The following is a 54,932-nucleotide window of genomic DNA, read 5'->3' on the forward strand; positions in this document are numbered from 1 at the left end:
CGGCCCTGGCGGTGAAGGCGGCGACGCTTTCACGCATTACCCGACGGTTTTCTACGGGCTTGGCGAAGGAGCGCGAGACGCGGATGGTTTGTTTGTCCGGGCTCTGGCTTTCCAGATCAAGGCAAGCGGTCCCGCGCAGTTCCAGCAAGGTGCGCGCCCCGGTCACCCCCATGCGCTTTCGCACCCAGGCCTCCGGCGTGTCGTGGAAATCGAGCGCCGTTTCTATGGACCGCCCCTGAAGCATTTTCGCCCAACGCCTGCCGATGCCCCAAATCTCGCCAACAGGAATTCTTGCCAGCACGTCGCGCCGGGTTGTCTCGTTATCGATGACGAAGGCGCCGTTTGCTCCCGGGAATTTCTTGGCCACGTGACCGGCGATCTTGGCCAGGGTCTTGGTCGGGGCGATGCCGACGGACACCGGAATGCCGGTCCAGCGCCTGACGGCGGTGCGGATGTCCTGCCCGTAAGCATCAAGCCCGCGGTGCTCAAACCCGGCCAGATTGAGAAACGCCTCGTCGATGGAATAAAGCTCGATGTCGGGGGTGAAGGTTTGCAGGGCGCTCATCACCCGCGCTGACATGTCGCCGTACAGCGGGTAGTTGGACGAATAAACTTTAATGTCGTGGCGGCGGATTTCGGCGCGGGCCTTGAACAACGGCTCACCCATGGCGATACCCAGCGCCTTGGCCTCGTTGGAGCGGGCGATGATGCAGCCGTCGTTGTTGGACAGCACAACCACCGGACGGCCTTCGAGGCGGGGGTCAAAGACCCGCTCGCAGGAAACAAAAAAGTTGTTGCAATCGACCAGCGCGAACACTTGTGTCATTTCTCGAAACGCCTGACCGAACCTGTGACAACGCCCCAGATAGAGCACTCCGCGTCAGCCCCAAGCGGGGTTGGCGGGTAGTCCGGGTGTTCGGCCTTCAATATCCACCCGGTGCCGGCTTTCAGCAGTCGCTTGACGGTCATTTCGCCAGCCACAACGGCGACGACGATATGACCCGAGCGGGTTTCAAGCGAGCGATCGACGATCAAAAGATCGCCCGAAAAAATACCGGCCCCGCTCATCGACGCCCCTTCGACACGAACCATAAAAGTCGCTGCCGGATGGGCGATCAGGTGCTCATTCAGGTCAAGCACGCCTTCGATAAAATCATCGGCGGGCGAGGGGAACCCCGCGGCCACGGCGCTGGCATAGAGCGGCGGATGGGGAATTCCATGTTTTTCATCAGGCAAGAACATAACAAGAACATTATAATGGTGTTCCTGTCAGGTCAATATTTTCCAGCCTTCATCGGTTTGGTGGGCCAACAGCTCGCCGGCTTCAAGATCGAAGCACCAGCCATGCAGTGTCAGTGATCCGTCTTCAACCCGGCTGTTTACCCAGGGGAATGATAAAAGGTTATCCAGTGAGACTTTCACGGCCTGTCGTTCGACGTGGCGAAGCTGGGCCTCGCCATCAAGGCTGTTGTCACGGGCATTTTCGACAATAGAGATCCAGTCATGGATGAATTCCCGGTTTGCCACCTCTTCATGGTCGGCGCAAAGGGCCTGGATGCCACCGCAATGGGAATGGCCAAGCACGATGATATGTTTGACCCCAAGGTCTCGCACCGCAAACTCGATGGCGGCGCTGGTGCCGTGATAGCGGCTATCGGGTTCATAAGGGGGCACAAGGTTTGCAACGTTGCGGACGATGAACAGTTCTCCCGGTTCAGCCTTGGCGATGATCGAAGGATTCACCCGGCTGTCAGAACAGGCAATAACCATGACTTCCGGGCTTTGCCCTTTTTCCACAAGAGAGCGATAAAAATCGGGCTGTTGGTCGTAATAGGTTTCCCGGAAGGACTTGAAGCCCGCAATGAGTCTGTTGATTGGCATTTTTTAATCCAAAAGAGGGATCAGGTGCTCGAGTAACTGATAGGAATTGCGACAAACGATGTGCAGGTTGGTCTCGAAATCATCCGAGGCGCTTTCACCGGCGGTGTCTGAAAGGCCGCGCACGACGACAAAAGGAAGATCGTTCAGACGACAGGTGTAGCCAACGGCGGCCCCTTCCATTTCGGTGGCAAGGGCGGCAAATTCACGCTGTAACCAGCGCAGGGTTTTGGCGTCGGAGATAAATTTATCACCCGAAACGACGGTGCCGAGCATCAAGTTGGGGGCGCCATCCTTGCCGTCGAAAGCGGTATCAAAGGCGTCGGTGGCTTTTTGCACAAGTTTGGGATCGGATTCGACCATCCGGTCCTGCCCCGGAACCTCGCCATGGCGGCGGCCGAAGGCGGTCAGGTCCATGTCGTATTGAATAAGGTGACTGGCGATAACCAGGTCACCGACGGCCATGTTGGGTAGCAGCCCACCAGCGACGCCGCTAAAGACAAGACAGTCCGGTTTATATAGATCGACCAGCATTTGCGTGCAAATAGCGGCATTGACCTTGCCGATACCACATTGGGCGAGGGCCATGGGGACATCCTGGAAGGTGCCCCGGTAAACACTGATGCCGGCATGAACCGCCTGATCGCTGATCGTCATTTCATCACGAAGAAGCGTCACTTCTTCTTCCATTGCCCCCATCAGCGCCAACATGCTTGTTTTCCCGTTTCTTCTTTACGTTTACGTCAACGTCAATTAGCATTTATTGATGATTGATACCTATGGCATAGCCGAACTGGCACGGGAATTCAACGTCACCACCCGTACCATTCGCTTTTATGAAGACAAAGAACTGCTGAGCCCGGAACGACAGGGCCAAAGGCGGGTTTACAGTTCCCGTGACCGGGTCCGTCTGCGCCTGATCATGCGCGGCAAACGGTTGGGTTTTTCCTTAACTGAAATCCGCGAGATGATTGACCTGTATGACGATGACCCCAGTGAAGTCGCCCAGTTGAAGCTGTTTCTGGCCAAGATTCGCGAACGTCAGGCCGTGCTTAACCAACAACAGGCTGATATTGCGGCCATCGTCAAGGAACTGGACAAGCTGGAGTCTGAAAGTGCTGCCCTGCTTAAGCAAAAGGAAGCGGCGCAATGAGCGAACTACCGCTGACCTACCGGGGTGCTGTCTATCCATGGCACTGTGATCATGTCGGCCACATGAATGTCATGTACTACACCGGCAAATTTGATGAGGCGACCTGGAACTTCTTCGCCCTGCTTGGTGTTACGCCCAAATTCCTGCGCGAAAACGGGCGCGGCATGGCGGCTGTCGAACAAAAGACAAGATATCTGAGTGAATTGCACGCCGGGGACATTGTCACAATTCGTTCCCGATTGTTGTTGCTGGAGGGCAAAAAAATCCGGTTTCTCCATGAAATGGTCAATGGCGAGACCGACGAAATGGCGGCGACCAGCGAATTGTTTGGTTTACATCTGGATACGGAAATTCGTAAATCCTGCCCGTTTCCTGATGATGTCCAGGCCAATGGCCGCAAAATGATCGCTAGGCACCAGGATATGGACACGCCCGGCGATGACTGATTTTAAACCCAAAAATCCGGATTTCGAGAAGATGCTGCGCGACAGTTTCGCCAAACAGGGGATCATGGATCATATCCAGGCGGAAATGGGCGCGGTCAGCCCCGGTCATTGTGAAATCAGGCTACCCTACAGCGACGATCTTTCCCAGCAACACGGTTTTTTTCATGGCGGTATTGTCGGCACCATTGCTGATTCCGCCGGTGGTTATGCCGCTTTCAGTCTGATGAAGGAAGGTGACGGCATTCTTACCGTCGAATACAAACTCAACCTGATGGCCCCGGCGGACGGCGACATGCTGATTGCCAGAGGCGAGGTGACCCGTCCTGGACGCACCTTAACCGTCTGCCACGCCGAAGTGGTTGTCGTCATAGACGGCGTCGAAACAGCCTGTGCCGTGATGCAGCAAACCCTGATGCGGATCGTTGGGCGGGCGGATGTTTCCGGTTAAGTCTCAAGTTGACGTTTACGTAAACGTCAACTATGATTCCTTATCCATTAGTGATGAATCAAAATTTCAGCAAACGGTCGTAACACCATGATTCCAAACGAATTACTATCACTCGATTTTGACCTGGGCGAAACTGTCGATATGCTTCGTGCCTCGGTTTTAAGCTTCTCATCTGATGAAATTGCGCCCCGCGCCGCCGCTATTGATGAAACCAACAATTTCCCCGCCGACTTGTGGAAAAAGCTTGGTGACCTGGGGGTGCTCGGCATCACTGCCGATGAAGATTATGGCGGTGCCGGTATGGGCTATCTTGAACATGTGGTGGCGATGGAGGAAATCAGCCGTGCTTCGGCTTCTGTGGGTTTGAGCTACGGGGCTCATTCCAATCTGTGCGTCAACCAGATCAGCCGCAACGGCAACGCAGAACAAAAACAAAAGTACCTGCCAAAACTTATTTCCGGCGATCACGTCGGCGCTTTGGCAATGAGCGAACCGGGCGCTGGTTCCGATGTGGTGTCCATGAAGCTGAAGGCCGAAAAGAAGGGTGATCGATACATTCTGAACGGCAATAAAATGTGGATCACCAACGGCCCTGACGCTGACACTCTGGTGGTCTACGCCAAAACCGACCCGCAAGCAGAAAGCCGGGGCATTACCGCCTTTATCGTTGAGAAGGGCTTCAAGGGATTTTCGACGGCTCAAAAGCTCGACAAGCTGGGTATGCGTGGCTCCAACACCTGTGAGCTGGTGTTTGAAGATTGCGAAGTGCCGGAAGAAAATGTCATGGGCGGCATCGGTAAGGGCGTCAATGTGTTGATGAGCGGTCTTGATTACGAACGCGCCGTCCTCGCCGCCGGCCCCCTTGGCATCATGCAGTCCTGCATGGATGTGGTTGTCCCCTACATTCACGAACGCGAGCAATTCGGCAAGTCCATTGGCTCATTCCAGCTGATGCAGGGCAAGTTGGCCGATATGTACACAACCATGAACGCCTCCAAAGCCTACGTCTATGCCGTCGCCCGGGCTTGCGATAGGGGCCAGACAACCCGCAAGGACGCTGCCGGTGCGATTCTTTACGCCTCTGAAAAGGCGACCTGGATGGCCCTTGAAGCCATTCAGTGCCTGGGCGGCACCGGTTATATCAACGAAGCCCCGACCGGGCGCCTGCTGCGCGACGCCAAACTCTACGAAATCGGGGCCGGAACGTCGGAAATCCGCCGTTGGCTGATCGGCCGCGAGTTGTTTGATGAAACCCGGTAAGTGGTTGATTGTGATCGGTTTTGCCGTGCTTGCGGTCTCACCATATTTTTTGTGGGAACGCACCCGTGATCCCGCGCCTGATTTTTCCTATTACCTTGAGGCTCCGTCTGCCATGCGACTTGTTGAAGTGATGAGCGGTCGTCCTGACGTTGAGCGCCGTGATGTGGTGAAAGAGGCTCTTAATGCAGCCGGTATCAGCTACCTGGAGGAACAAGTTTCCAACAGGATATTCAACGGCGCCAATATCGTCGTTGAGCTCGGTGAGGGCTCTGACATGTTGGTCTTCCTCGCTCATATGGACAGGGTTGCCGAAGCGCCGGGCGCCAATGACAACGCGTCCTGCGTGGCTGCCGGTATCGATGCCCTGAAAGTCTTAACCAAAGAACCGGCAACAAAAGGCGCGCGTTTGCGTTTTATCTTCAGTGATGGCGAGGAAAAAGGCCTGCACGGGGCCTTCCATCACGCAAACAACAATGATTTGAGCAGCGTTTTCGGTGTCGCCAGTTTCGAGCTTTGCGGCATTGGTGATGCCTTTGGTGTCTGGGATGTGGTCGGTCCTGCCCTGAATTCACCGATTGTCGCGGTTCTTCAAAAGGCTGGCCGGAATTTGAAAATTTATAACGCTACCCACGGCGCGGTGCCCCGTTTTGGCAGTGATCATCTGGCATTTTCAAAAAAAGGACTGGCCGCCGTGGGGGTGACAGTGCTGCCCCGGGAAGATGAAGAAAAACTGCGTTCTTACGTCGATGACCCAAATAACCCGAAGTGGTTGCTGAATTTCGTTCGCCCGACCATCTTTCGGACGTATCATACATCCGGTGATGGACCCGAGACCGTGCAACCGGCGGCATTGGAAATGATGACACGGCTGATGGTGGAAACGGTCCGCGTGGTCGATCAGCAGAATTAATGAAAAGACAGGCAAAAATGACAAAATCAGCGCAAATTGCCAGAACCGCAGACAGCGTTCCGTCCCAGGGTGGAACCGGATATCCGGAAATCTTCGCCGTCAATATTGTCGATCGCTCCAAAAAGGCTTTAGGAGATGCGTTTGGCTTGACGAATTTCGGCGTCAATCTGGTGACTCTGCCGGTTGGTGAAATTTCCTCGCAACGACACTGGCACAGCAAACAGGATGAACTGGTTTATGTTCTGCAAGGCGAGTTGACGCTTATTACCAATGATGGTGAACAGACAATCGGTCCGGGTATGGTCGCCGGATTCGCCGCCGGTGCTGAAAATGGCCACCAGCTTGTCAATCGCGGTCAGGATGATGCGGTCTATCTGGAAGTCGGTGACCGCAGTGCGGATGACACGGTCGAATACCCGGACATTGATATGCGCTGTATCAATCAGGATGGCGAAGATATTTTAATCCACAAAAACGGTGTCCCTTATTAAGCAAGGAAGGTTTAAGAGCATGAATGAAGATCCAATTGTCATTGTCGGCGCGGCTCGTACTCCCATGGGGGGATTCCAGGGCGACCTTTCGGAGGTTGAGGCCCCGGCCCTTGGGGCTGCCGCCATTGCCGCAGCATTAAAAGACTCCGGTGTTTCTCCCGAGGCCGTTGACGAGGTTCTGATGGGCGTGGTTTTGCCTGCCGGAATGCGTCAGGCACCAGCCCGTCAGGCTTCTTTCGGGGCTGGTATTCCTGCCGACGCAGGATGCACGACGGTCAATAAAATGTGTGGATCGGGAATGAAAGCGACCATGCAGGGCCATGACGCCCTGCTTGCCGGGTCCAGCAACATTGTCGTGGCCGGTGGCATGGAAAGCATGTCCAATACCCCGTATGTGATGACCAAAGCACGTGGTGGTTTTCGCATGGGGCATGGCCAGGTCTACGATCACATGTTTATCGACGGTCTTGAAGATGCCTATGACAAGGGCAAGCTGATGGGCAATTATGCCGAAGATACGGCGACCCATTACCAATTCACCCGCGAACAGCAGGATGCCTTCGCCATTGAGTCCCTGACCCGCGCTAAAAAAGCGATTGAGGATGGCACCTTCGCAGGTGAAGTCGTGCCGGTGACGTTCTCGACCCGAAAGGGCGAGGTGACGGTCGACAAGGATGAGCAGCCCTTGAAGGCAAATTTAGAAAAAATTCCGTTGTTGAAACCTGCTTTCGTCAAGGACGGCACGGTCACGCCAGCCAATTCCAGCTCGATTTCCGATGGTGGGGCGGCACTGGTGATGATGCGACGCAGCGAAGCTGAAAAGCAGGGTCTGAAGCCTTTGGCGCTCATCCATGCCCATTCGACCCATGCCCAGGCCCCGGAATGGTTCACGACAGCACCTATTGACGCGATCAGGAAAGTCCTGGAGCGGGCCGGTTGGGACAAGGACGACGTCGATTTGTTTGAAATCAATGAAGCCTTCGCCGTCGTTACCATGGCGGCCATGCGTGATCTGGACATTGCCCACGATAAGGTCAACGTCCACGGTGGTGCTTGTGCGCTTGGCCATCCGGTTGGCGCCTCGGGGGCGCGTATCATTGTCACCCTGATGGCGGCGCTGGAAAAATACGATATGCAAAAAGGCGTCGCTTCGCTTTGCATCGGCGGTGGCGAGGCCACGGCCATGGCCATTGAACGGGTAGCTTAGGAAAAATCATGCCAACAGTATTGATTACAGGGGCCAACAGGGGGATGGGACTGGAATATGCGCGCCAGTACGCCGCTGATGGCTGGCGGGTCCTCGCTACCTGTCGTGATCCGGGGGCGGCCAAAGAACTGGCGGCGCTTGATGGTGACGTTGAAATTTATGCACTTGATGTCACCGATCATGGGCAAGTCCAGTCCCTGGCCAAGACATTGCGCAAGGAAACCATCGACCTGTTGTTGAATAATGCCGGGGTTTATGGTCCGCGCCCTTCCAAGCTGGGCGGGATCGATTATGACGCATGGCAAGACATCATGTGGATCAACGTCATGGCGCCGCTCAAGGTATGTGAATGTTTCCGCAGTCACGTTGCCGACAGTGATCTCAAGAAAATCGCCATCATGTCTTCCAAAATGGGTTCCATGGGTGATAACAATTCGGGCGCCAGCTATGTATACCGATCATCGAAAGCGGCGCTTAATGCGGCTATGAAAAGTCTGGCCGTAGATTTGGCACCGCGTGGTATTTCAGTGGTGATCCTGCATCCGGGCTGGGTCAGAACTGACATGGGCGGCCCCAGTGGCCTGATCGATGCCCCTGAAAGCGTCAGCGGTTTACGCCAGGTCATTGATCACCTTTCCCTGGAAACAACGGGTCGCTTTTACAATTACGACGGTTCGGAAATTCCCTGGTGAGCAGATGATTCTCAACGAAGAACAAATCCTCATTCGTGATACGGCGCGTGCCTTTGCAAGGGACCACCTGACCCCCAATGCTGCCGCGTGGGATCGGGAAAAGAAAACCCCGCGGGCTGTATTTTCTGAAATGGGAGAACTTGGCCTTCTGGGCATGTTGGCCCCTGAACAATGGGGCGGGGTCGATGCTGGTTTTGTCTCCTTTGTGCTGGCCATGGAGGAAATCGCCGCCGGTGATGGCGGTGTCTCGACAACCATGAGCGTCCATAACGGTGTCGCCACCATGCCGATTGTTCAGTATGGATCAGACGAACAGAAGAAACGCTTCCTGCCCGGGTTGACCAGTGGTGAAATAATCGGTGCATTCGCGCTCACCGAGGCCGAGGCCGGATCCGATGCGGCAAACCTTAAATGCAGCGCCAAACGCGATGGCGATCACTATGTCCTAAACGGCACGAAGTTGTTTATATCTTCCGGGGTGATTGCCGGGATTGTCATTGTTTTTGCGCTCACCGACCCCGCTGCCGGAAAGAAAGGCATTTCTGCCTTCATCGTGCCGACGGATACGGAAGGCTACAGCGCCGGGCCTGCCGAACAGAAACTGGGCCAACGCGGTCATGAAACTGTCGCCCTGATGTTTGATAACATGCGCCTGCCTGCTGACCTGTTGCTTGGTCCGGAAGGGGCCGGGTACAAGATTGCCCTATCCAATCTGGAAGGTGGCCGTATCGGCATCGCTGCGCAATCCGTGGGCATGGCACGGGCCGCTTATCATGCGGCACGTGATTACGCTCGAGAACGCGTGACCTTTGGCAAGCCGATTGTCGATCATCAGGCAGTCGCCTTCCGGCTTGCCGATATGGCAACCGGTATTGAAGTCGCCCGACAGATGGCCTTGCACGCGGCGTCTTTGCGCGACGCGGGCCAGCCGTGTCTGGCCGAGGCCTCCATGGCCAAATTGTTTGCTTCGGAAACAGCGGAAAAAATCTGCACAGACGCCATTCAAATTCATGGCGGATATGGATATCTGGAAGATTTTCCGGTCGAACGTATTTACCGCGACGTCCGCGTCTGTCAAATCTATGAGGGCACCAGCGACATCCAGCGCATGGTCATTGCCCGCTCGATTATGAATGAAGGGTGAGACCATGAGTGATCCGGTAGAATTCTATTTCGAGTTTTCATCACCTTACGGTTATTTCGCGGCCCAGAAGATCGACCAGATCGCCGCCGATAATGGCCGTAACTGTGTCTGGAAGCCGTTTCTGCTGGGCGCGGCCTTCAAGAAAACCGGTATGGCGCCACTGGTCCAGCAACCGATGCGTGGAGACTACGCCTTGAAAGACTGGCAGCGATTGTCCCGTTACATGGATGTTGCCTGGAAAATGCCCGCCGTCTTTCCGGTTCACACGGTCGCCGCGACAAGGGCCTTTTACTGGATCAATGAGCGCGACCCTGATCAGGCGCGCCTGCTGGCTAAGTCCCTGTATCACGCCGTCTTTGGTGAAGGGCAGGACATTTCCACGCCCCAGGCCGTCGCCGATATTGCTTCCGCCCTGTTTGTCGACAAGGACGAACTGCTGGCCGCCCTTGAAGACCAGAGCGTCAAGGATATGATGCGAACCGAAACCGATAAAGCCCTTGAGAAAGGTGTCTTCGGCTCTCCCTATTTTATCGTCGACGGAGAAGGGTTCTGGGGTTCGGACCGTCTTTGGATGGTTAAAAAATGGCTGCAAAGTGGAGGATGGTAGGGGATGATTACCAAGGGTTATAAGAAGCTTCTTGAAGAGGCTTCCGCCGTTGTTGAAGAAATGACGATGGAAGAAGTGCAGGCCGATAACGGCGAGCAGCTGATCCTTGTCGACCTTCGCGACGTTCGCGAACTGGACCGGGAAGGGATGATCCCCGGAGCCGTCCACGCGCCACGCGGCATGTTGGAATTCTGGGTTGATCCTGAAAGCCCGTATCACCGGGATGTCTTCGATAAAGAAGATAAAACCTACCTGCTTTATTGTCAGTCGGCCTGGCGTTCGGCGCTGGCCGCCAAATCCTTGCAGGAAATGGGCATGACCAACGTCAAACATCTTGCCGGTGGATACAAGGCCTGGAAAGAAGCTGGCGGTGCGACGTGCGAACGACCGAAAAAGAAATAACCAACGGGACTTAATTTCATGAGTGTGATCAATAGCGGGGCCAATCTACGTTCCGAAATTTTTAAAGCCAACAGCAAGGCCATGCGCGCCCTTGTTGATGATCTGGAGAACAAGGTCGCCCGTGTTCGACTGGGCGGCGGCGAGAAGTCCTGCGCCCGGCATCTGGCCCGGGGACGCTTGTTGCCAAGGGAAAGAATTCGCCTGTTGCTTGATGTCGGATCGCCTTTTCTGGAATTCTCGCAGATGGCGGGCTATCAACTCTACGGCGATGATATGGTTCCTGCGGCAGGGGTTATTACCGGCATCGGCAGTGTCGCGGGACAGGAATGTGTGATCGTCGCCAATGACCCGACTGTCAAAGGCGGTACCTATTATCCAATGACCGTGAAGAAGCATCTAAGGGCGCAAGAAATCGCCTTTGAGAACAATCTTCCGTGCATTTATCTGGTTGAAAGCGGTGGTGCATTTCTGCCTCTGCAGGATGATGTCTTTCCCGACCGTGATCACTTCGGCCGAATTTTTTATAATCAGGCGACCATGTCAGGCAAAGGCATTCCGCAGATTTCTATCGTCCATGGTTCGTGTACGGCGGGTGGGGCCTACATACCGGCGATGTCTGACGAAAGCATCATTGTCAAAGGACAGGGCACGATCTTCCTTGGCGGTCCGCCATTGGTCAAGGCGGCGACCGGCGAAGAGGTCACCTCCGAAGAACTGGGCGGGGCTGATGTCCATACAAGAATTTCCGGTGTCACCGATCACATGGCCGATGATGACGCCCACGCCCTGGCGATCGCCCGGCGCTCCATTGGCAACCTGAACCGGGTCAAAAAAATCGATATGGACATCGTCGAAACCGTTGAGCCTTTGTACGGGGCTGACGAATTGTACGGCGTCGTCAACGCAGATACCCGCAAGCCCTATGATGTGCGCGAAGTCATCGCCCGGGTTGTTGATGGTTCCCGGTTTGATGAATTTAAACAGTTGTATGGTCAAACACTGGTTTGTGGCTTTGCCCGTATCTACGGTTATCCTGTTGGCATTATCGCCAACAACGGTATTTTGTTCTCTGAGTCAGCCGAAAAGGGGGCGCACTTTGTTGAGCTTTGCGCGCAACGAAAAATCCCCCTCGTCTTCCTGCAAAACATCACCGGCTTCATGGTTGGAAAAAAGTATGAAGCTGGCGGCATCGCCAAGGATGGCGCCAAGATGGTCACCGCCGTCGCTTGTGCCAGGGTACCCAAGTTCACAGTTGTTATCGGCGGCAGCTTCGGGGCGGGAAATTATTCCATGTGTGGACGCTCATACTCGCCGCGCATGATGTGGATGTGGCCCAATGCCCGCATTTCGGTTATGGGCGGTGAGCAGGCGGCTTCGGTGCTGGCAACGGTCAAGCGCGACGGTATCGAGAAGGGCGGCAAGAAGTGGAGCAAGGCCGCCGAAGAGCGTTTTCGCAAACCGATCCAGCAACAATACGAAGAGCAGGGTCACCCCTACTATGCCAGCGCCCGGCTTTGGGATGACGGTATAATCGACCCCGCCGATACCCGCATGGTGCTGGGCTTGGGCATTTCAGCATCACTGAATGCTCCTATAGAAAAAACCGACTTCGGCGTCTTCAGGATGTAACTTATGGAAAACGTACTTTTAGAAATTGATAAGCGTGGCGTCGCCCGCCTGACCCTGAACCGGCCTGATGTTCATAATGCCTTTGACGATGCACTGATTGGCAACCTGATCGGCAAGCTTGTCGAGTTGGAAGGAAACAAACAGGTTCGTGTTGTCGTTGTCGCCGCAAGCGGCAAAAGTTTTTCCGCCGGGGGTGATCTGAACTGGATGGCCAGAACCGCCGATTATTCACACGCGGAAAACATGGCCGATGCCCGTGAACTGGCCGACCTGATGCGAAAACTGAATTTCTTGTCCAAGCCGACTGTGGCCCTTGTTCAGGGTGCCGCCTACGGGGGCGGCGTTGGCATCAGCGCTTGCTGCGACATTGTCATCGCTTCCGAGCGGGCAAAATTCTGCCTGTCGGAAGTCAAACTGGGACTGATCGCCTCGGTTATTTCTCCCTACGTGCGCGCCGCCATCGGGGAAAGCCAGGCTCGCCGTTATACCTTGAGCGCGGAAGTCTTTAATGCAGAGGAGGCCAAACGGATCGGTCTCGTCCATGAAGTCGTTAGTGCTGATGAACTTGAGGACAAGGGTGAGGAACTGGTTTGCCAATTGTTGAAAAATAGTCCCGCCGCCATGGCCGGGGTCAAGGATTTGCTTTTTTACCAAAACGGTATGGGAATTGATGATGAACTGGTTGAGGAAACAGCTGTGCGCATTGCCAATGTTCGGGCCTCGGCCGAAGGTAAGGAAGGTGTTTCTGCATTTCTTGAAAAACGCCCGCCCTCATGGATAAAGGACTGACGGAAATGTTTTCATCAATCCTGATCGCCAACCGTGGTGAAATCGCCGTCCGCATCGCAGGTACCGCCCGCGCAATGGGGGTGCGGACCGTCGCCGTGTTCAGCGAACATGACGTGGACGCCCTGCATGTTGACGTTGCTGATCAAGCGTATCAGGTCGACGACTATCTGGGTGCGCAGGCTATCATCGAAATTGCCCTGAAAAGCGGGGCCCAGGCTGTTCACCCCGGTTACGGGTTCCTGTCGGAAAACGCTGCCTTTGCCGCTGCTGTTGAAGATGCCGGGCTGACCTTTATCGGCCCGCCGGTTAGCGCCATCGACGCCATGGGATCAAAAGTCAGGGCGCGGCGGATTATGGAGGCGGCGGATGTTCCTGTTGTTCCCGGCTATCACGGCGCCAAACAGGATCTTAAAACGTTAACGGCGGCAGCCAAAAAAATCGGCTACCCGGTGATGATCAAGGCTTCTGCAGGTGGTGGCGGACGCGGTATGCGGGTTGTCGAAAAAGCCGCTGATCTTGAAGCGTCGATTGCTTCTGCCAGGCGCGAAGCCAAGGCGGCTTTTGGAGACACCACCTTGTTGCTTGAAAAATGCGTCGTCGGTCCGCGGCACGTGGAAGTTCAGGTCTTCGCCGACAATTTTGGAAATTCTGTCAGCTTATCAGAGCGCGATTGCTCAATTCAGCGCCGCCATCAGAAAGTCCTGGAAGAAGCACCGGCACCGGGGTTGTCCCAGGCCTTGCGTCAGGACTTAAGCAATGCCGCACTGGCCGCCGCTGACGCCATTGGTTATGTCGGCGCCGGTACGGTGGAGTTCCTGCTTAGCCCCGACGGGGCGTTTTATTTCATGGAGATGAATACCCGCCTGCAGGTTGAACACCCGGTCACGGAAATGATTTTTGGCGAGGATCTGGTTGAGTGGCAGTTGCTTGTTGCCGCAGGTTTTGAACTGCCCCGCGACCAGATGGAACTGATGCCGTCAGGCCATGCGTTGGAAGCCCGCCTTTACGCCGAAGATCCGTCAAATGATTTTCTGCCAACCGGCGGCGTCATCGAACGCTTTCGCTTGGGCAGCAGTGATGAGTATGGAGGAATGGTCCGGGTTGACAGCGCGGTGCGTGAAGGCGACGCGGTTTCCTCCCATTATGACCCGATGATCGCCAAGGTCGTGGTCTGGGGTATTGACCGTGAGGTGGCGCTCAGCCGTATGTCCATGGTGCTCGAGGATATGGAAGTCGCAGGCGTCGTTACCAATTTGCAATTCCTGCGCCGGGCCTTTGCCCACAGCGCCTTTAGGAAGGCCCGTATCGATACCGGTTTTATCGAGCGCCATCGTCGTCAGTTATGTGCGCAAGTTAAAAATCCAGGCTGTGACGCGCTGGCTCTTGCTTCCCTGTCCATCATGCTGCGCCGTGATGCACAAGCGGCGCGCTTGGCCAGCACATCAAAAGACCCGTATTCCCCCTGGCATTCGACACTTGGATGGCGCATGAACGGTGACAATCATCATGTGCTTAACTTTCATACCAGCGCCAACAAAAAGACGACCACGGTTTGTGTGCATTATCGAGCCGATGGTTTTTTTCTGGAAATAGCCGGAACAACCCTGTCGGCAAGTGGTCATTTTGATGATGAGGGTTCCGTCATTGCTTCCATTGACGGGCGACGGGTAAAGGCCATGGTATGCCATCTTGATCGGGAAATTGTCGTCGATGTGTTGGGGCAAATTGAGACTCTTGTTCTTGATGATCCTGCAGCATCGCTGGAGGGCCATGAACATACCGGTGGAAGCCTTGCCGCACCCATGCCCGGGCGGGTGGTGCAGGTTTCAGTAAAGGCAGGTGATCAGGTGAAAACCGGAGATCCTCTTATCGTGCTCGAAGCGATGAAAATGGAACACACGATTTCGGCGCCTGCCAGCGGGACTGTTGGCGAAGTCTTTTTTGCTGTCGATGACAGGGTAGAAGAAGGTGCGCTATTACTTTCGCTAGACTAATCTTAAAAATGTTGAAAGTTAGATTTTAACATTTTTATATGTTTAAATAAGAAGCATTCTGAATAAACGGGGCCGAGGCATGGCGGACTACGACCTTAGCAATTTGAGCGTTCTGATCGTTGATGACTATCAACCCATGCGGCTCATTCTAAAAAATGTGCTGCATGCTCTGGGTATCAAGACGATTGCAGAAGCACCCGGTGGCCTAGAGGCCCTGACAATTCTCAAATCGTCCAATACCGATATTGTCTTTGCCGATAATCTGATGGAACCGATGAACGGTATTGAATTAGTCGAAAGAATCAGGGCCGGCGAAGAAGATATCAACCCCTTTACCCCGATCATCATGGTTTCGGGTTTATCTGATCTTGCCCAAATCGTCAAAGCCCGCGACGCCGGCATCAATGAATTTTTAGCCAAACCTGTTTCGGCAAAAATGGTCTATTTGAGGATTTGTTCCGTCATCGAGCATCCGCGCAGTTTTATTAAAGCCGAAACCTTTTCGGGCCCGGACCGTCGCAGACGCCTGGCCCAAATTGATGGTGAAGAGCGCCGAGATGGCGAGTATGATTATGATGAACAAAAACGGACACAAAAGCGAAGCGAAGAGTGATACCTCTACCCCCAAAAGTCACGATGGTCGAAGTCGGCCCCCGGGATGGACTTCAAAACGAACCGCAAGCCGCCTCGGTTGAAACCCGCATAGCGCTCATTAACAAGCTCGCTGATGCCGGATTGTCGCGTATAGAGGCAGGTAGTTTTGTGTCGCCAAAATGGGTGCCGCAAATGGCTGACACCGATCAGGTTCTGGCTGCCCTAAAACCCAAAGCAGGCCTGCGTTATGCGGTTCTTACCCCCAACATGCAGGGATTTGAAGACGCCGTCGCAGCCGGAGCGGAAGAGGTGGCTATTTTTGGTGCTGCTTCTGAAACCTTCTCGCAAAAAAACATCAATTGTTCAATCGAGGAAAGTTTTCAGCGTTTCATGCCCATTGCGTCCGCTGCCAGGCAAAAGGGGATAGCCGTTCGTGGCTATGTTTCCTGTGTTCTGGGCTGTCCTTATGAAGGGGCGGTGGAGCCTTCAGCCGTTGCAGCGGTTGCCCGTCGGCTTTTTGAAATGGGGGCTGCAGAAATTTCCCTTGGTGATACCACAGGGGTCGGGACACCAGCCAAGGCGCAAGCCATGATTGATGCCGTCAGTCAGGACGTTCCTGTTGAAAAACTGGCGGCCCATTTTCATGATACTTACGGTCAGGCTCTGGCCAATATCCTCAGTGTTATGGAAAAGGGCGTCGCCATTATCGATAGCTCGGTCGCCGGTCTTGGTGGCTGTCCTTATGCCAAAGGTGCGGCGGGCAACGTGGCTTCCGAGGATGTCCTGTACATGCTCGAGGGTCTGGATATAGAGAGTGGTGTTGATTTATCAAAATTGGTAACCGCTGGTGATTTTATTTGTGCTGAACTTGGACGCCAAAGCCAGTCCAAAGTGGCCCTTGCCCGGGGTGGTATGGACTGATGTCACTTCACATTCTCAAATTGTCCGTTGGTGTCGAAGATGTGGATCACCTGGCTCAAATACAAAAAGAGCGCTTGAAACGTGAAGGTGTGCTTGCCCATATCACTCGTAACACCCCCAGAAAAGCTGAAGAAATTCTCGAAGGCGGTTCGATTTACTGGGTGATCAAAAGATTTATCCGTGTTCGTCAACGTCTTGTTGGTATTGAAAGGGGCGTTAATTCCGAAGGGAAGCCTTCCTGTGCGCTGGTTCTTGACCCGACCCTTGTCGCGACTGAACTTAAGGAATTCAGAGCCTTTCAGGGATGGCGTTACTTCAAGGAAGAGGAAGTCCCGGCTGATTTAGTCAAGCATGCAGGAGCGCCAGAAATTCAAAAAAGACTGCCAGATGATATGGCTGCGGAACTTAAATCATTAGGCCTGATTTAATTGCTTTCTTAAGTGGTTGAGGCCCAGGCAATGATCGCATTATAATCTCACTGATTACTAGGGGGGCGGTCAAAAGGATGCTGAATGTCGGACTTTAATGCTAGCGGAATCAATGTTCTGATTGTTGAGGACAATCTGCATTTTCGCACTCTTATTCGTACCATTCTTCAAACTGTCGGTTTTGAAAATGTTGAAGAGGCTCGCGATGGTGCGGAGGCCTTCGAGGTGCTTTCCAGTTTCGAGGCGGATTTGGCTATTATCGACTGGAAAATGGATGGTCAGGACGGCCTGGAATGTGTTCGTCGTATCCGTACCGATGAAGATAGCCCCAATAAATACTTGCCGATTATTATGGTCACTGGATATACCGAGGAAAGCCTGGCCAAGGCGGCCCGCGATGTCGGGGTTAATGACTTTCTGGGCAAGCCAATTTCGGCTAAATCATTGATGTCACGTATTGTTTCGGTATTTGAAGATAAACGAAACTTTATCGAAAATGCAGATTATTTCGGCCCGGATCGGCGTCGTAATCAACAGGAATTCAAGGGCGAGGATCGCCGTAAGTGAAGCGCCAGGAAATTATGAAAATGGCTTCAGGTGTTTCATTAGTTTTTTAATATTTATATTTAACTTCTTTTAACGTGCTCTATGGCACACTAAGTTTATCTGGTTAATAGGTAAGGACAGGCAATGAGCGACGACGATACCGTAAATGTAATTAAACCGCCTGACATGTTGTCGAGCAAGGTTAGTAAAGGTGGCCCGGGTGCGGTCGATCTTGCTGCTATCGAACGTGCTGAATCTGTTATTGCCAACATGGCCGATGACTATCTTGACTGGGTCGAAGACGACCTTGTCAAAATTGCCAATGCGCAAAAAGAGTTAAAGGCTAACCGGGATCAATCCGAACATCATCTGGATAAGGTTTTCCAGGTTGCCCATGACATGAAGGGGCAGGGCGGTAGTTTCGGTTATGACCTGATGACCATTCTGGGTAATGACCTGTGTCGTTTTATTGAAGGCAAAAAGACGGCCAGCGATGTCGATATCGAAGTCATCGACCTTTACATCAGCACCATGCAAATCGTTATTTCCAAACGCATGAGCGGCGATGGTGGGCCCGCTGGCAATGAAGTGCTGACCGGTTTGGCGGCCGTTGTTGCTAAGATTACGTCTTAGCCGCCCATTAGCTGCCCAAGGATTTTTGAAAATCTTCAAGCCAGCTCAAGCGGGCTTCCAGAAGGTCGATATCGTGATCGAGCCAACCGACCAGATAGCCTTCATCTTGGCTGTGATGCTGGCGCAGGTCGTCAAGGCGGGCCAGTTCGTTATCGGTAACCTCGATTAACAGTTCTGCCTGTACGGCGCGCTCTGCCTTGTCTAACAGGTGCAGGAAGCGAAATTTCAAGGCCACAACCAACTTGCTGATTTCCGTCGCAGCCGGACGTACATTCGCCGTCAGCAAGGTTTTTAATTCAGTTCGGCCATCTTCGGTAATGACCAGTTTGGCATCGTCCTCCATGCCGTTGCCATCGGTCGCCTCGACCAAGCCTTCGTATCTTAGAAGTTCGATGGATACGCCCATAACGTCGATGGAAGGGCCGGTTATACGGCTGATGAAGTGGCGGATAGAGTTGGCAAGCGCACCATAACGGGTCGGGCCAAGGGCAAGTGTCCCCAAGGCGCAAAGCCGTACAGCTTCTTTTGGCGTTAATGTGTTATCGGCGAACATACCGAGCGACCCGCTTTCATATTTACTGGCAGAATCAATAATACGCCCGTTGGACGTGTGTGTCTATCAAGTGAAAGAAGGCGATATCAGGCTGCTTGTTTCAATCCCAACCGGTTCCAGACCTCGCGAATTGAATCAACCAGATGATCCATATCGTCATCTGTATGTAGGGGGGTCGGGGTAAAGCGCAGGCGTTCAGTGCCACGATCAACGGTCGGGTAGTTGATAGGCTGAACATAGATATTGTGCTTGTACAGCAGATCATCACTGGCTTGCTTGCAAAGGGCTGCATCGCCTACCAACACCGGAACGATGTGACTGATAGAGGGCATCACCGGGATACCGATTTCCGTCAAACGCCTTTTTAACGTTGCGGCCCGTTCCTGATGACGCTCGCGAAGCTCGTTGTGTTCCTTCAAGTGCTTGATCGAGGCAATGGCCGCGGCAGCGACGGCTGGCGGCATTGATGACGAGAAGATGAAGCCCGAACCATAGGAGCGGACAAAGTCACACATGGCGTTGGAACCGGCTATATAACCGCCGATGACACCAAATGCCTTGGCCAGCGTCCCCTGGATGATGGTAATGCGGTCCATCAGGCCTTCGCGTTCGGCGACCCCGCCGCCCCGCGGGCCGTACATGCCCACCGCGTGCACTTCGTCGAGGAAGGTCATGGCATGGTGTTTTTCAGCAACTTCGCAAATTTCCTTGATCGGTGCGATATCCCCATCCATGGAATAGACGGACTCGAAGGCAATCATTTTTGGTGTCGCAGGGGCGTACTGGCTAAGGAAACGATCAAGATCTTCGACATCGTTGTGCTTGAAAATTTTCTTTTCGGCCCGGGAATGACGAATGCCTTCGATCATCGAGTTATGGTTTTTGGCGTCCGATACAATGACACAACCCGGGATTAGGGCTCCCAGGGTGCTCAAAGCCGTCATGTTGGCCGTCCAACCGGATCCGAACAGCAGGGCGGACTCTTTTTTGTGCAAGTCAGCCAGTTCCTGTTCAAGAAGGACATGGTAATGATTGGTGCCCGAAATGTTGCGGGTTCCACCGGCGCCGGCGCCGCACTTGTCGATGGCTTCGTGCATGGCTGCCAGGGTCGACGGGTTTTGTCCCATTCCCATATAATCATTTGAACACCAGACGGTGATTTCGTGAATGGAACCATCGGGGCGATGGTTCATTGCCTTTGGAAAATCACCCGCCTTGCGTTCCAGGTCGGCGAAAATGCGATAGCGACCTTCCGACTTAAGATCGGCAATGTTTTCCGAAAAAAAACTCTCGTAATCCATCAAAAATACTCCCAGGCCTGACCCCTTTCTCAAGGGCTTCAGGCCATCATACGTGATCACCATATATTTCCGCAAGCTGCCCAAAAGGGGGGCATGATACGGATGGCCAAAAAGACACCGAGCTACAGTGCGGTAACGTTCTGTAATTTAAAGAAAAATGCCAACCAAGGTATGACTTTGGTCAAGGCGTCAACAATTGCTTTGGGCTAATCTACAGCCAGTAAGAATGGTTCCATACTCGAAACGACGACAGGTCTGTGGGTAACTTTAATAACATCCATAAACTATTGAATTATTTAAATAAATTATAACTTATCCCATTTTGTAAAAAGTTATCCACAGGGTTATCCAGTGGGTTATACACAGGAGGACGCATCATGCTGAAAAATATCCTGATCCACCTCGATGCATCTAAACAAAACGATTCAAGGCTGCAAACGGCGATTGCCCTTGGCAAGCGTCATGGTGCTCATTTAACCGGACTTTATGTGGTTACCCATCCAGAAATTCCCACCTATATAGAGGCCCAAATCGGCGGTGACGTTATTAATGCCCAAATTGAAGCGGCAACGCAGGAGGGGCGAGAAGTTCTGGAGCGTTTCGAGAAGCAGACCGCCGCAGAAGGTCTTGAAACAGAGTCCCGTCTGGTTGAAGGGACGGTTGTTGATTGCCTGACGACCCACGGACGTTATTTCGATCTTCTGGTCGTTGGTCAGTACGATCCTGATGATTCTGGCCTACATAGCGTTGAGGATATGCCCGACCGTCTGATTATGTCGGCCGGCCGGCCGGTTCTGGTTGTTCCTTACGCCGGGACGTTTCCTGATATCGGCGATAGGGTCATCGTTTCCTGGGATGCCTCAAGGCAAGCGACACGGTCGGTTAACGACGCCATGGCAATTTTGGAAGCATCACAAAAAGTCGATGTACTGTCGATTAATCCGGCTGGAAATGATCATGGCGATAATGCCGGTGCCGACATCGCCTTGCAGTTGGCCCGTCACGGTGTCAATGCAGAGGCCAAGCAAATCACCAGCCCTGATGTGGATGCGGCCGATATGTTGCTCTCAAGGGCTGCCGACAGCAGTGCGGATATGATTGTGATGGGTGCTTACGGACATGCCCGCTGGCGCGAAATCGCCCTGGGTGGCTTCACCCGTCACATGCTTGCTCACATGACAGTGCCGGTACTGATGTCGAATTAGTTGCCAACCTTAACGATCAACTCGACAAGCAGCGTGGCAAAGGCGTCGCGGGCCATAAACAGGAATGAAAACGCGGTCCCCCATAAAACGGGTCGTTTCCACCAACCGGGGGGAAGGGGCCTTAGAAACCGTTGTGCGCGAAGGGCCATACGGCGCTCCCGGCCACGTCGTTCTTCTTCAAGTTGCCATAGATTATAAGCGAGAATATCCTCGCGTGAGGGCGGGCGTGACGGTACAAACATAGTCATAACATTCTGTCCTGTTGTCTTAATCAAGCCTTCTGGCTAATTTTTAGATTATCAAGCAAACCTTTCTTGTTGGTTAACGCCGGTTAATGGGGTAGAAAACCCGCCAACCAACCCGAAATTCAATTGGAGATACCCCTATGACCGATCAGGTTACCGCCGCACACATACTTGTCATGCATGAAGATTCCGCCCGTTCGTCCGAAACACGGACCAAGGATGAAGCCAAGACAATGATTGATGATGTTAAGGCTAAAATTGCCGATGGTGCAGATTTCGCGGAGCTGGCCGGACAGGTGTCCGACTGTCCGTCGGGCAGCAACGGTGGCAGCCTGGGTCAATTCGGTCGCGGCCAAATGGTCAAGGCTTTTGAGGACACGGCCTTCGCTTTGGAGCCGGGTGAAACCAGCGACATCATCGAAACAGAATTCGGATATCACCTGATATTGCGCTCAGCCTAAACGGTAATAATTATGGGGATGGAATTTCAAATTCCATCCCCTTTTTTATGATTATTTTTTAGATTTCAGAACGCCTCGCTTGGTGCGAAATTCCTCTTCATCAATTTCGCCCTTGGCGTAGCGGTCGCTTAAAGTCGCCAATGCACTGCCTGTTCCGCCATGGTTGCAGAGTCCACTGCCGTGGGCGCCGCGCCGAAATAACCAGATCAGCAGAACAACAAAGCCGATAATCAAAAGGATCGAAAAGGGGCCATGCATCAAGCCCCAGCCATGGTGGCCGACGCCACCCCAGCCATTGTTCATATATCCGGCGTTCATGAAGCCATTTACGGTTTCGTTATACATTGTAAAATCTCCTTAAATTGAAAAAATTAGCGACCGACGTAGAGGGGGAGTAAACGCCGGTCGCTCGCCGCAGCGGCGGGGGAGTCACCGTGTGCGGAATTTATTTGATCGGGCGATGTGCCCCGGTTCTGGTGTCGAATTGGATTTTGTGGACCAGTGAATCGTCAACGGTGACGATTTCGACAACGATGGCGTCCTCGCCTTGGGCTTCGACTTTGCCAACCTTCAGGCGGTCGTTGCCGTGCATCTTCAGACGACTTTCGACGATTTCCTTGACGTCATCGACGCCAAGGTCGCGATCAACGCCCGATTGCTGCATCTGGCCGCAAGGCGCATTGCCGGAACCCATCATGCCGTATCCATGGCCCTGAGACCCCATCATGCCCTGGTTATAACCGTGGCCCATTTGTCCACCGTAGCCCTGGGATCCATGGGAAAAGGCTGGGACGGTACTGAAAGCGGCAACGCCGAGTACGAGAGCCGTTGCGGCGATACTGAGTACGAGATTTTTGCGTTTCATGACAATCTCCTTGTTTGTCGTGTCAATTTCATTCGATGAGGACATTTGAACACGCATTTGTATCGGGGATGTTTCGGCCACACGGGCTTTTTGTAACAAACTATTGCCTGGAACCCTGCAGCAACGTTCGGTTACCAAGAATTGACCCACCCCGGGCGAGTTTTGGCTATAGTCATCAAATGAACAGTTCTGAACACATTTTGATTGTCGACGACGACAAGGAAATTCGCGACCTGCTGGGGCGATTCCTCGATAAGCACGGCCTGCGTGTGACGACGGCGTCAGGCGGGCGCGAGATGAAGACGGCGCTTGCCGACTGGAACATCGATCTCGTCGTCCTCGACCTGATGATGCCGGGCGAAGATGGCCTGACCCTGTGTCGCAACTTGCGTTCTGAATCAAATATTCCCGTTATCATGCTGACAGCCATGGGCGAGGAAACGGATCGTATTATCGGCCTGGAAATGGGCGCCGATGATTATCTCGCCAAGCCCTTTAATCCACGTGAATTACTGGCACGCGTCAAGGCTGTTTTGCGGCGTAGCGCTGATCGCCCAACACGAAAATCCCAAAGTGACGAAGAACAAAAAATGACACGCTACGTCTTTTCAGGCTGGGCCCTGGAAGTCGAACGACGCGAACTGTTTTCCCCTTCGGGCGCGCTGGTGCCACTCAGCGGCGGTGAATTTGAACTGCTTCTGGCTTTCATCACCCATCCGGGCCGGGTGATGAACCGCGACCAGTTGCTTGATCTTGCGCGTGGCCGCGAAGCGCAACCCTTTGACCGTTCAATCGATGTTCAGGTCAGCCGCCTGCGCCGTAAAATAGAGGATGATCCGAAAAATCCGTCTCTGATTAAAACCGTGCGTAGCGGCGGTTATCTTTTCGCCTCCGAGGTCAGTCAATGAAATTCCGGACACCCGGTTTTTGTGATCACCGCACCATTGTCGGGCGGACGGTCCTGTTGCTGCTGGCCGGGCTTGTCATCTCGCATCTGATCAGCATTGCCATTTATTCCGACGAACGACGCACGGCCCTTCTTACGGTTGGCGGGCGTCAGGTGTCTGAACGGATCGCCGCAGCTTATCTGAACATCGATCGAGCCAACCCGCAGCAACGCAAAAGTTCCATTCAGGCTTTGTGGGAACCGATGTTCAGCATTACATGGACGAAGCAAAGCGTTCTTGCTGATGGTTCGCATGGCGGCTGGCGCGCCCACATGGTGCGGACCACAATCGCCGATTTCCTGACAGGTATTGATAGCAAAAAAATTCGCATCAACTATGGCCATCTCGGTCAATTTCGCCCTGGTATGACACCGGGAACGGGTATGGCGCCGGGCGATCCGGTGGTCGCCATGCAGGAACACATGGGGCGAATGATGGGAGAGGGTTCCGGTCACATGCGTAAGCGCTTCGACAGTTTCTCCCGCAAATGGCACGGCGACAGTGTGCTCAGTGTGTCCATAGAGCTTACCGATGGCAGCTGGTTCAATGTGGCGACGCCCGGAACCCGCTTGCGTTCAGCCTGGTGGAGCCGGGTTTTCGGGCCCATCATCGTGACCACGATCATCGTTCTTTTCCTGACTTTCTGGGCTGTCAGGCGTTCAGCCAAACCGTTGGCCCTGTTCGCCCAGGCCGCCGAACGGCTGGGCCGTGATGTCAACGCGCCGCCGATGCCCGAAGACGGCCCAAAGGAAGTGCTCAGCGCCTCTCGCGCCTTCAATGAAATGCAAAGAAGACTGCAAAGCTTCATCAAGGACCGGACTCATATGCTGGCGGCCATATCTCATGATTTGAGGACCCCCATCACCCGTTTGCGGCTGCGCGCCGAATTGATTGACGATCCGGAACAGCAAGCAAAGATGCTCGCCGATCTCGATCAAATGGAGCAGATGATCGCCGCCACCCTGTCCTTCGCCCGCGACGAGGCGACTGACGAGGTTTCCGTTCGTTTCGATCTTGCGGCGATGTTGCAAAGCCTGACGGGCGATATTTCCGATACCAACGGCAAAGCGTCATACGATGGGCCCGACAAACTTGAATGGACGGGCCGCCCGGGGGCTCTCAAACGGGCTTTTCAGAATTTGGCTGATAACGCCATCAAGTACGGCGGACGTGCCGATATCTCATTACTGGTTAAGGACGCGGGGCTTGTCGTCAGCGTTGCCGATGACGGCCCGGGCATTCCCGAGAGCGAACAGGAACGGGTATTCGACCCGTTCTACAGGATCGATCCATCGCGCAACCGCGATACCGGCGGGGTGGGGCTCGGTCTTGCGGTGACACGTTCCGTCGTCCGCGCCCATGGTGGCGAGATTTCGTTCGATTACGATGATCGTTTTGTGGTCGTCGTTAACTTGCCGAAGACTTAAGCGTCTTTACCGCCGTGGGCCTTTGACCAGGCGGCCGGATCCTCGAGGAATTCCTTGACACCATTAATGGTTTCTGCGGGGAAGTAATCCCCGGCCTCGGCAGCTTCCAGAACATCATGCCAGGTGGCCAGATAATGAAGGGTCAAACCTTCTTTTTTCAGGGATTCCAAAGCTCCCGCGAAAATTCCGTAGTAAAACACGCAAAAACAATCGGTGACAACGGCGCCAGCTTCACGCAGGGCGTTGACGAACAACACCTTCGAGGCCCCGTCTGTGGCCAGGTCCTCGACCAGCAGAACCTGTGAACCCTCGCCAAGATCGCCTTCGATCTGGGCATTGCGACCAAAACCTTTAGGTTTTTTGCGAACGTAGAGCATCGACTTGTCGGTGGCCTGGGCGATCCATGAAGAATACGGAATCCCCGCCGTCTCGCCACCAGCGATAACATCAATTTCTTCAAAGCCGATATCATTGTCCAGCTGAGCAACGGCCAGTTTCATCATTCGTTTGCGTTCTTCGGGATAGGATATCAATTTACGGCAATCAATGTAGACGGGGCTGGCCCAGCCAGATGTCAGGATATAGGGCTCCTCGGGGCGGAAATTAACGGCCTTGATATCAAGCAGCATTTTAGCCGCTTCAAGGCCTGTTGCCGTGCTGGCGATCGTATCAAGGGGATCAGACATGTCGCACCGTTTTGTTTAAGGAATGATGGGTTGTTTATTTCTAGAGGCTATATCACGATTCCTCAATGACCTTTGTTCCTGAGTATGTAGCCATCTTCACCCAACCCTTGAAAATAATCATTTATACAGTCGTGACGGACCGGACCGCCTTCTTCGTCAGGTTCCAGGTTCCGTTCGGCAACGTATGTCCGCTGGGCGGCCCCGTCGACCAGAACGTGATACCAGGGGCGGTCTTTTGGCGGCTTGCTTCGGGCGACATTCTGATACCAGTCGTCGCTGCCATGGAATTCGGGATCAATGTCAATAATGACACCGCGATAACCAAATAACCGATTTTGGATCAGTTGTCCGACACTGAATTTGGCAGTCTGTTCGCCCAACGTTTATTGCTCCTGATTTCGTTTGTATTTACCCTGAAGCAGGGCCATGATCGCGCCATTCGGGTCACCCGGTCAATCCGCATGACGATGCTTTGTCTATATAGGGCTTTTGTGCCATTTTCCCACCCAGAGGTTTTAATGAATAGCGAAAATATGCGTACTGGCGGCCAACTGGTATCCGATGCCCTTCAGGCGCAGGGTGCCGACAGTGTCTTTTGTGTTCCAGGCGAAAGTTATCTGGAAGTTCTCGACGCTCTTTATGATGCGCGCAACGCCATTCGCGTTATTTCCTGCCGTCACGAGCATGGCGCCTCCAATATGGCCGAAGCCTATGGAAAGCTGACAGGCAAACCCGGTATCTGCATGGTGACCCGTGGTCCGGGTGCGTGTAACGCTTCAATCGGTGTGCACACGGCTTTTCAGGATTCGACTCCGATGATCCTGTTTATCGGTCAGGTCGGTCGTCAGCATCTTGGACGCGAGGCTTTTCAGGAAGTCGATTACGTTCAGATGTTTACCCCCCTTGCAAAAGCCGTCGAGCAAATCGAGGCGGCCCAGGATGTTCCCGCCGCCGTCGCGCGGGCTTACCGGACAGCAATGTCGGGCCGCCCCGGCCCGGTTGTTCTGGCGCTGCCCGAAGACATGTTGCGAGAAGAATGCGAGACTCCGGATGTCGAGGCGGTCGTTATAGAAAGTAAACAACCCGGCGTTGGTGAAATGGAACGCCTGCATCATATTCTGGGAGACAGCAAAAGGCCGCTGATGCTGGTTGGTGGTGGCGGCTGGTCAGAACAGGCACGGGCCGATATCCTCGCATTCGCCGAAGCAAATAACCTGCCGACCTGTTGCTCATTCCGTCGTCATGATCTGATTGATAACGATCACCCAAATTTCGTTGGTGAAGTTGGAATCGCGCCTAACCCGAAACTGTTAGAGCGTATCAAACAGGCGGATATGTTGCTTGTCGTCGGTGCCCGTCTGGGTGAAATGACAACACAGGGCTACACGCTGCTTGGTGAGCCTGCACCGATTCAAAATCTTGTTCATGTTCATACGGACGCCCAGGAACTTGGCAAAGTCTACAAACCGGATTTGCCTATAAACGCAGGCATGGACGCTTTTGCCGCCGCTGCCCGGAAATTGGCCTCCATTGAGTCTGATCATCGCAAAGCTAACAGTGAGAAGGGGCGCCAGGAGTATCTTGAAGGGCGTGTTCCCGACCCATACGACGGGGCGCTTAATCTTGGTCAGGTGATGGCGGTCATTGATGAGATGATTGGGGAAGATGGCATTATCACCGTCGATGCCGGCAACGGCAGCGGTTGGCCGCAACGCTTTATCCCCATTGGTGGGAAAAGAAGGCTGTTGGGACCGACCAGCGGGGCCATGGGGTACGGCGTTCCGGCGGCGCTGGCGGCGAAAGCCGTCTACCCCGAGCGGACCGTTGTCTGTTGTGTCGGCGATGGCTGCTTCGGCATGACCGGACAGGAAATTTCGACAGCCGTAAAAGATGGCCTTAAACCGGTCATCCTGATTTTCAATAACGCCATGTACGGCACCATCCGCCTGCATCAGGAACGCCGTCATCCGGATAGGGTTATCGCTACTGACCTGAACAATCCTGATTACGCTGCGGTTGCCCTGGCGTCTGGGGCTTTTGGCGAAACCATCGAAAGCACTGAAGAATTTCGCCCGGCCTTTGAAAGGGCGCTTCGCTCTAACTTGCCGGCAGTGCTAGACTTGCGCATCGACCCGGACCTTATTACAACCCGAACCACGTTGAGCGCCATAGCAAAGAGTTAACACATGACCGAACTTGTTGTCGGCTATGCTAACGAACAGCAACGCAAGGACCAACGTCGAAACGTTGAAGATACCTTCGTTGTTATTGATGGTGCCACCTGCAAAGTCGTCAATATCAGCCTGCGCAGTGTGCTGTGCATTGGTTACAAGGGTGCGGCCAAAGAGGGCGATGAAATCATCATCGAGGATTTGCTGATGGCTGATGACAGTCGCGTTAACGTCAATTCTGCTGCCAAGGTGATGCGGCTTGATGCCTCCAAGAAAGAAATGGCGGCCGTGTTTCTGGATATGAATTCAAAGACATTCGATACCCTGGAAAAAATGATGATGTTGCGTCCCCTGGCTGGCGACGGTGGGCGGCTTAAGTGAGTACGCCATCGGTGTGGCTGCTGGTTGATGACCGGGCCGGTAATCAAAGCCAGTGTCTGGGTGTCGGTGATGCTCTGGATATGCGCTGTGAAATCCGCGACCTGGAATACACCGCGGCCGCTGCCTTGCCAAATTTCGTTATGGGTAAGACTTTTGGTGGCCTGAACGCCAGCTCGCGGGTCAATCTGGTGCCGCCGTGGCCGGATCTCATCATCGCCGCTGGCAGGCGCTGCTCGCCGGTCGCTCGCCACATCAAGGATAAGAATAACGGGAATACGTTTCTGGTTCAGATCATGTATCCGGGCGATACCGGGCTGGATGAATTTGATCTTGTTTGCGTGCCCCGTCATGACGCCATCCCCGACAGGGCGAACATTTTACAGATAACCGGCGCTCCCCACCGGGTTACCCGCGAGCGGTTAACGAGCGCCAGGGAAGATTGGCAGGAACGTTTGGGATCTCTGCCGGGACCACGTATTGCCTTGATTGTCGGCGGCTCGACCAAGCGCCGCAAGTTCACGGAACAAATGGCCCGTGAACTGGGTTCGGCGGCGTCAAAAATGGCAACCCAGGCCGGTGGGTCATTGATGGTGACCACCTCAAGGCGATCGGACGACACCGCCGATGCCCTGATTGAAGAAATAGAAGCGCCTGCCCAGGTTTTCAAATGGGGTGCGGAGGGTGAAAATCCTTATCTGGGATATCTGGCCATGGCCGACGCGGTCATCGTTACCGGGGATTCCGTCTCCATGTGTTCGGAAGCCGCAGCGACAGCGGGACCGATGTGGATTTACGCGCCAAAAAAACTGACCGTCCACAAGCATGGCATTTTGCACCAGCAGCTTTATGACGCAGGCATTGCCAAGCCCTTTGATGGCAGCGGTGGCACTGTGTTTGAAAGCTGGCGGCATGATAGTCTCAATGCAGCCTTCGACATTGCCGCTGAAATAAAAAAACGCCTGGGGATGTCTTAAGTCGTGGCAAGACAAGCAAGGAAACGCCGCGCCAAAGTAAAGGCAACGGAGCACGTTCTGTCTATTTCGGAGCTGGGTTGGCATGGCGACGGCGTAGCCGAAGTGGATGGCAAGAAAGTTTATGTTCCCTTCACCTTGGCTGGTGAGAGTGTCCGTGCAGCCGTCAGCGGCAGCCGCGCTGTCCTATTGGAAATCCTTCAGGCAGCGCCCGAACGGGTCGAGCCTGCGTGTCCTCATTTCAGTCGTTGCGGTGGTTGCGCCGTTCAGCATCTGGCCACCACTTCGTACACGCACTGGAAGCGTCAGATTATTGTGACGGCACTGGCCAATCGTCATGTTGAGGCTTCAGTGGCGCCGCTGGTTGATGCCCACGGCGCAGGTCGCAGGCGGGTAACCTTGCATGTTCGTTATGAGGACGGGCAAATATTGGCTGGGTTCATGCAGGCGGGCAGCCATAAACTCATCGACCTGGACCAATGCCCCATACTGGCTCCGGAATTGTCAGGGGTAACAACCATCGCGCGTGATTTGGCGCGAGCTTTGGGCAACAACCTGAAACCGCTGGATATCCAACTGACGGCCACTGAAACCGGTCTCGACTGCGCCATGCGCGGGGGCATCGAGCTTGATCTGGACGCCCGTATGGATTTGTCAGATTGCGCCAACGATCATGATCTGGCACGCCTCACCCTTGATGGAGAACTGGTGCTGGAACGCCGAGCGCCCATATTGACTTTCGGGGCAGCCAAATTGGCGCTGCCACCGGGAGGCTTCCTGCAGGCGACGAAGATGGGTGAGGAGATACTGTCAGGGTTGGTGCTTGAGGCTGTCGGCAAGGCAAACAAGGTGGCTGACCTTTATTGCGGCGTCGGTCCGTTTGCCTTGCGTCTGGCGCAGAACAGTTCCGTCGTCGCCATCGATAGCGACAGCGCCGCCATTGCCGCCTTGAAAAATGCCGCTGATCACACCCCCGGCCAAAAGCCTGTTGTCACGGAAATCCGTGATCTTGCCAAGAATCCGCTTTATGAAGGCGAGCTAATAAGTTTTGATGTCGTCGTCTTCGATCCACCACGGGCCGGGGCCGAGGCGCAGGTGTTGGAAATCGTAGAGGCAAAGGTAAAAACGGTGGTCGCCGTATCGTGCAATCCAGCGACATTCGCCCACGATGCTTCCATATTGACAGAGGGTGGCTACGTGTTGGAAATGGTCATTCCGGTCGACCAGTTCCGTTACGCCGGTCACGTGGAAATGGTCGGGGTGTTTAAACGAAAGTCATCATCACTTTAAGGTCAGGCTGTATGTCATATAACATTACCTTCGGTCCGCGGGTCCGCAAATCACCCTTCTTCGACTGTACCGTCGCCGACGGCGTCAGGCATTTTACCATTTATAACCAGATGTACATGCCGACGGGCTACAGTGATCCGCAAGCCGAATACCGGCGCTTGTTGGAAGGTGTTTCCATGTGGGATGTCGCCGCCGAGCGACAAGTGGAAATCAAGGGCAAGGACGCCGAACGTCTGGCTCGTTACCTGACACCCCGTGATTTGAAAGACTGCCCCATCGGCAAGGGAAAGTATGTTCCGCTTTGTGATCATCAGGGTCGCCTGATTAATGATCCCGTCCTGCTGCGTCTTGCCGATGACCGGTTCTGGTTATCGATTGCCGACAGTGATGTGTTGCTTTGGGTCAGGGCGGTTGCGGCGGAAGGAGATTTTGATGTCACGGTCAGCGAGCCTGATGTCAGTCCGCTTGCGATCCAGGGTCCAAAAGCGGAAGCGGTGGTCGTGGATCTGCTTGGTGATTGGGTTCGCGAGCTTAAATACTTCTGGTTTCGTGAAGCCGAACTCGATGGCATTCCGCTGGTTGTTGCCCGCTCGGGCTGGTCCAAGCAGGGCGGTTTCGAGCTTTATCTGTGTGACGGCTCCAAAGGGGAAGTGCTGTGGGAGCGGGTTAAGAAGGTTGGCGCTGCGCACGGCATCGGACCCGGCGCGCCAAACTATATTGAACGCGTCGAAAGCGGCCTGTTGTCCTATGGTTCGGACAATCTGGCTGACAGCACGCCCTTTGAAGTGGGCCTGGATAAAATGATCGACCTGGAAAGAAGTGATGATTTTATTGGTAAACAGGCGCTTGTTAAAGTAGCGGAACAAGGCCCGGCTAGGCGACTTGTTGGGATTACTTTCGACGGTGAGCCCGTCCTGTCAAATCAACATCCCTGGCCTGTACGTATCGACGGACAAAGTGTTGGGGCAGTACGTGTCGTTTGCCACTCGCCACGACTTGCTCAAAACATCGGCCTGGCATTGCTCGACACGCCATATACAGAGATCGGAACAACCTTAGAGATAGAAGGCGAGGGGGCGACTTACCAGGGCACTGTCGTGCCTCAACCGCTGGTGCCGCCGGGAACGCCGTTGATTTAAGCTTGTCTATTCGACCAGGCTGATTTCCAGTTCTGCATTTCCACCTGCGGCGGTTTCCATGTTGTTGAGTTCTTCAATCAACCGGGCATCAATGACTTTGTCTGCAATGCAGCGGGTGGCCCTGATGCGTTGATTGATCAATTTAATAAAATCGGCGAGTTCTTCACCTTTGAGGATTTGACCACTGGATTTAATGACAGCGGATTTGCCACGAAACATGACATCCCGCATGTGTTCCTCGTAGCTTTCCCATTTTTTGATATAGGGGTCCCAGTCGCCGTCGTGCTGACGATCAACGCTGGCGGTCAACTTCTCGGCAGTGTTGTCGGACCACCAGGAGACAGCAGGTATTTCAGGACATCTTTCTGCCTTGGCCTGGTTGGAAAAAAACACCATGGCGCCAAGAATGATAAAAAGAAACTGTCCCATTTGAATTGTTCTGGTAAAGCTGGGCATGATTTTCTCCGATCCAAATTCACTTGATGACGATCTGTATGCGAGAACTATCTCATGGCAATGTTGTGTCCATATTGCTTTGATGTGACTAGGATGTTGCTAAATGTGAATGGCAATTCGGGGGTGTGAGGATATCGGTATGGATTGGTGGAAGCAGATTTTTGAAGCCTTTAAGGTCGCCGATATCAGGCAGGTCGCCTATGTGCCCGACGCCGGTCATGCCGCCCTTATCGATGCCTGTACCGCTGATCAGGGCATACACGCCCTTGCAATGACAACGGAGGAAGAGGGTGTTTCGCTTCTTGCCGGGGCCTGGTTGGGCGGGGTGCGTGGCGCGCTTTTGATGCAATCCTCCGGCGTTGGCAATTGCATCAACATGTTTTCACTGGCCTCGACCTGTCGATTCCCGCTGCCGGTTTTTGTCACCATGCGCGGCCAATGGCAGGAGTTTAACCCCTGGCAACAGGCGATGGGTGAAAGTGCAGAACGTCATTTGCGGACGTCAGGTTTTCAATGCCAGACGGCGGCATCGGCGGACGATGTAGGCCCGATGACGACAGCGACACTTGATACGGCGTTCACGGATGACGGTATGGCGGCGTTGTTGCTTCATCAAAGCCTGATGCCCGTCAAAACGTTTGATCAGTGAGGTCCGCAATGATTGAAGATAAACGTTCTGACGCCTATCCCCTTCGACGCCGGGATGTTGTTAAGCGGTTGATCCATGCAGATGATGATCTGCTGGTTATCGCCGGTCTTGGTTCAACGGCCTGGGACATTACGTCGGCCGGTGATCGTGATTTGAATTTCCCGTTGTGGGGGGCGATGGGCGGGGCCATTTCAATGGGGCTTGGTCTGGCGCTGGCGCAACCCAGGCGACGGGTGCTGGTCATCACCGGCGACGGGGAAACCTTGATGGGACTGGGCAGTTTGGCCAGCGTTGCTTTGCAGGGGCCGCAGAACCTGTCGATTTGTACCTTTGATAACGAACGTTACGGGGAAACCGGAATGCAGCTGACCCATACATCGGCAAAGACCGACCTGGCCGGTGTGGCGAAGGCTTGCGGGATAGCAGTAACGGGGGAAGTACGAACGGAAGATGAGCTGGAGGCGGCATTGCCGGCTATTCTGGAAGCGCCAGGGCCTGTCTATCATGCCATCAAGGTACGGGCCGAAAAACTCGATTTTGTCCTGCCGCCCAATGACGGCGAACATCTGAAAGATCGCTTCCGTCTTGCCTTGCTAGGCGCTTGCTAGTCCAGGCCGTAAAGACCCGGGAATTCTTCATACATACCGCGCTCTGCGTTCTTGTGACAGATGATGCAGTTTGAGCCGTTCATATACTTCACGTCCTTGGACATCAGTTTGTATTTCTTCGTGGTGTGATGGCGTGTCCAGTTGGGAGTTTCTGTAATCCGAATAGGATCGATGATGCCCTTTTTAGCCCACTGCTTCAGGGTCATCTTGACCGGCACCCGGTCTTTGGCATCCATGGCTTTGGACAACAGGTAGACTTTGATATGTTTGGCGCCTTTAGGGGGCAGGCTGGCGTCTTCGCCAAAATGGTTGGCGAGGTCGTCCATGATTTTTGTCCAACCGCCAATTGTCAGCCTGTTCGGCGGGAAGACCATGTGACAGTCGCCGCATTCCTTGCGGGTGATATCATCCTGAACGGTGAGTGGAAAATCCGAAACCTCTGCGGCCGGTGCTGGCGCAACACCCATAATAAACAAACCTGCCACCAGGATAATGGCAATTTTACTGAACATTGAACTCTCTCCCGACCCTGTCCGTTAACATTTCACACACTGTAACAGTGAAGAAATGAATGGAGCCTGAACGGGTTTAAACGGCTCGCGAGTGACGGCCCTTGCCGCTGTCAAGATAAGCATCAAAGACGGCGGCGACCAGCCGGACGAAGGGACGACCGGTTTCTGTTACGGTGATGGTGTTGCCATTTATGGTGATGATGGCGTCATCGGCCAAGGAGGCCAGCTTTTCCATTTCCGGCACGAAAGTCGCTTTCGAGGTGGCGAATTTTTCGCAAACCTCATCCAGATCAACCGTAAGATCGCACATGATGCGTTCGATAATATGGCCACGCAGGCGATCATCATCGCTTAAGGCGATGCCGCGGGCGATCGGTAAAATACCGGCAGCGATGTTTTCCCGGTACTGCTTCAGCGGTGACAGATTTTGAATGTAACCTTGTGATAATTGGCCAATGGCCGAAGCGCCGAAGCCGATCATCGCCGGGGCCAGATCGGCGGTATAGCCCTGGAAATTACGTTGCAGGACACCATCATCAAGGGCAACGGACATCTCGTCATCGGGAAGCGCGAAGTGATCAAGGCCAACGGCCACGTATCCGGCTTCGATAAACTTTTTAGACGATGCTTCAAACTGCTGCCAGCGTTCATCGGCATCTGGCAGGTCGTCTTCATTAATAAGTTTTTGGTGGGATTTCATCCACGGCACATGAGCGTAGCCGAACAGGGCGACCCGGGCCGGTTTCAGGCCAATGGTCAATTCCGCCTCGCGGATAACCATTTCGGTGGTTTGCATGGGCAGGCCGTACATCAGGTCCATATTGACGTGGTCGATGCCGTACTGGCGCAACCAGCCAATGACCTGGGCTGTCATTTCGTAAGGTTGGATGCGGTTGATGGCTTTCTGGATATCGGCATCGAAACTTTGCACACCGATGCTCGCCCGGTTGACCCCGGCATCCTGCAGGGCGCGAATGTAGTCTTCACTGGCAGTGCGCGGGTCAAGTTCCACAGCGATGGCGGCGTCCGGCGTGACATCGAAACGGACACGTAAATGATCAATAATGCGTTTCCAATCCTCGCCCTTAAGCATGGTCGGGCTGCCACCACCCCAATGCAGGTTGCTCGCCTTGAATCGTCCGGGCAGGTTTTTTGCGACCAGATCAATTTCATCGAGAAGCACGGCGACGTAATCGGCTACCGGATCGTAACGTTTGACGATTTTGGTATAGCAACCGCAGAACGAACACATCTCGTCACAGAACGGAATATGAAAATACAGCGACAGGGGCGTTGCCGGGTCAAGCGCTGCCAACCACTGGCCGTAGAGCTCGCCTGTGACGCTTTCACTAAAGTGCGGGGCCGTCGGGTAACTGGTGTAACGGGGCACCATCAGGTCATATTTTTTTGAAAGATCGGTTACCATGGTAATGATTATAAACTGTTCCTTACAAAGGATCGACAACGAAGGGGTTGGGATCGCCGTATGGCCCGATCTGGCTGCAATGATAGATCATACCGTGATCTTCATTCCACAACACAATAGGGCAGGCGGCGGGCTCCAGCATAAAGCTTGATGTGGCCCCCGGGGTTAAATCCATGGTCATCTGGAAAACCAGTGATGGCGCTACACAGGCAATCGTGCCGCCCCAGGCGACAGAGATCGGTCGGTGCATGTGGCCGCATACAATGCCAGTGATTTGCGGGTGTCGCTTGACGATGTCTTCCAGCTTGTCGGCGCCCACGAAAGGCCGTTTATCCATGAAGCCAATGCCACTGACGAAAGGCGGGTGATGCATGAAAATCAGGGTCGGGCGAGCGGGTTCGGCGGACAGCGTCTGATCAAGCCAGCCAAGGCGTTCAGCGCACATTTCGCCGCCGTCATGATCGTCGCGTTTTGTGTCCAGGCCGACCAGCCGTAACGGATAGTCTTCCAGGGCGTAGTGAAGAAATTTATCGCTCTGGCCAAGGTAACCCTGATCTGTGAAATGATGGCGCATCATGTCGCGGTCATCGTGGTTTCCGGGAATGATGTAGACCGGCATTTCAAGCCTGTCGAATTCGCGGCGCATGACCCGGTAGTCCTGCTCGTGGGCCTTGTTGACCAGATCACCCGTCGCCAGAACCAGATCGGGTCGGGGGGACAGTTTGTTCAGGTGTTCGATGGCCGCGTTCAGGGCGGCCATGGTGTCGACCTTGCCTTTAAGCAAGCGGCCGTCTGTGCGCAGGTGAAGGTCTGAAATCTGGGCGATAATCATGGTTGGATCAGTCAATATTGATGAGGCATTAATCGTGCAACTTGATATAACCTCTGCCACTATCGAATTGAAGAGGAAACACCCAAAGGTGCCAAAATTTGCCGCCAACTTAAGCTGGTTATTCACGGAAGTTGACTTTCTTGACCGCTTTGCCGCCGCCGCTGAAGCTGGATTCAAAGGTGTCGAATTCTTGTTTCCTTATGATTTCAGGGCCTCAGAAATCTCCGCCCGGCTTAAAGAGTATAACCTTGAAGTCGTGCTGATAAATGCCCCGCCCGGTGACTGGACGGCTGGCGAGCGGGGACTTGGCTGTGTTTCTGGTCGGCAGAACGATTTTCAGGAATCCATCAGGCTGGCCATTGACTACGCTTCCGCCATCAAGTGTCCGAACATTCATATTATGGCTGGTATCGGCACTGCTGATGCAAGGGATGTATTCGTTGAGAACTTGCATTTTGCCGCCACCGAATGTGCCTCTGCCGGTAAGCGGGGACTGATTGAACCGATCAACGATAAGGATATGCCGGGTTATTTTCTAACCCGCCCGGATCAGGCCATGGACATTCTCGACACCGTTTCCAGTTCTGCCCTGGGCTTGCAACTCGACCTCTATCACGCGGCCTGCATGGGATTTAATCCTAATAAAGTGATAGAGGATTGCAAAAAATCAATCGCTCATATTCAGATCGCCGGGGTTCCCGAACGCTGTGAGCCCGATGGGAGTGATGTTGATTTTCCGGCCTTGTTTGAGCGGATTGACGCCATTGCTTATGATGGTTGGGTTGGCTGTGAATATCGCCCCAGAAAGACGACCATTGACGGATTGGGCTGGGCTTTTGAATATTTATAAGTTATTCAGTAATCACTGAAGGTTTAGGAAAGAAAAAGTATTAAGAATGGCTGAAATCCTGCACCAACAAAGACTGATCCTGGAATTGCTTGTCATGTCAGGCAATATTGCAGTTTCTGATGTAGATGACGGCACTCTTCTATATGCAACCATGAAGGAATGCGAGAAATCCGGATGGCTGACCCTGAAGCATTTTGGTGCCGGATTTGACCAGGCCGTGATCACCCAGCAAGGCCGATTGAAAATTCAAAACCGGCGCGCCGTCAGGTCCGGAGAACACGCTAACGAAAAACGCCGGCCCATCGACAGCTAATCGTCTTCAAGCAACTCATTGACGGCCCGCAAGCCCTGCATGACGCCTACGTCGAGCCAGGAATTTGCTCCGGAATCCGAATTGGCAATGGTTATCAGGCCGAAGGGTTCACGCGCTTTGATGTGTGGTCCATCATCGAAGGACATGCCTTTATCGAACAAATTAAAGTAGGTGTAGCTGTAACCGTGGGACCAGCGGTTCAGTGTGATGGCTTCAATATCGCGCTTTGACTGGAAGCCATATGGACCGAACATACCATCAAGCTGGGCGTTCACCTCTGCCTCGAAATCAGCGAATTCCAGGGAAATAATTTCACTGCGCCCCTCCCTAAACTGGTCGCGCGGTTCCATGCCCCGCTCTTCAGGCACAGGAACCCTGATCAGGGTGACCGGCATCGGATCATTTGGGTCTTCGGTTGCGCTGTAGCCACCCATGTTGATCGGGTATTCGGTTTGCAGCAGGTGATAATAGCTGGTCGGGCAATATGCGGCACCAATGCCGGATTTCTTGATTGCCTGCCAGTTCTTGATCATCACATTGGCGAAGACATAAGGGATTTTGACGTTTGATGCCAAAGCCTCTTTCTGATCTTCAGGTAATTCCGGAATAAGATGTGGAATAATCATATTCCAGCACGCCATCACCACACCCTTGGCCTTGACGCGGTAGGCTTTGCCGTCGCGGATATAGGTTACGCTGACAGTGTCGGCATCATCAACCGGGCCATCGTGCTTTGCCGAGATGACAGTGCTGTTTAGACGAATGCGGGTTTCATTTTCCGGGTCGTCAAGCGCTTCGTAATCAAATTTTGCCAACACAACAGAATCAGCACCTTCGCCGGGCGCGACATCGGGGATCATGGCGCGCACAATGGTACGGCAGAAGCCGGCGTTGCCATCGGGAAAATGATGCACGTATCCGGCGTCTTCCGGGTCCGGTTTTTTCGTCATTCTGTAGAAACGACCAAGTTTGATGGTGCCCGGAAGTTCCGCTTCAATGCCTTCGCTCAAAGACAGGGTTTCTGCGCCAACGCCATTTTCGTCGGTTGGCAGTTTGCGAATGAAGTCAAATGTCGCCTGTTCCTTGATGTACCAGTATTTTTGCAGGAATTTTTCATAAGGGTAGCGATCAAAATTGAAATCGAGTTCATCAATTTTATTAATGATCTTTCTGGCGCCATCTTCTTCGTAAAGTTTGGTTAGTTCTTTCCTGGCTTTTTCCGGCATTGGCGCTTTGGCAAACAGGGCCTCGTAGTCTTTGGGACCTTCTTCAAGCCCCGGCATGACCGGGGCCATGCCGCCAAGATCGGCGGGGATCACATGATCCTTTCCCCAGGTTTTGGCATCCATGAAAACCGCGCCGCCAAGGCCGTGACGCTCAAACCAGTCATAGTCATAATGCTCGTTCTCGAATTTCTCCAGGTCAATGCCCAGATCTTCAAGAAGATCCCACATTTCATCGGGCCAGTTATCGATGTTGTCAAACCCCTGGGATCCCCCATAGGTCATCCGCATCTGGCCGCCACTTTCAAATTCGTTGCGTTTGGCATGGCCGCCGAAATCATCATGGTTATCGAGGATCAGGACTTTTTCTTCCCAGTCATGGGCGTCCTGAAAGAAGTAAGCCGCCGCTAGCCCGCTGGCGCCACCACCGACCACAACAAGATCGTATTCCTCGCCGGTTTCGGTAATCTCTCCCCAATCTTCACGGCCTTCACGGGCGAACTCGTGGGCACGTTCGTATGAGCCGGGATGACTGCCCCGCATACCGGTCCAGGCAGGTGGGTAATAGGGTGCGTCTGCACCGGGCCAGAGCGCTTCGGCTTCCCTCGCATGGGCTGTGCCGAACAGATAGCGTTCACCGATAAGAGCCGTCCCTGCGCCAATCAATGTGCCGTTGAGAAAATCACGTCTGGTAATGCGGTTATTGGGCATGGGGGTCATCCCTTGAAAAGATTGTTTATTTTGGCCAATTTTCCAGTTGCTGACGTTGTTGCCCCAGGCCCTCGACGCCCAACTCGACGACATCGCCGGCTTTCAGGTAGAGTGGCGGTTTATGGCCCATGCCGACGCCGGGCGGGGTGCCTGTCGAAATAACATCTCCCGGCATCAGGGTCATGAACTGGCTTAAGTTTGAGATAATTTGGGCAACGCCGAAAACCATATACTGGGTATTTGAATTCTGACGGCGCTCGCCGTTGACATCACACCAGATTTTCAGGTTTTGCGGATTTGGAATTTCATCTGCAGTAACAAGCCACGGTCCCAACGGGCCGAAGCCATCGAAACTCTTGCCTTTGATCCACTGACCGCCGTGCTCAATTTGGAAATCACGCTCGGAATAATCATTCATCACAGCGTAACCGGCAACGTGCTCAAGCGCCTTACTTTCGCTAACATACTGGGCGCGGGTGCCGATAATGGCGGCCAACTCGACTTCGTAATCCGTGCACTGAGAGTCTTTTGGTAAAGTCAGGGGATCGTTTGGGCCTGCCAGACAGGTAATCGCCTTAGCGAAAACCAACGGTTCGGGCGGCAAATCCAGTTTTGTTTCAGCCGCGTGGTCGGCGTAGTTAAGGCCAATGGCGAGAATTTTTCCGACACCGCTGACGGGCGGGCCGAAACGCGATGGAGCGTCGACAATGGGCAGGGAACTGGGTTCATGTACCGATAATTGTGCTAATCGCTCGGGACTCAAAGTGTCAGGGTCAATGTCATTGATAAGGCTTGAGAGATCGCGAATGCGACCCTGTTCGTCAATCAGGCCCGGTTTCTCCTGGCCGTCAGGCCCATAGCGTAACAATTTCATGAAATATCTCTCCCAAGGGCGCCCCATGGCCCTTTTTTACAGATTAGCGCCCATGTTGACCGGGTCAACACCTGATCGGATTAATAGGCGTAAATAAGGAGATAGATAAAATTTTATCTAAATACACTGCAAATAAAAGGAAAAAATGTATTCATTTAATACTTTTGTGATTGTCATCATAACACTTTAAAATAACTGCTACTAAGATAGCTGTAAATATAGCATCAATACAGAAAACAAATTTATTAACTTTCTTGAATGAAGGCCCCCATGCGTGTGTTGACCAACATAATCCGTACCTTGGCTAAGAAAGACGACGGTTCGACCATAATTGAATTTGCCTTTGTTGCGCCGATTCTGGCGACGTTCCTCGTTGCCATTGTTGAATTCGGCATGATCATGTTTAGCTCCATTCTTATGGAAAGCGGTCTTCGCGATGCTTCGCGTTTCGGAATTACCGGACGAGAAGTCACCGGAGAGACTCGCCTGGAGAGTATTGTTCAGATTATTTCTGATCGCACTATTGGCTTGATAGACATGAACACAGCAAACGTTGATGTGCTGGTATACCCAAGTTTTTCAGATGTCGGCGCCGGCGAGGATTACGTCGATGGCAATGCCAATGGCTCTTATGACGCCGGGGAAACCTACACGGACAGTAATGGTAATGGCGCCTGGGACAGTGATATTGGCGTTGCAGGGGCAGGGGATACGGGCGATATCGTGCTTTATCGGATCAGTTATGACTGGCCGCTGCTGACGCCATTTGCTTCTCAATTTATGGGTGATAGCGGAGCCTTTACGCTTCAGGCCAGTATTGCCGTTAGGAATGAGCCGTGGACGGCAGGTGGGGCATGATTTTCAAATGGGTCCGCCGTTTAATGAAGAATCAGAAAGGTTCTCTCGCCGTCGAGATGGCGATGGCGATGCCGATCCTGGCCGGGTTGTTGTTGAGTGGCATCGAGGTCACCCGCTTTGTTCTTCTGAATCAGAAAATCGAGCGAGCATCGGCGACGATGGCTGATCTGGTGTCGCAGGCCGAAACATTGGCCGAGGGAGATCTGGGTAATTTGTTCACGGCATCGGGCTATGTGGTCGAACCATTCGACCTGGCGGGTGAAGGTCATATTATTGTTTCATCTATCGGTATGCTGGGCACCGCCAACCCGGTGGTAAACTGGCAACGTGATTTTGGCAGCGGCAGCGGCTCCAGCGTCTTCGACGCCGAAGGAGCGAACGCTGTCCTGCCGGCCGGTTTTGTTATTCGTGACGGGGAAAGTGTTATCGTTGCCGAGGCCTTTTACGATTTCGCCCCGGTTTTTGCCGGTGGTGTGATGAGCGCTTCGACTTTGTCGCGTTATTCCATTCTTCGCCCCCGCTTCGGCGCGCTGGCGACGATCCTGCCTTAAAAATTCATTTAATCAGCATGGGGGCGGGTGCCCTATTTCGACAGCCGTAATTCGGACAGATGGCTGGCGATCTCATGGAAAACTTGTTGCAGGGCAGCTGCGTCAGGGGCGTAATGGTAAAAGGGTGATCCCGGCCCGCTGGCGACACCTTGTAACAGAGTCTGCAGGGCGCTGCCGTTGTTGGCGAACTGGATGACGTAGACGATAACGCCATCGGCCTTAATGTTGTCCGAAATCAACTGCAAGCGGGCATCCATTTCCAAGCGGGCGGTGCCGCCCAGTCCGAAAGTTCCCTTGTAGCCATCACCAGAACCGCCGTAATTTTCACCATCGGTCAGCAGGACAATGGCCTGCTGGCGGTTCATGGGAGGATTGGCTTCGGCTTCGGTAAAGGGTGAGTCCGGTTTAAGGACGCGCCAGGCCCAACCCATGCCCTGGGGAATGTTGGTGGTGCTGGTCGGGTTTTGAAGGTCGCTAATGGCGCTCTCAATACTGGCCTTGCTACTTTGCAGGGGGGTGATGCCGTGGGACAGACAGCGACGACATTCGCTTCCGCCAACTGCTGAGGTGCAGGTGCCACCGGATACTGGCTCTCCCTCGACACCAATTGGTTGCCAGGCGGGCCAGTCGGTGATGATCGTCGATACCGGAGGCATCAGAATATCGGCATCACTATCGGGATTTGCGTCATCAATGAAGCGGGAATAGACGCACCCCTTCCAATTTGCAGGTGGGGGCGCCAGTAGGGGAACAGGAGAATTGTTGGCGAAGTAGACTTCGCTTTGGTTAATTCCGGTTTCAGGATTGGTAAAGGCGGCAACGGGCTGGGTTATGGTGCCCCCGGCGTTAAAAATGCTGCCGTCTATGGTGACGTTGACTTTGGCGTTCCATGGCACCAGCCCGATTTTCAGCAGATCCTTGTTGCCGCTGTTGCCAAAAAGAATGTCGACAAGAAGCAACGCGGCTTCGCGGGCAGCGGAAATCCTGCTCTGGGCACCGGCGGAAGATGACATTGAGCCTGACATGTCAATGGCGAGAACCAGGTCCAGCATTTCAATTTGGCGGGTAATTTCCGTATCGGAGCTTACGACAATGGTTTCATGGCCAATCAGGCGCATAAAAGTCGTCGGGATGGTGGCGCTGGCGCTTAATGTAATGGTTTCATTTACGGTATCGATGTTGACCACGGGGCCGGAAAGTACAGCATCCATATAACCGGTCGGAAAATTGGCATTGAAAAACATTTCAATATCCTGATCACGGGTGGTGCTGAAAAAGGCCTTGCCACCTGCCAGACCCGCAGCGTCAAGAGCCGATGACAGGCGCGACTTGACCATATAAGCGCGGGCAGTGTCGGTGCCGATGCCGACAAAACCAATGACAGGAACGATGGCAAAGGCCAGATAAATGGCGACCGCCCCACCGTGATCCTTACGCAGGCGGTGGAGGAATGATGTTGCTGTTTGCCAAATGGAATTAAAGACGGGCGGTATGTTCATGGGACTGATCCAGTTAACATGCTTTATGTATATGTTAAGTATAGCGACGAAATATGCCCATTCATAAATAATAAAATATAAGTAAAAATTATAAGTACTTATTGTTTATTCAAATAAAAATTCAATAAAATTTTATCTACTTTGACCTCCATGTAAAAGTTGGGGGTGTTGAGTCTGCGTAGCAAAATTTTCGAAAATCCCATAAAATTTTAGATAAATTAAAATTAAATAAAAACCAAATATATATGAAATAAAGAAGGGTTTTGTTGATGAATTATTATTTTGACTATATTTGATATTGGCGATTATTATTTACTCACGATGATTGAAGTCGACCCAAATTACTTAAAGGAGATTGTTATGAAATTCCAAACCCTCAAAAATCTGTTGAACGACGAATCCGGCGCCACCGCCATTGAATATGGCCTGATCGCCGCCCTCGTATCGGTCGCCGCAATTACCGCCTTGACGGCCATGGGTGCGTCTTTGAACACCATGTTCACCGCCGTATCGACAGCCCTTACCGGTGCCACGGCGACAGCCCCGTAAGGCAAGGAAGTTTTCTTCTCTAAAAGTCCCTCCCGGACAAAAAGTCCACCCTTCGGATCGCTCCCTCTCCGGTCCGAAGGGGGGAGGAGACTAAAAGCCCCGATCAAGGAATTTTTATTTATCCATTTTTAAAACTGACCGACCCAAATTTTTTTCACCCCAAATGACACAGGCCCCCAAGCCATGCATTTCCAACCAACCATCGATACGTTTGTAATCGCTTTATTCCTCGGGCTTCTCGTGCTCGCAGCGATAAACGATGTCGCAGAGTATCGCATTCCCAACCGTATTAATTTGGCCATTGCGGCCCTTTATCCTGCTCATGTCCTGGCCAGCCCGGGTTCCGTTGACTGGATGGGTGGTTTGATTGTCGCTTCTTGCGTCCTTGGTGTCGGCGTTGTTTTGTTTGCGCTTCGTCATATGGGTGGCGGTGACATCAAAATGATTGCAGCGACGGCACTTTGGGCCGGGCCGCTTGGTATTACGGATTTTCTGATTATTACCGCCCTTGTCGGCGGTGTCCTGGCAATTGCCAAATTAGCCCCTGTACGTGCTGGCCTGGCGATGACCATTGGTCGCTTCACTGGTGTTGAGGATAAAGAAACCCAATTCGTTGCCCAAATTCCTTACGGCGTCGCCATTGCCTTTGGCGGTTTTAGCGTTGGCGCCCTGATGCTCGGCGCGGGCCGGATTTTATAGGAAGGATACAGAGATGACTTTGAAAAATATCATTCTGCTTCTGATCGCCCTTGGCACCGCCGGCATGACGGCCATGTTCGCCAATAACTGGATCAGTTCCGAACGCGCCGCCTTCCTGGCTTCGGCTCCCAAACAGGTGACCGAAACAGCAACCGTCGAGGTTCTGGTGGTTAACGCAGAGCTCAAGGCGGGCAACTTCGTTCGCAAGGATAACCTTAAATGGCAACCCTGGCCGGAAGAAGGCTCAGCCGAGGTTTATGCCCTAAAGGGCCAGCGCGACATCAAGGATTTTATCGGTGCTGTCGTCCGCACGTCGATTATGCCCGGACAACCGATCACGGACCGTCAGGTCGTCCACCCGGGAGACCGTGGGTTTTTGGCCGCTGTCCTTCAGCCGGGCAGTCGCGCCGTTTCGGTTCCTGTTAACGCGACATCAGGGATTTCAGGTTTCATTTTTCCCGGTGACAAGGTTGATCTGATTTTGACATCCCAGTTCAACAGCAAGAATTCCGAAGGCGATAACCGTTCTCGTCATGTCAGTAAAACCATACTGAGTGGTATCCGGGTCCTGGCTATAGATCAAAAAACTGAAAGCAAGGACGGCGAAGTCAGTCCGGCCAAGACCGTGACCATGGAAGTTACGCCCAAGCAGGCCGAAAAAGTTGCCATTGGCATGGTCATGGGGTCGCTTTCCCTAAGCCTGCAAAGCCTTGCCAGGGATGAAAGCGGCAATGCCGACAGCAATGCCGGAAAGCCAATTCTGAAGACAGGCCGCGGCTTCACCCTTGATACAGATGTCAACGCCCTGGTTGCGGGTTTGGCTAAACGCAACGGCAAGGGCCAGACAGTCAACGTTTTGCGCGGTAGTGAAGCCGAGCAGGCCGCATTTTAAGGAAGCACAGTGATGACAAATAAAAAATCCATGCCCCTTACCACACGTTTATCAGGCTTTGTCCTGATTGCCGCCTTCGCCCTTGTCATGTCGGCAAGCGCTGCGAAAGCTCAGCAAGTCGCATCGACGACAACAGGCCCCTTGAAGTTGCAAGCCTCCGTTGGTCAACAAATTCAGTTCACGCGCCCCAGTGGCACTGTTGACGTCGTTTCAAGCTCTGGTCAATCCCTTGAACTGGAAGTCTCCAAGGGTCGCTTGATCCGGCTTGACCGTCCGGCCCAGACGGTTTTTGTCGCCGATCCCGAAATTGCCAATATTCAGGTCAAGTCGCCGAGCCTGATTTATCTGCTCGGCAAGAAACCCGGGCAGACGACGCTTTACGCCGTCGACAGCAAAGAGCGTGTGCTCGCCAATATCGATATAACCGTTACCCATAACCTGGGTCGCCTGCGCGGTATTCTTGATGAATTGCATCCCGGATCCGGTGTCCGCGTCGCCAGCATTAACGGCACCCTGGTGCTTGATGGCACGGTTCCTTCAGCCAGCGCTGCCGAAGATATGCGTCGCCTCGCCGCCAGCTTTGCCGGGGATGAGAAGAACATCATTAACCGACTTGGCATTACCGCTCCAAATCAGGTCAATCTGCGGGTTCGCGTCGCCGAGGTTTCGCGTGGTGTCGACAAACAACTGGGCTTTAACTGGTCGATCCTTGGCTCCATTGGTGGTTTCTCGCTCGGTCTTGCGACGACCAACCCGTTCGCAGGGGCGGTCACCCAGAATACATTGAGCCTTGGCAAGAACATCGCCGGTTGGGATTTCAACACCGTCATCGACGCGTTGGAAGAAGAAGGGCTGGTCAGTGTTCTGGCCGAACCCAACCTGACCGCACTTTCCGGTGAGACTGCCAGTTTTCTGGCCGGTGGTGAATTCCCGATCCTGGTGCCCGATTCAGATGGTCGCGTGACCATTGAATTCAAAAAGTTTGGCGTTTCACTGGCTTTCACCCCGACATTGCTGGGAGAAGACCGGGTCAACATGCATGTCCGCCCCGAAGTCAGCCAGCTTTCATCGACCAATTCGGTAACCTTGAACTCCTTCGTGGTGCCCTCGCTGACGACACGGCGGGCCGAAACGACTGTCGAACTGGGCAGCGGTCAAAGCTTTGCCATCGCCGGCTTGCTGCAAAACAATGTCACCCACGATATTTCCAAGTTCCCCGGCCTTGGCGACGTGCCGGTGCTTGGCGGGCTATTCAAATCAGACCGCTTCCAGCGCGACGAGAGCGAGCTTGTGATCATCATTACGCCTTACATCGTCAAGCCCGTGTCCAACAACAAACTGGCCGCCCCTACCGATGGTTTCGCGCCCCCACACGATATCGAGCGGATTTTCACCGGTGGCGTGAACCGCCGTAACCCGAATCCCGGTCAGCCGGTCACCGTCGGACGTGGCGGTAAAACCCTGATCGGTCCGGTTGGTTTTCAACTGGATTAATACAAGGAGAGTGCCCATGTTTATCGGACCCCAAACGATCAAACAATTCCTGGCAGTTGCTTCCATAGCTGTTGTTGCCGGATGTCAAGGCATCCCACACATTGAGGACTGGTCAAACGTCCCGGAACCCAAAAAGCCCCAGGCCAATCAGGTACAGTTCAGCCATCAGGTTAGCTTCGTTTCGGCCAGTGCCGATCTGAGCCGTAAGGAAGGTGAACGCCTGCTTGCATTTCTTAACAATGCACAGGCCGCCCGTACGGATACGTTTTATCTGGTTTCGGGAAATCCCGAAGTCCCGGCGGCTCTCAGCGATGCCCGCAAGACCATGGTTGCCGACTATCTTTCGACCTTCGGGGTGACCATCAGATCCCTGTCCGGTGATTTTGGTGTCAAGTCGCCGACCGGAGACGCGGTCAACCTGATTATCAGACGCTACGTCGTCACTTTGCCCGGATGTCCTGACTGGAGCGGTGAGCGCTTTACCTACAACAACGTCCCGACCAGTAACTGGGGCTGCGCCAGCGCCACCAATCTTGGATTGATGGTGGCAGAGCCAGGCGATCTGGTTCGTGGTCGCGATGAGGGATACGCCGATGGTGAATACGCCGCCACATCAATCAGCAATTATCGGAAAGGCGAAACCAAAAGCCTGAGCCCCGAAGATGTTGGCGTCACCCAAAGTCAGCAGAAATCAGGGGAGGATCAGTAATGTCCATGCCCGCCCTTAATATTTCATCCTCCCGGGCGCCGTTTCTGGCCGTCGTTACTGATGAAGTGACCCGCGCCATGATGGTTGGTGTCGCCATCAAAAATGACTGGAGCGAAGATCAGGTGTTGGAAGGCTCAGCCGCCGACGCCGCCGACGCATTGGCGGAAATTTCGACACCTGAAAAACTGGTGATCGATCTTTCAGGTAGCATCGACCCGGTTGCCGATATCGATGCCCTGGCCCGGGTTTGCATGGCTGACACACGCGTGATCGCCCTTGGTGACATCAATGATGTTCAGTTGTTCCGGCATCTTATGGACATGGGGGTTCAGGATTACCTCCTCAAACCGGTTTCAGCTGAAGATTTGAATGCTGCACTTAACCGCGCCGATGAAGTGGAGACCGCGTCTCCCGACGATGACAACCAGCTAGGACGCCTTATTGCTGTTGTTGGTGCTCGCGGCGGTGTTGGCGCCAGTACGGTCAGTGCAAACATTGCCTGGATGATGGCTCATGAGCAGGGCTTGCGCGTTGCCCTGATTGATCTTGATCTGTATTTCGGAACATTGGCCCTGGCCTTGGACATGGAACCCGGCCTGGGTTTTCGTGAAGCCCTTGAAAACCCCAGCCGTATTGATGGTCTGTTTATCGAGCGGGCGATGGTCCGTGAAAGTGATAATTTGTACATCCTGGCGGCGGAGGAAGGGCTCGAAAATTCATTCTCGTTCGACCCCAAAGCCCTGGACCGATTGCTTGAAACCCTGCGCGCTGATTTTGATTGTGTCGTAATCGACCTGCCACGCTTCGCCGCGCGCTCGCAAATTTCAACCCTGATCCCGCCGGCGTCTGTCGTTGTCGTTTCCGACCCGACACTGGCCGGCATGCGCGATACTCAACGGCTTGCCAAACTGGTTAAGACCGTCACCCCGGATTCAGAATTATCCATTGTCGTTAACCGTGTCGGCAATTCCAAGAACGGTGAGTTGACGATCAAGGATTTTGAAAGCGGGGCGGAACTGAGCGTTGATCATCAAATTCCGTGCGACGTTAAATCCGCGATCCTTGCAGAAGGTGCCGGCAAGACTGTCGCTGAAATTGCAAAAGCGACCAAAATGTCTCAAACCCTTCGCGATCTTAGCCGCAATGTATCGGGCCGTGTCGAAGACGTCGTCCAGGCACCCATGTGGAAACGCCTGATGGGGAGAGGATAATGTCATTTGGTCGCCGCAACACGGGAACCTCCAAAGGCTTCGGTGGCGCAACAACCAGCGCCGAAATCGTTGCGTTGCCGACCTCGTTGAATGTGGCAAGTAGCGAGGAAAAATCTCGCGACGATGATATGGAAAAGATTTTGTCCGTCTGCAAAAACAAGCTCTACGAGGATTGTGAATTCAACGACTACTCGACATTGTCGCGTTCTGAACTGGCGGAAAAAATTGCCGATGTCGTCGAGGATGTAGGGCAGGAACTTGATGCTAATGATCGGCGAGACGTGGTCACCGCGGCCCTTAACGAATTCCTGATTGATGCCAGGAAAAATAATCCTGACAAGACGATAAAAGCCGACGCGGCGCCAGCCCTGGCGCCCATGAAAAAACCGTCATCGGCCTCTCAAAGCAGTATCGAGGAAGCCAAGCAAAAGGTGCAGCCAATCCTGATGGACAAGATGGATGTATCGAAAGCGATTGCCCTGCCGCGGGCCGAGTTAAGCGAACAAATCAGCGCTATCGTCGGGGAAATCCTGGCTGAACAAAAGATGCGCCTGAATTTACTGGAGCAGCGTGATCTGGTAACCACATTGATCAACGATATGCTTGGCCTTGGGCCGCTTGAAAGCCTGCTCGCCGATGAAGGTGTTACGGATATTATGGTCAATGGCGCCAAGCAGGTATATGTGGAACGTGGCGGCAAGCTTGAATTATCGGACGTCATCTTCCGCGACAACGCCCATGTCATGAGCATCGCCACCCGTATCGTCACCCGTATTGGCCGGCGTATCGATGAATCCTCGCCACTGGTCGATGCCCGGCTGGAAGACGGGTCGCGCGTTAATATTATCATTCCGCCGCTGGCCATCGACGGGGCAACCATCTCCATTCGTAAATTCGCCAAGCAAAAGATCACTTTGGATGTCATGGAGCGTCAGCAAAATCTTTCGCCGGAAATGGCCAAGGTGTTGAAGATCGCCACTCGCAGCCAGCTTAATATCCTGATTTCCGGCGGCACTGGTTCAGGCAAAACAACTTTGCTTAACGCATTGTCCAGAATGATTGATGATGGCGAACGTGTCGTTACCATTGAAGACGCCGCCGAATTGCAGTTGCAGCAACCCCATGTGGTGCGTCTGGAAACCCGCCCCGCCAATCTTGAAGGTGACGGCGAAATTACCCAACGGGATCTGGTCAAGAATGCCCTGCGTATGCGCCCTGACCGTGTGATCCTGGGTGAAATCCGCGCCGGTGAAGCACTCGACATGTTACAGGCCATGAACACCGGTCATGATGGATCACTGGGAACACTCCATGCCAACCGTCCACGCGAAGCACTGACACGGCTGGAAAACCTTGTCGCCATGTCAGGTGTCAAACTGCCAGCCGAAGCCGTCCGCACCCAGATTGCCGGTGCGGTAAATATGATCGTACAGATTTCACGTATGCGCGATGGCGTTCGTCGTATTACCCACATTACCGAAATTGTCGGCATGGAAGGCGACATCATCACCACCCAGGATTTGTTCAAGTTCCAGTTTGAAGGTGAAACCCCTGACGGAAAACTTTACGGAAAATTCCGCTCAACAGGTCTGAAACCGCACTTCGCCACGCGGGCGCAGTACTTCGGGCTGGAGCGTGCGTTGATCGAAGCGATGTCTTCCGCACCGCAGGAAAATGAAGGGGAAACCAAGTCATGAACATGACCGTTGTCCTTATTTTTTTCGGTGTCGCCATCAGTTTAGGCAGTCTGATTTTTGCCGTTTCCGGCATCGCCTCGAAACCCAGGAAACGGATGCAGGGTCGTATCGAGACGATCCGTTTGCGCGCTGCGGGTCATGTCGTCACGCGGAATGAGGAAAATGCCAATACCGTTAAAAAACAAATCACTAGTCGTTTTCCCTTGTTTGAAAAACTGGCCAAGCGCTTTCTGCCAAACCAGGAAATGCTTGCGGCTCGTTTGGCTCGCACCGGTCGTGAAATATCCATTGGCGCCTACATCATGGTAAACATCGCCACGGCGTTGCTGGTAATTCTGTTAACCATTTTAATTCTTGGCCAATCCATTGCACTGGCGCTGCTTCTAGGACTCATTGTCGGTGTCGGGTTGCCACACATGGTCATTGGCCAGATGGCGACAAGGCGGCTGAAACAGTTCACCGAACAATTCCCGGATTCCATCGACCTGATTGTTCGCGGCCTGAAGTCAGGATTGCCGGTCACGGAATCAATCGCTTCCGTCGGTCAGGAAATGGCTGATCCTGTGGGTAAGGAATTTCGCGATATTTCCGACCGGGTCAAATTCGGACAACCCCTTGATGAAGCCTTGTGGGAAACGGCAAGGCGTCTCGATACGGCGGAATTCAAATTCTTTGTTATCAGTATCTCCGTACAACGTGAGACCGGTGGCAACCTGTCGGAAGCGCTGGGCAATCTGTCAGACATCCTGCGCCGTCGTCGCCAGATGGGCTTGAAGATCAAGGCCATGTCATCGGAAGCGAAGGCCAGCGCTATTATTCTTGGATCACTGCCGTTCATTATGTTTGGCATCATTTTCGCCCTCAATCCCGAATATGAAATGGCCCTGTTTACCGATCCCCGTGGCCAGATGATGCTGGGTGTGGGCATTGCCATTATGAGCTTTGGTGTCCTGGTTATGAACAAAATGATCAAGTTCGAGATTTAGATATGAACATGTTGGAACAAATGACCGGAATGGGTATGGATGGGCTGATCACCAGCACCGCAGGGCTTGTTGCCTTTTTCAGCGTCTTTATCGTCTGGCAGGCACTGATCCGCCGTGATCCCCTGTCAACCCGCGCCCACTCCCTTGGTCAGCACCGGGAAAACCTGAAGGCCGGAATGTTGAAAGCCAACACCAATCGCTTTCAGCGGGTCGAGACGGTGTCGTTCATGCGCTCCGTCACCAATCGTCTGAACATGCTAAAAGGCGCGCATGTGTCAAAGGTGAGCGAAAAATTGATGCAGGCGGGTTGGCGATCAAAAGACGCCATTGTCATTTTCATGTTCCTGAAACTCAGCTTGCCAATTGTTCTTGGCGGGGTAGCGGTATTTCTGGTTTACGGGCTGGCAATTGTTGATGCACAGCCGATGATCAAAATACTGATCTGTATGACGGCGCTGGTTGCAGGGGTCTTCCTGCCCGAAGCAGGGGTACGCCATGTGGTCAACAAACGCCGGGCGCAGTTGCAAAAGGGATTGCCCGACGCGCTCGACCTGTTGGTTATTTGCGCAGAGTCTGGCTTGGCCCTGGACGCCGCTTTGACGCGGGTGGCTCGTGAAATGACCCGCTCGGCCCCGGAACTGGCTGACGAGTTGGGAATGACTGCCATCGAACTTGGCTTCCAGCCCGAACGCCGGACGGCCCTGACCAATTTGATCAAGCGTACCAAATTGGCGTCAATCCGCGGTGTCGTCAACACTTTGATACAGACGGAGAAATACGGAACTCCACTGGCGCATTCCTTGCGGGTTCTGGGCAGCGAGTATCGCGACGAAAGAATGTTAAAGGCCGAGGAAAAAGCGGCAAAGTTACCCGCGACACTGACAATTCCGTTGATTGTATTCATCCTGCCAACGCTTTTTATCGTGCTGCTTGGGCCAGCCATCCTGAGCGCCATTGACGGGCTGGGGGGACTGTAAGTTAAGAAATTTGGGGAGCCAGGTCATGGATTGGGGTCCGTTGGCCTGGCGGCATCGGGGGGTGGCGAAAGCTGCCCCCTGAAGTTCTTTTAGGGGTTGGTGTTCCCCGTCGTCCCGAAAATGGCCTGGGCGCGACCCTTGCTGGAAAGATTGCGAAGTTGCGCATAGTAGGCAAGGTTATTGGCGACCCCGGCTTCATCAAGGTCTTTTGCGGCGATATTTGCGGCCTTTTCTTCCATCCCGGCAAGGCCGTAAATCAATGCCAAATTCTGTCGCAAGCGAACGCCGGACATGGGGTCGTCAGCGAACACTTCCAGAATGCCAATAGCTAGGTCGAATTTTCCGGCGAAGGCCAGTGACAGGGCCAGGTTATTGCTCAGTGAAACAGCCTCTGGCGCCACTTCGATCCCCTTGTGGTACTGGCCTTGGGCTTCTTCGTGTTGCCCCATCATGTCGAGGGCGACACCATATCCGTTAAAGCCCCGATGATCGGCCGGATTGACCCGTGTCGCTATTTCAAAGTGATTAATGGCCTGATCGGGACGATCGAGGGAGATCAGTGTTTTGCCAAGACCGAGCAGAACCTGCATGTTTTCCCCGTCCATTTCCAACGCTTTGACGTAGGCGTTGGCCGCCTGATCGAATTCCCCTAATACAAAGGCGGTTTCACCAATGGCGATCAGGGGTTTGATATCATTTGGCGCTTTCGCATGGGCCCGCCGAAACAGCGCCAACGCCGAGGCAAGATCTCCACCCTGCCGAGTGGTTTCGGCAATCCTAAGTAATTGTCCGGCCCGGCTTTCGTTGTTTTCCTTAGAAATTTCTTTAGGTGTCGGCACCTGCCCTGAACAACTGGCAAGGGCCATGGCCATAACCAAAACGAGCGAAAGGTTCTTCCGCAAAGCGCGGGCCATGGTGCTGGAAAAAGCTGAAAGACACGTACTCAATAGAAACCCGATCTGCATTCTTTATTCATTATGCGGTCATCTTTGCCATGTAATGATACCCGGGAGCCAGAGAAAACGGCTAGACTTTGTCTTAAGCCGGTTGCGAAAGCACTCACTTTACGTGCAGAATTCAACTGTGACGTAAAATTTTTGGAAGATATTTAAGTGACGAAAACATACCTTGAGCTAACCCATCTGATTGAGCGCCTGCATAGACGTTTTCTTGACGTTCTGAGAACCGAACTGAACCGTTTGGGCGTCAGGGATATTAATGGTGTTCAGGCCTTGTTGCTGGCAAACATCGGCGAGGAAGAAATTGTTATCCGTGATCTTGTGGAGCGCGGATATTATCAAGGCTCCAATGTCTCCTACAACATCAAGAAGCTTGTTGATTTTGGTTATCTTGAGCAGAAACGCACAGAGCATGATAAACGCTCCGTCAGTGTCAAGTTGACTGAAAAAGCGATCCAGATTGTCGTCAAAATTCGCGAACTCGAGGTGCAAAACGCCGAATCCTTCGCCAGCCAGCACAAAATGGAAAATGAAACCGAGCAAGTGCTGGAATCCTTGCGGCGCCTGGAGCGTGTGTGGGCCGACTATATTAATTACGGTTCCCAGTAAAATCCGGAAATTTCTTTTTTCAAAACCCGTTTAAGTCCTATCATCAAAACATGAACGACGCCTTACAGGATAAACTGGCTTTACTCAGGCAATCATACCGGGATCAACTTCCTGCTAAGATAAATGAGGTTATTGAAGCCGCTCGCCCACCTGCTTCGGGGGACGAGGCAGGGACTCGACACTATCTTGAAACTCTGGAAGGCCTGGCTCATAAGCTTGCAGGTTCCGGGGCGACATTCGGGTTTCCCGATATAAGCGTGACGGCCCGTTTACTGGAAAACGGCTGTGAGGAAACCCTGAATCTGCAAGAATTGTCACTTCAAGTGGCAGCGGATGCGGTGGAGCCGCTCGTCAAAGCATTGCAGAAGGTGGTTGATGACATTCTTGTCGACGCGGTGGCACAGGATGCTGAAACGGAGCCTGTCGAGCATACCAGTGAAAGGGTGCTGCTGCTTATCAGCGATGATGACGAAGAGGTAGAACGCCTGAGCGGGGGGATTGAAAATTCAGGTTTTGCCATTCACCACGTCAAACATGGTGTAGATATGGAGAGCACCATCAACAAATTCGAGCCTTCTGCGATTGTCATGGATATCTCTGCGGAAGGAGAAAAATTTTCAAACCTTTTAGTTATTGACCAGTTGCGACAACGTGAAATTTTAGAAGCCCCATTGATTGTTATTTCCGGGGCGGGAGACATTCATGTGCGCTTGCAGGCAGCCAGAGCCAGCGCCGAATCGTTCATGTTAAAGCCGGTTGTCGCATCCGAACTTATCGACGTGCTCGATCAGCACCTGTCAAGCGAAGGCGATGATGATTTTAGAATTCTTATCGTCGATGATGACGTCAGCACAGCAATGTATACGGAAGTCATTTTGCAAGGGGCTGGCATGATCGCCGAATCTGTTACTGATCCCATGCTGGTTCTGGAAAAGCTTGATGATTTTGGCCCGGAATTGATTCTGATGGATCTT

64 protein-coding genes (1 of these 64 running past the window's edge) are annotated in these 54,932 nt (G+C 53.4%); 45 read left to right on the forward strand and 19 right to left on the reverse strand.

What is annotated here, in order from left to right:
- The 4 genes from HOL66_08470 to HOL66_08485 all read right to left on the reverse strand — a co-directional run.
- A partial coding sequence (locus HOL66_08470) for a Y-family DNA polymerase (protein MBT5244267.1) occupies positions 1-826 on the reverse strand: 826 nt, incomplete at its 3' end.
- Positions 823-1,242, reverse strand: coding sequence for a translesion error-prone DNA polymerase V autoproteolytic subunit (gene umuD, locus HOL66_08475; protein ID MBT5244268.1), 420 nt, complete (start codon positions 1,240-1,242; stop codon positions 823-825). The genes umuD and HOL66_08470, both read right to left, overlap by 4 nt.
- Positions 1,243-1,269: 27 nt before the next feature.
- Positions 1,270-1,881 (reverse strand): carbonic anhydrase, encoded by a 612-nt coding sequence (locus HOL66_08480; GenBank protein MBT5244269.1) that lies wholly within the window; start codon positions 1,879-1,881, stop codon positions 1,270-1,272.
- 3 nt (positions 1,882-1,884) lie between these two features.
- Positions 1,885-2,589 carry a 5'-methylthioadenosine/adenosylhomocysteine nucleosidase gene (locus tag HOL66_08485; GenBank protein MBT5244270.1) on the reverse strand — a complete coding sequence of 235 codons (705 nt, stop codon included), beginning with the start codon at positions 2,587-2,589 and terminating at the stop codon, positions 1,885-1,887.
- Positions 2,590-2,644: 55 nt separating this feature from the next.
- Between HOL66_08485 and HOL66_08490 the strand changes: the two genes are divergently transcribed.
- The 19 genes from HOL66_08490 to HOL66_08580 all read left to right on the forward strand — a co-directional run bounded on the left by HOL66_08490 (position 2,645) and on the right by HOL66_08580 (position 18,172).
- On the forward strand, positions 2,645-3,031 hold the full coding sequence (locus HOL66_08490; protein ID MBT5244271.1) for a MerR family DNA-binding transcriptional regulator: 387 nt from the start codon (positions 2,645-2,647) through the stop codon (positions 3,029-3,031).
- Entirely contained in the window at positions 3,028-3,477 is a 450-nt protein-coding gene (locus HOL66_08495) for a thioesterase family protein (protein MBT5244272.1), read from the forward strand. Before HOL66_08490 ends, HOL66_08495 begins: the two co-directional genes overlap by 4 nt.
- Positions 3,470-3,925, forward strand: coding sequence for a PaaI family thioesterase (locus HOL66_08500; GenBank protein MBT5244273.1), 456 nt, complete (start codon positions 3,470-3,472; stop codon positions 3,923-3,925). The genes HOL66_08495 and HOL66_08500 overlap by 8 nt, the downstream gene beginning before the upstream one ends.
- Before the next feature lie 87 nt (positions 3,926-4,012).
- Positions 4,013-5,185 (forward strand): isovaleryl-CoA dehydrogenase, encoded by a 1,173-nt coding sequence (locus HOL66_08505; protein ID MBT5244274.1) that lies wholly within the window; start codon positions 4,013-4,015, stop codon positions 5,183-5,185.
- Positions 5,172-6,095, forward strand: coding sequence for a M28 family peptidase (locus tag HOL66_08510; GenBank protein MBT5244275.1), 924 nt, complete (start codon positions 5,172-5,174; stop codon positions 6,093-6,095). Before HOL66_08505 ends, HOL66_08510 begins: the two co-directional genes overlap by 14 nt.
- Positions 6,096-6,112: 17 nt before the next feature.
- Positions 6,113-6,586 (forward strand): cupin domain-containing protein, encoded by a 474-nt coding sequence (locus HOL66_08515; protein ID MBT5244276.1) that lies wholly within the window; start codon positions 6,113-6,115, stop codon positions 6,584-6,586.
- A 19-nt stretch (positions 6,587-6,605) separates the two neighbouring features.
- Positions 6,606-7,793 (forward strand): acetyl-CoA C-acyltransferase, encoded by a 1,188-nt coding sequence (locus HOL66_08520; protein MBT5244277.1) that lies wholly within the window; start codon positions 6,606-6,608, stop codon positions 7,791-7,793.
- 8 nt (positions 7,794-7,801) lie between these two features.
- Entirely contained in the window at positions 7,802-8,485 is a 684-nt protein-coding gene (locus HOL66_08525; protein MBT5244278.1) for an SDR family oxidoreductase, read from the forward strand.
- A gap of 4 nt (positions 8,486-8,489) precedes the next feature.
- Complete coding sequence (locus HOL66_08530) at positions 8,490-9,629, forward strand: acyl-CoA dehydrogenase (GenBank protein ID MBT5244279.1); 1,140 nt, start codon at positions 8,490-8,492, stop codon at positions 9,627-9,629.
- A gap of 4 nt (positions 9,630-9,633) precedes the next feature.
- Positions 9,634-10,236 (forward strand): 2-hydroxychromene-2-carboxylate isomerase, encoded by a 603-nt coding sequence (locus HOL66_08535; protein MBT5244280.1) that lies wholly within the window; start codon positions 9,634-9,636, stop codon positions 10,234-10,236.
- Between the two features lie 3 nt (positions 10,237-10,239).
- A complete protein-coding gene (locus tag HOL66_08540) occupies positions 10,240-10,638 on the forward strand; it encodes a rhodanese-like domain-containing protein (protein ID MBT5244281.1) in 399 nt (132 codons plus the stop codon).
- Positions 10,639-10,656: 18 nt separating this feature from the next.
- A complete protein-coding gene (locus tag HOL66_08545; GenBank protein MBT5244282.1) occupies positions 10,657-12,267 on the forward strand; it encodes a methylcrotonoyl-CoA carboxylase in 1,611 nt (536 codons plus the stop codon).
- Between the two features lie 3 nt (positions 12,268-12,270).
- On the forward strand, positions 12,271-13,056 hold the full coding sequence (locus HOL66_08550; GenBank protein MBT5244283.1) for an enoyl-CoA hydratase/isomerase family protein: 786 nt from the start codon (positions 12,271-12,273) through the stop codon (positions 13,054-13,056).
- Between the two features lie 5 nt (positions 13,057-13,061).
- Positions 13,062-15,050, forward strand: a complete 1,989-nt coding sequence (locus HOL66_08555) for a biotin/lipoyl-binding protein (GenBank protein MBT5244284.1) — start codon at positions 13,062-13,064, stop codon at positions 15,048-15,050.
- A gap of 79 nt (positions 15,051-15,129) precedes the next feature.
- Positions 15,130-15,663 (forward strand): response regulator, encoded by a 534-nt coding sequence (locus HOL66_08560; protein MBT5244285.1) that lies wholly within the window; start codon positions 15,130-15,132, stop codon positions 15,661-15,663.
- Positions 15,663-16,565 carry a hydroxymethylglutaryl-CoA lyase gene (locus HOL66_08565; GenBank protein MBT5244286.1) on the forward strand — a complete coding sequence of 301 codons (903 nt, stop codon included), beginning with the start codon at positions 15,663-15,665 and terminating at the stop codon, positions 16,563-16,565. The genes HOL66_08560 and HOL66_08565 overlap by 1 nt, the downstream gene beginning before the upstream one ends.
- A complete protein-coding gene (locus HOL66_08570; GenBank protein ID MBT5244287.1) occupies positions 16,565-16,993 on the forward strand; it encodes a DUF1489 domain-containing protein in 429 nt (142 codons plus the stop codon). The genes HOL66_08565 and HOL66_08570 overlap by 1 nt, the downstream gene beginning before the upstream one ends.
- 84 nt (positions 16,994-17,077) lie before the next feature.
- Entirely contained in the window at positions 17,078-17,560 is a 483-nt protein-coding gene (locus tag HOL66_08575) for a response regulator (protein MBT5244288.1), read from the forward strand.
- A gap of 123 nt (positions 17,561-17,683) precedes the next feature.
- Positions 17,684-18,172: an Hpt domain-containing protein gene (locus HOL66_08580; protein MBT5244289.1), complete on the forward strand. Its 489-nt coding sequence runs from the start codon at positions 17,684-17,686 to the stop codon at positions 18,170-18,172.
- 7 nt (positions 18,173-18,179) lie between these two features.
- Here HOL66_08580 and HOL66_08585 read toward each other — a convergent pair whose 3' ends face one another.
- On the reverse strand, positions 18,180-18,725 hold the full coding sequence (locus HOL66_08585) for a hypothetical protein (GenBank protein ID MBT5244290.1): 546 nt from the start codon (positions 18,723-18,725) through the stop codon (positions 18,180-18,182).
- Positions 18,726-18,811: 86 nt separating this feature from the next.
- Complete coding sequence (gene hemA, locus HOL66_08590) at positions 18,812-20,026, reverse strand: 5-aminolevulinate synthase (protein ID MBT5244291.1); 1,215 nt, start codon at positions 20,024-20,026, stop codon at positions 18,812-18,814.
- A 377-nt stretch (positions 20,027-20,403) separates the two neighbouring features.
- On the opposite strand from hemA, the gene HOL66_08595 reads away from it, so the two are divergent.
- Positions 20,404-21,231 carry a universal stress protein gene (locus HOL66_08595; protein ID MBT5244292.1) on the forward strand — a complete coding sequence of 276 codons (828 nt, stop codon included), beginning with the start codon at positions 20,404-20,406 and terminating at the stop codon, positions 21,229-21,231.
- On the opposite strand, the gene HOL66_08600 is transcribed toward HOL66_08595, so the two are convergent.
- Positions 21,228-21,479: a hypothetical protein gene (locus HOL66_08600; protein ID MBT5244293.1), complete on the reverse strand. Its 252-nt coding sequence runs from the start codon at positions 21,477-21,479 to the stop codon at positions 21,228-21,230. The two genes, HOL66_08595 and HOL66_08600, sit on opposite strands and share 4 nt — an antisense overlap.
- A 137-nt stretch (positions 21,480-21,616) precedes the next feature.
- Here HOL66_08600 and HOL66_08605 point away from each other — a divergent pair, with 137 nt between their 5' ends.
- Complete coding sequence (locus HOL66_08605; GenBank protein ID MBT5244294.1) at positions 21,617-21,937, forward strand: parvulin peptidyl-prolyl isomerase; 321 nt, start codon at positions 21,617-21,619, stop codon at positions 21,935-21,937.
- A gap of 51 nt (positions 21,938-21,988) precedes the next feature.
- Here the strand turns inward: HOL66_08605 and HOL66_08610 are convergent, their stop codons facing one another.
- Positions 21,989-22,282, reverse strand: a complete 294-nt coding sequence (locus HOL66_08610) for an SHOCT domain-containing protein (GenBank protein ID MBT5244295.1) — start codon at positions 22,280-22,282, stop codon at positions 21,989-21,991.
- Between the two features lie 100 nt (positions 22,283-22,382).
- Entirely contained in the window at positions 22,383-22,802 is a 420-nt protein-coding gene (locus tag HOL66_08615) for a hypothetical protein (GenBank protein MBT5244296.1), read from the reverse strand.
- Between the two features lie 179 nt (positions 22,803-22,981).
- On the opposite strand from HOL66_08615, the gene HOL66_08620 reads away from it, so the two are divergent.
- Both HOL66_08620 and HOL66_08625 read left to right on the forward strand, forming a co-directional pair.
- Positions 22,982-23,710 carry a response regulator gene (locus HOL66_08620; GenBank protein ID MBT5244297.1) on the forward strand — a complete coding sequence of 243 codons (729 nt, stop codon included), beginning with the start codon at positions 22,982-22,984 and terminating at the stop codon, positions 23,708-23,710.
- Between the two features lie 242 nt (positions 23,711-23,952).
- Complete coding sequence (locus HOL66_08625) at positions 23,953-25,176, forward strand: HAMP domain-containing histidine kinase (GenBank protein ID MBT5244298.1); 1,224 nt, start codon at positions 23,953-23,955, stop codon at positions 25,174-25,176.
- On the opposite strand, the gene HOL66_08630 is transcribed toward HOL66_08625, so the two are convergent.
- Both HOL66_08630 and hspQ read right to left on the reverse strand, forming a co-directional pair.
- Positions 25,173-25,862, reverse strand: a complete 690-nt coding sequence (locus HOL66_08630) for an orotate phosphoribosyltransferase (GenBank protein MBT5244299.1) — start codon at positions 25,860-25,862, stop codon at positions 25,173-25,175. The two genes, HOL66_08625 and HOL66_08630, sit on opposite strands and share 4 nt — an antisense overlap.
- A 62-nt stretch (positions 25,863-25,924) precedes the next feature.
- A complete protein-coding gene (hspQ, locus tag HOL66_08635) occupies positions 25,925-26,242 on the reverse strand; it encodes a heat shock protein HspQ (protein ID MBT5244300.1) in 318 nt (105 codons plus the stop codon).
- 138 nt (positions 26,243-26,380) lie between these two features.
- Between hspQ and HOL66_08640 the strand changes: the two genes are divergently transcribed.
- The 5 genes from HOL66_08640 to HOL66_08660 all read left to right on the forward strand — a co-directional run bounded on the left by HOL66_08640 (position 26,381) and on the right by HOL66_08660 (position 31,814).
- A complete protein-coding gene (locus HOL66_08640) occupies positions 26,381-28,045 on the forward strand; it encodes a thiamine pyrophosphate-binding protein (protein MBT5244301.1) in 1,665 nt (554 codons plus the stop codon).
- A 3-nt stretch (positions 28,046-28,048) separates the two neighbouring features.
- Positions 28,049-28,414, forward strand: coding sequence for a hypothetical protein (locus HOL66_08645; GenBank protein ID MBT5244302.1), 366 nt, complete (start codon positions 28,049-28,051; stop codon positions 28,412-28,414).
- Positions 28,415-28,494: 80 nt separating this feature from the next.
- Positions 28,495-29,388 (forward strand): nucleoside-diphosphate sugar epimerase, encoded by an 894-nt coding sequence (locus HOL66_08650; protein ID MBT5244303.1) that lies wholly within the window; start codon positions 28,495-28,497, stop codon positions 29,386-29,388.
- Between the two features lie 57 nt (positions 29,389-29,445).
- On the forward strand, positions 29,446-30,675 hold the full coding sequence (locus tag HOL66_08655; protein MBT5244304.1) for a class I SAM-dependent RNA methyltransferase: 1,230 nt from the start codon (positions 29,446-29,448) through the stop codon (positions 30,673-30,675).
- Positions 30,676-30,686: 11 nt separating this feature from the next.
- Complete coding sequence (locus HOL66_08660; GenBank protein ID MBT5244305.1) at positions 30,687-31,814, forward strand: glycine cleavage system protein T; 1,128 nt, start codon at positions 30,687-30,689, stop codon at positions 31,812-31,814.
- Between the two features lie 6 nt (positions 31,815-31,820).
- On the opposite strand, the gene HOL66_08665 is transcribed toward HOL66_08660, so the two are convergent.
- Complete coding sequence (locus HOL66_08665) at positions 31,821-32,270, reverse strand: hypothetical protein (protein MBT5244306.1); 450 nt, start codon at positions 32,268-32,270, stop codon at positions 31,821-31,823.
- A gap of 109 nt (positions 32,271-32,379) precedes the next feature.
- On the opposite strand from HOL66_08665, the gene HOL66_08670 reads away from it, so the two are divergent.
- Positions 32,380-32,919 carry a phosphonopyruvate decarboxylase gene (locus tag HOL66_08670; GenBank protein ID MBT5244307.1) on the forward strand — a complete coding sequence of 180 codons (540 nt, stop codon included), beginning with the start codon at positions 32,380-32,382 and terminating at the stop codon, positions 32,917-32,919.
- 8 nt (positions 32,920-32,927) lie between these two features.
- Entirely contained in the window at positions 32,928-33,527 is a 600-nt protein-coding gene (locus HOL66_08675; GenBank protein ID MBT5244308.1) for an aldehyde dehydrogenase, read from the forward strand.
- Here the strand turns inward: HOL66_08675 and HOL66_08680 are convergent.
- From HOL66_08680 to HOL66_08690, 3 genes are all read right to left on the reverse strand, one after another.
- Positions 33,524-34,039 carry a cytochrome C gene (locus HOL66_08680; protein MBT5244309.1) on the reverse strand — a complete coding sequence of 172 codons (516 nt, stop codon included), beginning with the start codon at positions 34,037-34,039 and terminating at the stop codon, positions 33,524-33,526. The two genes, HOL66_08675 and HOL66_08680, sit on opposite strands and share 4 nt — an antisense overlap.
- Before the next feature lie 76 nt (positions 34,040-34,115).
- Positions 34,116-35,465, reverse strand: a complete 1,350-nt coding sequence (gene hemN / locus HOL66_08685) for an oxygen-independent coproporphyrinogen III oxidase (GenBank protein ID MBT5244310.1) — start codon at positions 35,463-35,465, stop codon at positions 34,116-34,118.
- A gap of 22 nt (positions 35,466-35,487) precedes the next feature.
- Positions 35,488-36,312: a phosphodiesterase gene (locus tag HOL66_08690; GenBank protein MBT5244311.1), complete on the reverse strand. Its 825-nt coding sequence runs from the start codon at positions 36,310-36,312 to the stop codon at positions 35,488-35,490.
- 73 nt (positions 36,313-36,385) lie between these two features.
- Here HOL66_08690 and HOL66_08695 point away from each other — a divergent pair, with 73 nt between their 5' ends.
- Both HOL66_08695 and HOL66_08700 read left to right on the forward strand, forming a co-directional pair.
- Positions 36,386-37,147 (forward strand): TIM barrel protein, encoded by a 762-nt coding sequence (locus HOL66_08695; protein ID MBT5244312.1) that lies wholly within the window; start codon positions 36,386-36,388, stop codon positions 37,145-37,147.
- A gap of 46 nt (positions 37,148-37,193) precedes the next feature.
- Positions 37,194-37,460 carry a hypothetical protein gene (locus HOL66_08700; GenBank protein MBT5244313.1) on the forward strand — a complete coding sequence of 89 codons (267 nt, stop codon included), beginning with the start codon at positions 37,194-37,196 and terminating at the stop codon, positions 37,458-37,460.
- Here HOL66_08700 and HOL66_08705 read toward each other — a convergent pair.
- Together HOL66_08705 and HOL66_08710 are read right to left on the reverse strand one after the other, a co-directional pair.
- Positions 37,457-39,394 carry an NAD(P)-binding protein gene (locus HOL66_08705; GenBank protein ID MBT5244314.1) on the reverse strand — a complete coding sequence of 646 codons (1,938 nt, stop codon included), beginning with the start codon at positions 39,392-39,394 and terminating at the stop codon, positions 37,457-37,459. The genes HOL66_08700 and HOL66_08705 overlap by 4 nt on opposite strands.
- A gap of 25 nt (positions 39,395-39,419) precedes the next feature.
- The gene (locus HOL66_08710; GenBank protein ID MBT5244315.1) at positions 39,420-40,268 is read right to left on the reverse strand and encodes a fumarylacetoacetate hydrolase family protein; all 849 of its coding nucleotides are present in this window, start codon (positions 40,266-40,268) and stop codon (positions 39,420-39,422) included.
- A 270-nt stretch (positions 40,269-40,538) separates the two neighbouring features.
- Between HOL66_08710 and HOL66_08715 the strand changes: the two genes are divergently transcribed.
- The gene (locus tag HOL66_08715; protein ID MBT5244316.1) at positions 40,539-41,126 is read left to right on the forward strand and encodes a pilus assembly protein; all 588 of its coding nucleotides are present in this window, start codon (positions 40,539-40,541) and stop codon (positions 41,124-41,126) included.
- A gap of 23 nt (positions 41,127-41,149) precedes the next feature.
- Positions 41,150-41,677 carry a pilus assembly protein gene (locus HOL66_08720; GenBank protein ID MBT5244317.1) on the forward strand — a complete coding sequence of 176 codons (528 nt, stop codon included), beginning with the start codon at positions 41,150-41,152 and terminating at the stop codon, positions 41,675-41,677.
- 32 nt (positions 41,678-41,709) lie between these two features.
- Here HOL66_08720 and HOL66_08725 read toward each other — a convergent pair whose 3' ends face one another.
- Positions 41,710-43,176, reverse strand: coding sequence for a VWA domain-containing protein (locus HOL66_08725; GenBank protein MBT5244318.1), 1,467 nt, complete (start codon positions 43,174-43,176; stop codon positions 41,710-41,712).
- 360 nt (positions 43,177-43,536) lie between these two features.
- Here HOL66_08725 and HOL66_08730 point away from each other — a divergent pair, with 360 nt between their 5' ends.
- The 9 genes from HOL66_08730 to HOL66_08770 all read left to right on the forward strand — a co-directional run bounded on the left by HOL66_08730 (position 43,537) and on the right by HOL66_08770 (position 52,390).
- The gene (locus HOL66_08730; protein ID MBT5244319.1) at positions 43,537-43,725 is read left to right on the forward strand and encodes a Flp family type IVb pilin; all 189 of its coding nucleotides are present in this window, start codon (positions 43,537-43,539) and stop codon (positions 43,723-43,725) included.
- 183 nt (positions 43,726-43,908) lie between these two features.
- Positions 43,909-44,424 carry a peptidase gene (locus HOL66_08735; GenBank protein MBT5244320.1) on the forward strand — a complete coding sequence of 172 codons (516 nt, stop codon included), beginning with the start codon at positions 43,909-43,911 and terminating at the stop codon, positions 44,422-44,424.
- A 13-nt stretch (positions 44,425-44,437) separates the two neighbouring features.
- Positions 44,438-45,316 carry a Flp pilus assembly protein CpaB gene (gene cpaB, locus HOL66_08740; protein MBT5244321.1) on the forward strand — a complete coding sequence of 293 codons (879 nt, stop codon included), beginning with the start codon at positions 44,438-44,440 and terminating at the stop codon, positions 45,314-45,316.
- A 12-nt stretch (positions 45,317-45,328) separates the two neighbouring features.
- Positions 45,329-46,810, forward strand: a complete 1,482-nt coding sequence (locus tag HOL66_08745) for a type II and III secretion system protein family protein (protein ID MBT5244322.1) — start codon at positions 45,329-45,331, stop codon at positions 46,808-46,810.
- 16 nt (positions 46,811-46,826) lie between these two features.
- Positions 46,827-47,519 carry a hypothetical protein gene (locus HOL66_08750; protein ID MBT5244323.1) on the forward strand — a complete coding sequence of 231 codons (693 nt, stop codon included), beginning with the start codon at positions 46,827-46,829 and terminating at the stop codon, positions 47,517-47,519.
- A 5-nt stretch (positions 47,520-47,524) separates the two neighbouring features.
- Positions 47,525-48,730, forward strand: a complete 1,206-nt coding sequence (locus tag HOL66_08755; protein ID MBT5244324.1) for a P-loop NTPase — start codon at positions 47,525-47,527, stop codon at positions 48,728-48,730.
- Positions 48,730-50,427 (forward strand): CpaF family protein, encoded by a 1,698-nt coding sequence (locus tag HOL66_08760; protein ID MBT5244325.1) that lies wholly within the window; start codon positions 48,730-48,732, stop codon positions 50,425-50,427. Before HOL66_08755 ends, HOL66_08760 begins: the two co-directional genes overlap by 1 nt.
- Positions 50,424-51,413 (forward strand): type II secretion system F family protein, encoded by a 990-nt coding sequence (locus HOL66_08765; GenBank protein ID MBT5244326.1) that lies wholly within the window; start codon positions 50,424-50,426, stop codon positions 51,411-51,413. The genes HOL66_08760 and HOL66_08765 overlap by 4 nt, the downstream gene beginning before the upstream one ends.
- A gap of 2 nt (positions 51,414-51,415) precedes the next feature.
- Positions 51,416-52,390, forward strand: a complete 975-nt coding sequence (locus tag HOL66_08770; GenBank protein MBT5244327.1) for a type II secretion system F family protein — start codon at positions 51,416-51,418, stop codon at positions 52,388-52,390.
- 89 nt (positions 52,391-52,479) lie between these two features.
- On the opposite strand, the gene HOL66_08775 is transcribed toward HOL66_08770, so the two are convergent.
- Positions 52,480-53,337, reverse strand: a complete 858-nt coding sequence (locus HOL66_08775; protein ID MBT5244328.1) for a tetratricopeptide repeat protein — start codon at positions 53,335-53,337, stop codon at positions 52,480-52,482.
- Between the two features lie 165 nt (positions 53,338-53,502).
- On the opposite strand from HOL66_08775, the gene HOL66_08780 reads away from it, so the two are divergent.
- On the forward strand, positions 53,503-53,958 hold the full coding sequence (locus tag HOL66_08780) for a MarR family transcriptional regulator (protein ID MBT5244329.1): 456 nt from the start codon (positions 53,503-53,505) through the stop codon (positions 53,956-53,958).
- 50 nt (positions 53,959-54,008) lie between these two features.
- Positions 54,009-54,932 carry the 5' portion of a diguanylate cyclase gene (locus HOL66_08785; GenBank protein ID MBT5244330.1) on the forward strand. It continues 717 nt past the right edge of the window, so only the first 924 of its 1,641 coding nucleotides appear in the window; its start codon is at positions 54,009-54,011; its stop codon lies off the right edge, out of view.

The sequence above is a fragment of the Rhodospirillaceae bacterium genome, assembly GCA_018662005.1.
In the GTDB taxonomy this organism is placed as follows: domain Bacteria; phylum Pseudomonadota; class Alphaproteobacteria; order Rhodospirillales; family JABHCV01; genus JACNJU01.

What these genes read in the sequence shown, in the direction of transcription:
- umuD (MBT5244268.1), bottom strand. Translation starts at nt 1,242, where the DNA reads ATGTTCTTGCCTGATGAAAAACATGGAATTCCCCATCCGCCGCTCTAT.
- HOL66_08480 (MBT5244269.1), bottom strand. Translation starts at nt 1,881, where the DNA reads ATGCCAATCAACAGACTCATTGCGGGCTTCAAGTCCTTCCGGGAAACC.
- HOL66_08485 (MBT5244270.1), bottom strand. Translation starts at nt 2,589, where the DNA reads ATGTTGGCGCTGATGGGGGCAATGGAAGAAGAAGTGACGCTTCTTCGT.
- HOL66_08490 (MBT5244271.1), top strand. Translation starts at nt 2,645, where the DNA reads ATGATTGATACCTATGGCATAGCCGAACTGGCACGGGAATTCAACGTC.
- HOL66_08495 (MBT5244272.1), top strand. Translation starts at nt 3,028, where the DNA reads ATGAGCGAACTACCGCTGACCTACCGGGGTGCTGTCTATCCATGGCAC.
- HOL66_08500 (MBT5244273.1), top strand. Translation starts at nt 3,470, where the DNA reads ATGACTGATTTTAAACCCAAAAATCCGGATTTCGAGAAGATGCTGCGC.
- HOL66_08505 (MBT5244274.1), top strand. Translation starts at nt 4,013, where the DNA reads ATGATTCCAAACGAATTACTATCACTCGATTTTGACCTGGGCGAAACT.
- HOL66_08510 (MBT5244275.1), top strand. Translation starts at nt 5,172, where the DNA reads ATGAAACCCGGTAAGTGGTTGATTGTGATCGGTTTTGCCGTGCTTGCG.
- HOL66_08515 (MBT5244276.1), top strand. Translation starts at nt 6,113, where the DNA reads ATGACAAAATCAGCGCAAATTGCCAGAACCGCAGACAGCGTTCCGTCC.
- HOL66_08520 (MBT5244277.1), top strand. Translation starts at nt 6,606, where the DNA reads ATGAATGAAGATCCAATTGTCATTGTCGGCGCGGCTCGTACTCCCATG.
- HOL66_08525 (MBT5244278.1), top strand. Translation starts at nt 7,802, where the DNA reads ATGCCAACAGTATTGATTACAGGGGCCAACAGGGGGATGGGACTGGAA.
- HOL66_08530 (MBT5244279.1), top strand. Translation starts at nt 8,490, where the DNA reads ATGATTCTCAACGAAGAACAAATCCTCATTCGTGATACGGCGCGTGCC.
- HOL66_08535 (MBT5244280.1), top strand. Translation starts at nt 9,634, where the DNA reads ATGAGTGATCCGGTAGAATTCTATTTCGAGTTTTCATCACCTTACGGT.
- HOL66_08540 (MBT5244281.1), top strand. Translation starts at nt 10,240, where the DNA reads ATGATTACCAAGGGTTATAAGAAGCTTCTTGAAGAGGCTTCCGCCGTT.
- HOL66_08545 (MBT5244282.1), top strand. Translation starts at nt 10,657, where the DNA reads ATGAGTGTGATCAATAGCGGGGCCAATCTACGTTCCGAAATTTTTAAA.
- HOL66_08550 (MBT5244283.1), top strand. Translation starts at nt 12,271, where the DNA reads ATGGAAAACGTACTTTTAGAAATTGATAAGCGTGGCGTCGCCCGCCTG.
- HOL66_08555 (MBT5244284.1), top strand. Translation starts at nt 13,062, where the DNA reads ATGTTTTCATCAATCCTGATCGCCAACCGTGGTGAAATCGCCGTCCGC.
- HOL66_08560 (MBT5244285.1), top strand. Translation starts at nt 15,130, where the DNA reads ATGGCGGACTACGACCTTAGCAATTTGAGCGTTCTGATCGTTGATGAC.
- HOL66_08570 (MBT5244287.1), top strand. Translation starts at nt 16,565, where the DNA reads ATGTCACTTCACATTCTCAAATTGTCCGTTGGTGTCGAAGATGTGGAT.
- HOL66_08575 (MBT5244288.1), top strand. Translation starts at nt 17,078, where the DNA reads ATGTCGGACTTTAATGCTAGCGGAATCAATGTTCTGATTGTTGAGGAC.
- HOL66_08580 (MBT5244289.1), top strand. Translation starts at nt 17,684, where the DNA reads ATGAGCGACGACGATACCGTAAATGTAATTAAACCGCCTGACATGTTG.
- HOL66_08585 (MBT5244290.1), bottom strand. Translation starts at nt 18,725, where the DNA reads ATGTTCGCCGATAACACATTAACGCCAAAAGAAGCTGTACGGCTTTGC.
- hemA (MBT5244291.1), bottom strand. Translation starts at nt 20,026, where the DNA reads ATGGATTACGAGAGTTTTTTTTCGGAAAACATTGCCGATCTTAAGTCG.
- HOL66_08595 (MBT5244292.1), top strand. Translation starts at nt 20,404, where the DNA reads ATGCTGAAAAATATCCTGATCCACCTCGATGCATCTAAACAAAACGAT.
- HOL66_08600 (MBT5244293.1), bottom strand. Translation starts at nt 21,479, where the DNA reads ATGACTATGTTTGTACCGTCACGCCCGCCCTCACGCGAGGATATTCTC.
- HOL66_08605 (MBT5244294.1), top strand. Translation starts at nt 21,617, where the DNA reads ATGACCGATCAGGTTACCGCCGCACACATACTTGTCATGCATGAAGAT.
- HOL66_08610 (MBT5244295.1), bottom strand. Translation starts at nt 22,282, where the DNA reads ATGTATAACGAAACCGTAAATGGCTTCATGAACGCCGGATATATGAAC.
- HOL66_08615 (MBT5244296.1), bottom strand. Translation starts at nt 22,802, where the DNA reads ATGAAACGCAAAAATCTCGTACTCAGTATCGCCGCAACGGCTCTCGTA.
- HOL66_08620 (MBT5244297.1), top strand. Translation starts at nt 22,982, where the DNA reads ATGAACAGTTCTGAACACATTTTGATTGTCGACGACGACAAGGAAATT.
- HOL66_08625 (MBT5244298.1), top strand. Translation starts at nt 23,953, where the DNA reads ATGTTCAGCATTACATGGACGAAGCAAAGCGTTCTTGCTGATGGTTCG.
- HOL66_08630 (MBT5244299.1), bottom strand. Translation starts at nt 25,862, where the DNA reads ATGTCTGATCCCCTTGATACGATCGCCAGCACGGCAACAGGCCTTGAA.
- HOL66_08640 (MBT5244301.1), top strand. Translation starts at nt 26,381, where the DNA reads ATGAATAGCGAAAATATGCGTACTGGCGGCCAACTGGTATCCGATGCC.
- HOL66_08645 (MBT5244302.1), top strand. Translation starts at nt 28,049, where the DNA reads ATGACCGAACTTGTTGTCGGCTATGCTAACGAACAGCAACGCAAGGAC.
- HOL66_08650 (MBT5244303.1), top strand. Translation starts at nt 28,495, where the DNA reads ATGCGCTGTGAAATCCGCGACCTGGAATACACCGCGGCCGCTGCCTTG.
- HOL66_08660 (MBT5244305.1), top strand. Translation starts at nt 30,687, where the DNA reads ATGTCATATAACATTACCTTCGGTCCGCGGGTCCGCAAATCACCCTTC.
- HOL66_08665 (MBT5244306.1), bottom strand. Translation starts at nt 32,270, where the DNA reads ATGCCCAGCTTTACCAGAACAATTCAAATGGGACAGTTTCTTTTTATC.
- HOL66_08670 (MBT5244307.1), top strand. Translation starts at nt 32,380, where the DNA reads ATGGCAATTCGGGGGTGTGAGGATATCGGTATGGATTGGTGGAAGCAG.
- HOL66_08675 (MBT5244308.1), top strand. Translation starts at nt 32,928, where the DNA reads ATGATTGAAGATAAACGTTCTGACGCCTATCCCCTTCGACGCCGGGAT.
- HOL66_08680 (MBT5244309.1), bottom strand. Translation starts at nt 34,039, where the DNA reads ATGTTCAGTAAAATTGCCATTATCCTGGTGGCAGGTTTGTTTATTATG.
- hemN (MBT5244310.1), bottom strand. Translation starts at nt 35,465, where the DNA reads ATGGTAACCGATCTTTCAAAAAAATATGACCTGATGGTGCCCCGTTAC.
- HOL66_08700 (MBT5244313.1), top strand. Translation starts at nt 37,194, where the DNA reads ATGGCTGAAATCCTGCACCAACAAAGACTGATCCTGGAATTGCTTGTC.
- HOL66_08705 (MBT5244314.1), bottom strand. Translation starts at nt 39,394, where the DNA reads ATGCCCAATAACCGCATTACCAGACGTGATTTTCTCAACGGCACATTG.
- HOL66_08710 (MBT5244315.1), bottom strand. Translation starts at nt 40,268, where the DNA reads ATGAAATTGTTACGCTATGGGCCTGACGGCCAGGAGAAACCGGGCCTG.
- HOL66_08715 (MBT5244316.1), top strand. Translation starts at nt 40,539, where the DNA reads ATGCGTGTGTTGACCAACATAATCCGTACCTTGGCTAAGAAAGACGAC.
- HOL66_08720 (MBT5244317.1), top strand. Translation starts at nt 41,150, where the DNA reads ATGAAGAATCAGAAAGGTTCTCTCGCCGTCGAGATGGCGATGGCGATG.
- HOL66_08725 (MBT5244318.1), bottom strand. Translation starts at nt 43,176, where the DNA reads ATGAACATACCGCCCGTCTTTAATTCCATTTGGCAAACAGCAACATCA.
- HOL66_08730 (MBT5244319.1), top strand. Translation starts at nt 43,537, where the DNA reads ATGAAATTCCAAACCCTCAAAAATCTGTTGAACGACGAATCCGGCGCC.
- HOL66_08735 (MBT5244320.1), top strand. Translation starts at nt 43,909, where the DNA reads ATGCATTTCCAACCAACCATCGATACGTTTGTAATCGCTTTATTCCTC.
- cpaB (MBT5244321.1), top strand. Translation starts at nt 44,438, where the DNA reads ATGACTTTGAAAAATATCATTCTGCTTCTGATCGCCCTTGGCACCGCC.
- HOL66_08745 (MBT5244322.1), top strand. Translation starts at nt 45,329, where the DNA reads ATGACAAATAAAAAATCCATGCCCCTTACCACACGTTTATCAGGCTTT.
- HOL66_08750 (MBT5244323.1), top strand. Translation starts at nt 46,827, where the DNA reads ATGTTTATCGGACCCCAAACGATCAAACAATTCCTGGCAGTTGCTTCC.
- HOL66_08755 (MBT5244324.1), top strand. Translation starts at nt 47,525, where the DNA reads ATGCCCGCCCTTAATATTTCATCCTCCCGGGCGCCGTTTCTGGCCGTC.
- HOL66_08760 (MBT5244325.1), top strand. Translation starts at nt 48,730, where the DNA reads ATGTCATTTGGTCGCCGCAACACGGGAACCTCCAAAGGCTTCGGTGGC.
- HOL66_08765 (MBT5244326.1), top strand. Translation starts at nt 50,424, where the DNA reads ATGAACATGACCGTTGTCCTTATTTTTTTCGGTGTCGCCATCAGTTTA.
- HOL66_08770 (MBT5244327.1), top strand. Translation starts at nt 51,416, where the DNA reads ATGAACATGTTGGAACAAATGACCGGAATGGGTATGGATGGGCTGATC.